This window comes from Streptomyces rapamycinicus NRRL 5491, from assembly GCF_024298965.1.
Lineage (GTDB): Bacteria > Actinomycetota > Actinomycetes > Streptomycetales > Streptomycetaceae > Streptomyces > Streptomyces rapamycinicus.
Map to the genome: position 1 here is coordinate 2288134 of NZ_CP085193.1, position 57671 is coordinate 2345804.

45 protein-coding genes (2 of these 45 only partly in view) are annotated in these 57671 nt (G+C 70.9%); 22 read left to right on the forward strand and 23 right to left on the reverse strand.

All coding sequences use genetic code 11. The annotated features are described in order from the left end of the window. Positions 1–548, reverse strand: the beginning of a protein-coding gene (locus tag LIV37_RS09335) for an AfsR/SARP family transcriptional regulator (RefSeq protein WP_309471141.1). 2275 nt of this gene lie to the left of the window's left edge; 548 of the gene's 2823 nt are visible here — the first part of the coding sequence; it begins with the start codon at positions 546–548; its stop codon lies beyond the left edge, outside the window. 240 nt (positions 549–788) lie between these two features. Here LIV37_RS09335 and LIV37_RS09340 point away from each other — a divergent pair, with 240 nt between their 5' ends. Next, a complete protein-coding gene (locus tag LIV37_RS09340; RefSeq protein ID WP_020866864.1) occupies positions 789–1907 on the forward strand; it encodes an alpha/beta fold hydrolase in 1119 nt (372 codons plus the stop codon). 18 nt (positions 1908–1925) lie between these two features. Here LIV37_RS09340 and LIV37_RS09345 read toward each other — a convergent pair whose 3' ends face one another. Next, positions 1926–2555, reverse strand: a complete 630-nt coding sequence (locus LIV37_RS09345; protein WP_020866865.1) for a class I SAM-dependent methyltransferase — start codon at positions 2553–2555, stop codon at positions 1926–1928. 471 nt (positions 2556–3026) lie between these two features. Here LIV37_RS09345 and LIV37_RS09350 point away from each other — a divergent pair, with 471 nt between their 5' ends. After that, positions 3027–4133 (forward strand): NAD(P)-binding domain-containing protein, encoded by a 1107-nt coding sequence (locus tag LIV37_RS09350; RefSeq protein ID WP_020866866.1) that lies wholly within the window; start codon positions 3027–3029, stop codon positions 4131–4133. Here the strand turns inward: LIV37_RS09350 and LIV37_RS09355 are convergent. Continuing rightward, entirely contained in the window at positions 4104–5114 is a 1011-nt protein-coding gene (locus LIV37_RS09355; protein ID WP_020866867.1) for a LacI family DNA-binding transcriptional regulator, read from the reverse strand. The two genes, LIV37_RS09350 and LIV37_RS09355, sit on opposite strands and share 30 nt — an antisense overlap. A gap of 288 nt (positions 5115–5402) precedes the next feature. Here LIV37_RS09355 and LIV37_RS09360 point away from each other — a divergent pair, with 288 nt between their 5' ends. Both LIV37_RS09360 and LIV37_RS09365 read left to right on the forward strand, forming a co-directional pair. Continuing rightward, the gene (locus LIV37_RS09360) at positions 5403–6839 is read left to right on the forward strand and encodes a sugar porter family MFS transporter (protein ID WP_020866868.1); all 1437 of its coding nucleotides are present in this window, start codon (positions 5403–5405) and stop codon (positions 6837–6839) included. 33 nt (positions 6840–6872) lie between these two features. Next, entirely contained in the window at positions 6873–7232 is a 360-nt protein-coding gene (locus LIV37_RS09365; protein WP_020866869.1) for a universal stress protein, read from the forward strand. A 60-nt stretch (positions 7233–7292) separates the two neighbouring features. Here LIV37_RS09365 and LIV37_RS09370 read toward each other — a convergent pair whose 3' ends face one another. The 8 genes from LIV37_RS09370 to LIV37_RS09405 all read right to left on the reverse strand — a co-directional run bounded on the left by LIV37_RS09370 (position 7293) and on the right by LIV37_RS09405 (position 16258). After that, positions 7293–8312, reverse strand: coding sequence for a LacI family DNA-binding transcriptional regulator (locus LIV37_RS09370; RefSeq protein ID WP_020866870.1), 1020 nt, complete (start codon positions 8310–8312; stop codon positions 7293–7295). Between the two features lie 116 nt (positions 8313–8428). After that, entirely contained in the window at positions 8429–9454 is a 1026-nt protein-coding gene (locus LIV37_RS09375; RefSeq protein ID WP_121825659.1) for a LacI family DNA-binding transcriptional regulator, read from the reverse strand. A gap of 2 nt (positions 9455–9456) precedes the next feature. Beyond that, the gene (locus LIV37_RS09380; protein WP_020866872.1) at positions 9457–10884 is read right to left on the reverse strand and encodes a BNR repeat-containing protein; all 1428 of its coding nucleotides are present in this window, start codon (positions 10882–10884) and stop codon (positions 9457–9459) included. A gap of 224 nt (positions 10885–11108) precedes the next feature. Continuing rightward, entirely contained in the window at positions 11109–11429 is a 321-nt protein-coding gene (locus LIV37_RS09385; protein WP_020866873.1) for an L-rhamnose mutarotase, read from the reverse strand. Between the two features lie 11 nt (positions 11430–11440). Continuing rightward, positions 11441–12520 (reverse strand): rhamnose ABC transporter substrate-binding protein, encoded by a 1080-nt coding sequence (gene rhaS, locus LIV37_RS09390; RefSeq protein ID WP_373920600.1) that lies wholly within the window; start codon positions 12518–12520, stop codon positions 11441–11443. A gap of 32 nt (positions 12521–12552) precedes the next feature. Next, positions 12553–13524, reverse strand: a complete 972-nt coding sequence (locus LIV37_RS09395; RefSeq protein WP_020866875.1) for an ABC transporter permease — start codon at positions 13522–13524, stop codon at positions 12553–12555. Next, positions 13521–14564: an ABC transporter permease gene (locus tag LIV37_RS09400; protein WP_020866876.1), complete on the reverse strand. Its 1044-nt coding sequence runs from the start codon at positions 14562–14564 to the stop codon at positions 13521–13523. The genes LIV37_RS09395 and LIV37_RS09400 overlap by 4 nt, the downstream gene beginning before the upstream one ends. Beyond that, positions 14561–16258, reverse strand: a complete 1698-nt coding sequence (locus LIV37_RS09405; RefSeq protein ID WP_243146372.1) for a sugar ABC transporter ATP-binding protein — start codon at positions 16256–16258, stop codon at positions 14561–14563. The genes LIV37_RS09400 and LIV37_RS09405 overlap by 4 nt, the downstream gene beginning before the upstream one ends. A 230-nt stretch (positions 16259–16488) precedes the next feature. Here LIV37_RS09405 and LIV37_RS09410 point away from each other — a divergent pair, with 230 nt between their 5' ends. Both LIV37_RS09410 and rhaI read left to right on the forward strand, forming a co-directional pair. Next, positions 16489–19689, forward strand: a complete 3201-nt coding sequence (locus tag LIV37_RS09410) for an alpha-L-rhamnosidase (protein WP_020866878.1) — start codon at positions 16489–16491, stop codon at positions 19687–19689. A 30-nt stretch (positions 19690–19719) separates the two neighbouring features. Continuing rightward, positions 19720–20880, forward strand: coding sequence for an L-rhamnose isomerase (rhaI, locus tag LIV37_RS09415; RefSeq protein ID WP_121825658.1), 1161 nt, complete (start codon positions 19720–19722; stop codon positions 20878–20880). A 305-nt stretch (positions 20881–21185) separates the two neighbouring features. Here the strand turns inward: rhaI and ltrA are convergent, their stop codons facing one another. Next, positions 21186–22550 (reverse strand): group II intron reverse transcriptase/maturase, encoded by a 1365-nt coding sequence (gene ltrA / locus LIV37_RS09420; protein ID WP_121825657.1) that lies wholly within the window; start codon positions 22548–22550, stop codon positions 21186–21188. Positions 22551–23066: 516 nt separating this feature from the next. Continuing rightward, the gene (locus LIV37_RS09425; RefSeq protein WP_020866880.1) at positions 23067–24194 is read right to left on the reverse strand and encodes an RNA-guided endonuclease InsQ/TnpB family protein; all 1128 of its coding nucleotides are present in this window, start codon (positions 24192–24194) and stop codon (positions 23067–23069) included. A 158-nt stretch (positions 24195–24352) separates the two neighbouring features. On the opposite strand from LIV37_RS09425, the gene LIV37_RS09430 reads away from it, so the two are divergent. The 7 genes from LIV37_RS09430 (at position 24353) to LIV37_RS09460 (ending at position 33373) form a co-directional block, all read left to right on the forward strand. After that, positions 24353–26392, forward strand: a complete 2040-nt coding sequence (locus LIV37_RS09430; RefSeq protein ID WP_020866881.1) for a bifunctional rhamnulose-1-phosphate aldolase/short-chain dehydrogenase — start codon at positions 24353–24355, stop codon at positions 26390–26392. 211 nt (positions 26393–26603) lie between these two features. Next, on the forward strand, positions 26604–28172 hold the full coding sequence (locus LIV37_RS09435; protein ID WP_020866882.1) for a rhamnulokinase: 1569 nt from the start codon (positions 26604–26606) through the stop codon (positions 28170–28172). Further along, complete coding sequence (locus tag LIV37_RS09440; RefSeq protein WP_020866883.1) at positions 28163–28915, forward strand: (Fe-S)-binding protein; 753 nt, start codon at positions 28163–28165, stop codon at positions 28913–28915. Before LIV37_RS09435 ends, LIV37_RS09440 begins: the two co-directional genes overlap by 10 nt. A gap of 113 nt (positions 28916–29028) precedes the next feature. Next, positions 29029–30513 carry a lactate utilization protein B gene (locus LIV37_RS09445; RefSeq protein WP_020866884.1) on the forward strand — a complete coding sequence of 495 codons (1485 nt, stop codon included), beginning with the start codon at positions 29029–29031 and terminating at the stop codon, positions 30511–30513. A gap of 131 nt (positions 30514–30644) precedes the next feature. After that, a complete protein-coding gene (locus LIV37_RS09450) occupies positions 30645–31316 on the forward strand; it encodes a LutC/YkgG family protein (protein ID WP_121826140.1) in 672 nt (223 codons plus the stop codon). A 177-nt stretch (positions 31317–31493) separates the two neighbouring features. Further along, entirely contained in the window at positions 31494–31685 is a 192-nt protein-coding gene (locus LIV37_RS09455) for a hypothetical protein (protein WP_044581061.1), read from the forward strand. A gap of 86 nt (positions 31686–31771) precedes the next feature. Then, the gene (locus tag LIV37_RS09460; protein WP_121825656.1) at positions 31772–33373 is read left to right on the forward strand and encodes a penicillin-binding transpeptidase domain-containing protein; all 1602 of its coding nucleotides are present in this window, start codon (positions 31772–31774) and stop codon (positions 33371–33373) included. A gap of 24 nt (positions 33374–33397) precedes the next feature. Here LIV37_RS09460 and LIV37_RS09465 read toward each other — a convergent pair whose 3' ends face one another. After that, positions 33398–33772 (reverse strand): DUF4180 domain-containing protein, encoded by a 375-nt coding sequence (locus LIV37_RS09465; protein ID WP_020866887.1) that lies wholly within the window; start codon positions 33770–33772, stop codon positions 33398–33400. 208 nt (positions 33773–33980) lie between these two features. On the opposite strand from LIV37_RS09465, the gene LIV37_RS09470 reads away from it, so the two are divergent. From LIV37_RS09470 to LIV37_RS09490, 5 genes are all read left to right on the forward strand, one after another. Further along, entirely contained in the window at positions 33981–35213 is a 1233-nt protein-coding gene (locus tag LIV37_RS09470; protein ID WP_020866888.1) for an ROK family protein, read from the forward strand. Between the two features lie 220 nt (positions 35214–35433). Further along, the gene (locus LIV37_RS09475; RefSeq protein ID WP_020866889.1) at positions 35434–36690 is read left to right on the forward strand and encodes an ABC transporter substrate-binding protein; all 1257 of its coding nucleotides are present in this window, start codon (positions 35434–35436) and stop codon (positions 36688–36690) included. Positions 36691–36709: 19 nt separating this feature from the next. After that, a complete protein-coding gene (locus LIV37_RS09480) occupies positions 36710–37693 on the forward strand; it encodes a carbohydrate ABC transporter permease (RefSeq protein ID WP_020866890.1) in 984 nt (327 codons plus the stop codon). A 53-nt stretch (positions 37694–37746) separates the two neighbouring features. Further along, positions 37747–38562: a carbohydrate ABC transporter permease gene (locus LIV37_RS09485; protein ID WP_121826139.1), complete on the forward strand. Its 816-nt coding sequence runs from the start codon at positions 37747–37749 to the stop codon at positions 38560–38562. 13 nt (positions 38563–38575) lie between these two features. Then, positions 38576–41506, forward strand: coding sequence for a glycoside hydrolase family 2 TIM barrel-domain containing protein (locus LIV37_RS09490; protein WP_121825655.1), 2931 nt, complete (start codon positions 38576–38578; stop codon positions 41504–41506). An 88-nt stretch (positions 41507–41594) separates the two neighbouring features. On the opposite strand, the gene LIV37_RS09495 is transcribed toward LIV37_RS09490, so the two are convergent. From LIV37_RS09495 to LIV37_RS09515, 5 genes are all read right to left on the reverse strand, one after another. Beyond that, positions 41595–43592 (reverse strand): DUF2264 domain-containing protein, encoded by a 1998-nt coding sequence (locus tag LIV37_RS09495; RefSeq protein ID WP_020866892.1) that lies wholly within the window; start codon positions 43590–43592, stop codon positions 41595–41597. Further along, positions 43589–44719, reverse strand: a complete 1131-nt coding sequence (locus tag LIV37_RS09500) for a rhamnogalacturonan acetylesterase (protein ID WP_020866893.1) — start codon at positions 44717–44719, stop codon at positions 43589–43591. The genes LIV37_RS09495 and LIV37_RS09500 overlap by 4 nt, the downstream gene beginning before the upstream one ends. A gap of 195 nt (positions 44720–44914) precedes the next feature. Then, positions 44915–45370, reverse strand: a complete 456-nt coding sequence (locus LIV37_RS09505; protein ID WP_020866894.1) for a peroxiredoxin — start codon at positions 45368–45370, stop codon at positions 44915–44917. 36 nt (positions 45371–45406) lie between these two features. Next, positions 45407–45715: a hypothetical protein gene (locus LIV37_RS09510; RefSeq protein ID WP_044581063.1), complete on the reverse strand. Its 309-nt coding sequence runs from the start codon at positions 45713–45715 to the stop codon at positions 45407–45409. A 36-nt stretch (positions 45716–45751) separates the two neighbouring features. Next, positions 45752–47047, reverse strand: a complete 1296-nt coding sequence (locus LIV37_RS09515; protein ID WP_020866896.1) for an amidase — start codon at positions 47045–47047, stop codon at positions 45752–45754. 244 nt (positions 47048–47291) lie between these two features. Between LIV37_RS09515 and LIV37_RS09520 the strand changes: the two genes are divergently transcribed. Genes LIV37_RS09520 through LIV37_RS09530 form a run of 3 tightly spaced genes read left to right on the forward strand, consistent with a single transcriptional unit; the run spans position 47292 to position 51653 of the window. Next, a complete protein-coding gene (locus LIV37_RS09520) occupies positions 47292–49595 on the forward strand; it encodes an MMPL family transporter (protein ID WP_020866897.1) in 2304 nt (767 codons plus the stop codon). Between the two features lie 7 nt (positions 49596–49602). Then, complete coding sequence (locus LIV37_RS09525; protein WP_121826138.1) at positions 49603–50964, forward strand: sensor histidine kinase; 1362 nt, start codon at positions 49603–49605, stop codon at positions 50962–50964. Further along, complete coding sequence (locus tag LIV37_RS09530) at positions 50961–51653, forward strand: response regulator transcription factor (RefSeq protein ID WP_121825654.1); 693 nt, start codon at positions 50961–50963, stop codon at positions 51651–51653. Before LIV37_RS09525 ends, LIV37_RS09530 begins: the two co-directional genes overlap by 4 nt. Before the next feature lie 39 nt (positions 51654–51692). Here the strand turns inward: LIV37_RS09530 and LIV37_RS09535 are convergent, their stop codons facing one another. Next, a complete protein-coding gene (locus LIV37_RS09535) occupies positions 51693–52916 on the reverse strand; it encodes an FAD-dependent monooxygenase (protein ID WP_020866900.1) in 1224 nt (407 codons plus the stop codon). Further along, positions 52913–54319, reverse strand: a complete 1407-nt coding sequence (locus LIV37_RS09540; RefSeq protein WP_121825653.1) for an MFS transporter — start codon at positions 54317–54319, stop codon at positions 52913–52915. Before LIV37_RS09540 ends, LIV37_RS09535 begins: the two co-directional genes overlap by 4 nt. 239 nt (positions 54320–54558) lie before the next feature. Here LIV37_RS09540 and LIV37_RS09545 point away from each other — a divergent pair, with 239 nt between their 5' ends. Continuing rightward, positions 54559–55596, forward strand: a complete 1038-nt coding sequence (locus LIV37_RS09545) for a serine hydrolase domain-containing protein (RefSeq protein ID WP_243146371.1) — start codon at positions 54559–54561, stop codon at positions 55594–55596. Positions 55597–55646: 50 nt separating this feature from the next. Here the strand turns inward: LIV37_RS09545 and LIV37_RS09550 are convergent, their stop codons facing one another. Continuing rightward, the gene (locus tag LIV37_RS09550) at positions 55647–56507 is read right to left on the reverse strand and encodes a glycoside hydrolase family 16 protein (RefSeq protein ID WP_121825652.1); all 861 of its coding nucleotides are present in this window, start codon (positions 56505–56507) and stop codon (positions 55647–55649) included. 99 nt (positions 56508–56606) lie between these two features. Continuing rightward, positions 56607–57671: the 3' portion of an ROK family transcriptional regulator gene (locus tag LIV37_RS09555; protein ID WP_020866904.1), read on the reverse strand. 234 nt of this gene lie beyond the right edge of the window; 1065 of the gene's 1299 nt are visible here — the last part of the coding sequence; its start codon lies off the right edge, out of view; it ends in the stop codon at positions 56607–56609.

A 57671-nucleotide genomic window follows, 5' to 3' on the forward strand; every position in this document is an offset into this window, starting at 1 on the left:
AACCCGGTGTGGCGGCCCATGCGGAGCTGGATGTCGGTGTGGTCCAGCTCCGCGGCGGTCCGCTCCCGCTCCAGGACCTCACGAAGAGTGGTGAACCACGGGGTGTCCAGGGCGGTGAAGGCCCTCCCCCGCCACAACCCCAGCGCTTGGGCGAACAGTGCCGAGGCACGCTCGTCCTCGTCGGCGGCGCGGGCCTGCCCGACCAGTCGGCGGAAGCGGTGCAGATCCACTGCCGTCTCCTCCACCGAGAGGACGTAACCGCCCGACCGCCGGACGATGCTCACCTGTTCGGCGGCGGGAGCCAGCGCCTGGCGGAGACGGGAAAGGTAGCTGTACAACGTCCCCTGAACGCGTCGCGGAGGACGCTCTCCCCACACCCGGTCGACGAGCTGGTCAACCTCCACCACGTGATTGGCCTCGACCAGCAATGCGACGAGTACGCACTGCTGCCGGGCATGTCCCAGGTTTACCTCTGTGCCGTCGACACGTACTTCGACACTGCCCAATAAGCCGAATGACACCATCGATTCTTCCCCCCGTTGTCGCATCCCCTGCAACCTTCATAGCCGCTGTGGCCGGGCGATTCAAGGTTCGTCCAAGTCTGCCCACGGCCCTCCGAGCACATTGGTTTCCGCGGTGGACAGGGAGATCGACATGGAATTCCTGATCCTTCCGGATCACAGGACCGACTAGCTGCCCACCGTTCGGAGTCTTCTCGATCAGAGGGGGTAGGTGGCGTTCGTTCCACCCGATCAACGCCGCCCTCCCCCTACGGCCAGGAGAGACACGTGCCCAGAGCGCTCGTCACCGGGATCGCCGCAACCGCCGTCGCCACCGTCCTGCTCACGGGCTCCGGAGTCGTGAGCGCCACGGCCACCGCGCCACGCGAACCGCATGCCACCGATGTCCATCGGGTCCGCATCCAGGACGACTTCGACTCGCTCGGCCCCGAGGTCCGGGCGCTGAAACTCGATTCAGGCCGCACCGCCCACTACATCGACGACGGCCCCCGGGACGGAAAGGCGGTGCTCTACATCGGCGGCACCGGCACCAGCGCGCGGGTGGCCCATATGACGGACTTCCTGCGCAGCACCCGGGAGTCCCTCGGGCTGCGGCTGATATCGGTCGAGCGCAACGGCTTCGGGGACACCGAGTTCGACAAGAGCCTGGGGGAGGCGGACTTCGCGAAGGACGCGCTCCAGGTGCTGGACCGCGTCGGAGTGCGCAAGGTGAGTGTGATCGCCATCTCGGGCGGCGGTCCGTACGCCGCCGAGCTGGCGTCCCTTGCCCCGGACCGCGTGCAGTCACTGCACCTGGCCGCCGCCCTGCCGCCGTACGGCGCCCAGCCTTCGTACTGCTCGATGTCCGACGAGGAGCTGGGCAAGTCCCTGGAGAAGCAGATCGCCGACCCCCGGGTCTGGTGGGCGCTCCCGGACGACAGCCCGACCAAGCGCATCCCCGGCTTCGCCGACACCGCCTTCGAGGACGGCGCCCGCACCTACAACCAGCGCGGCCAGAAGGCGGACCCCGCGCCTCAGGTGCATGAGCAGAAGCTCTACTGCCAACGGCCCGGCCCCGATCTGTCGAAGCTGACGGCCCCCGTCACCATCTACAGCGGGAAGAAGGACACGACCGTGCCGCCCAGCACGATCGACACCTGGAAGGAGCATCTGCCCGGCAAGCCGGCCGTGCGCAGCTACGCCGACACGGGACACGATGTGCAGTACCGCCACTGGGACCAGATCCTCGTCGACCTCGCCGGGCACACGGACCGCACGGTCATCTGCTACCGGGGCCACAGCACGATGCCACCCGCCCGGATCGCCGACCCGCTGGTCGAGAAGGGCCGGGCCACGCTCGGGAGCTGCGCGTGGCAGAAGTCCGGTGGGGACGGCCCGGTCGGCTGAGCCGAGACCCGTCGCCCGTCACCCCTCCGACGGCCGCCGCGCCCAGAACAGGGCGTGGCCGCCGTCGCCCTCGGGGACGAACTCCTCCTCCTGGACGGTCAGCCCGGCCCGGGTGAGCCAGTCCCGGTAGGTGGCGGCGTCGGCGTGGCTCCACCACATCGTGGCGCCACCGCCGAGCCAGTCGTCATCGGTGCCGGTCCAGGCGCTGTGTCCGGTGGTGCCCAGGAACCAGCCGCCCGGGCGGAGCCAGTTGGCGATCCTGGCGAGGAGGGGAGGTTGTTCGTCCAGGGGGATGTGGATCAGGGCGTAGAGGGAGATTACGGCGTCGAAGGAGGCGGCCGGGAACTCCACGGCCGTGGCATCGGCCTGGCGGAACTCGGCCTCCGGCACCAGCTCCCGCGCCCGGCTGATCTGCACCCCGCTGATGTCGACGCCGGTCACCCGGTGTCCCGCGGAGGCCAGTGCGCGGGCGACCGGTACGCCATGGCCGCACCCCAGGTCCAGCACGGTGGCGGTGGCCGGGATGCGCTTCTGGAGGGCGTCGAGCCAGGGCCGGTACTTGGTCTCGGTGGCGTAGGACTGCTCGTAGTGGCGGGAGAGCGCGTCGTATCCGCGCCTGACCACGTCCTTGGGATCGTCAATGTCCACGGCGGAGCACGGTAGTTGGGGGCGGTTGCGTTCCGCGAACGGTTTTCGTGCGCCGGTGCGGAGCCGTTCGCGCCTTCGGCGCCTTTGAGCATGGGTCCGGGGGTGCCCTGGCCGGGCTCCGTCGCCGACCACCGGGCCGGTGGAGCGATGTCCGGTGGCGGCCCCCGCCGGCCCATGTTGAGGACCGGTCCGGACTGCGGCGGGGGTAGCCCTGGAAAGCGTTTGACAAATTAGTTGCACCAGATCAAGCGTTCTGAAGGGGGACCCGGGAGAGGCAGGATCGAATGCGACGTCGGGTCAGCCGGGGCCCTCTCCGGGCGGTCCAGCATCGCACTCGATGAGATCTTGCCCCACCGGCCCGGCGGACGGCGACGGTGCCGCGCCCCCACCCCCGCCGCCGCTGTGGTCTCCTCCGGGGGCGGCGGCTGGAGGACGGGGAAGAGACCACGACCGAGCAGAGTTAGTAGAACCATGAACAACAGCGTGGACGTCGTGGTCATCGGTGCCGGGCAGGCGGGGTTGTCCGGGGCCCATCACCTGAGCCGGGCCGGGTACGAGCCCGGTACCGGCTTCGTGGTGCTCGACCACGCGCCCGCGCCCGGCGGGGCGTGGCAGTTCCGGTGGCCGTCGCTGACGTACGGCAAGGTGCACGGGATGTACGACCTGCCCGGCATGCGGCTGACCAGCGACGACGCGGATCCCGAGCGGCCCTCGTCCGAGGTGATCCCCGCGTACTTCGCACGCTACGAGCGCGCCTTCGACCTGCGGGTGGTCCGGCCCGTGCACGTCGACGCCGTACGGGACGGGGACGACGGCCGGCTGCTGGTCGAGACCTCGGCCGGGACCTGGGCCGCGCGGGCGCTGATCAACGCGACCGGGACCTGGGACCGGCCGTTCTGGCCCCGCTACCCCGGACAGGAGACCTTCCGGGGGCGGCAGCTGCACACCGCGCAGTACCCGGGGCCGGAGGCGTTCGCCGGGCAGCGGGTGATCGTCGTCGGGGGCGGGGCCTCCGGGGTGCAGCATCTGCTGGAGATCGCGGAGGTGGCGGCGGAGACCACCTGGGTGACCCGGCGCCCGCCGGTGTTCCGCGAGGGGCCGTTCGGCGAGGTGCGGGGGCGGGCGGCGGTGGCGCTGGTCGAGGAGCGGGTGCGGCGGGGACTGCCACCGCAGAGCGTGGTGTCCGTGACCGGGCTGCCCCTGACCGAGCCGATGCTGCGGGCCCGGGAGAAGGGCATCCTGGACCGGCTGCCGATGTTCGAGCGGATCACCCCGGACGGGGTGGCCTGGGCGGATGGGCGTCATGTCGAGGCGGACACGATCCTCTGGGCCACCGGTTTCCGCGCCGCGATCGACCATCTCGCCCCGCTGCGGCTGCGTGAGCGGGGTGGCGGGATCGCCGTCGAGGGGACCCGGGCGGTCCGTGATCCGCGGGTGCATCTGGTCGGCTACGGGCCGTCGGCCAGTACGGTCGGCGCCAACCGGGCGGGCCGTGCGGCCGTACACGAGATCCAGGCGCTGCTGGGAGCCCCTGACGACAGTCAGTGGTCACCGGAGAAGGCCGCCGTCGGGCGTTGACCGGGTGCGGGCCGGGCCGGTGCTCCCCCGGACCACGAGGGTGGGGTCGAGGACGATGTCCCGGTCGGCGGTGCGCCCCTCGTCGAGCCGCTCGGCGGCCGCCCGGACGGCGACTTCGGCCGCCTCGGCGGCGTCCTGGCGCACGGAGGTGAGGTCGATGAAGGACAGCCGGGCGAGCTGGCTGTCGTCGTAGCCCACGACGGACACGTCATCGGGGACGCTGACGCCCGCGCGCAGGAGCGTGCCGAGCAGACCGTGCGCACAGCGGTCGTTCCCGGCGATGACGGCCGTGGGCAACTCGGGCCGCGCGAGCAGGTCCCGGGCCACCCGGGCGCCGGATTCCTCGGTGTAGTCGCCGGGGTGGACCCGGATGTGATCGGCGAGCCCGTGGTGGCGCATGGCGGCGCGGTATCCGCGTCGTCTCTCCTCGGCGCCGGGCATGCCACCGCCGTCTATGTGCGCGATGGCGCGGTGTCCTTGTGCGACGAGGTGGTCGACGGCTTGGCGCATCCCGTTCCGCTCGGCGGTCCGGACGACGTCCGTACCGGCGGCTCGCGTCAGCGGGTTGATCTCCACGATGGAGGGGCGGCCGACGTCCGTGGCCAGGTGGTGCCGCTCGAACGTCGTGCCGATGGTGATGATGGCTTCACAGCGCAGTCCGAGCAGTTCGTCCATCGCCTGACGCTCGTCGCGGGTGTCGACCATGGCGTTGAGCACGAGGGTGTAGCCGTGCTTCCGGGCGGCGGGGTACAGGGCCTCGACGATGCCCACGTCGTGCGGCTGACGCATGGTGAACAGCACGCCCAACTGCCGACTGCGCGTACGGCGCAGAAGCTGGGCGGCGGTGTCGGGACGATAGCCCAGTTCCTCGGCCGCCTGGAACACGCGTCGGCGCGTATCGGGGCTCGCACCGGGCTGGTTGCGGAACACCAGTGACACCAGGGCCTGCGAGACACCGACGCGTGCGGCAATATCGGACATGGTGGGGCGCTTGGGACGCCCCACCGGGGTTCCCCGCCCGGCCGAGGGGCCGGTGCTCCCTGGATCCCCCATCCCTGCCTCCTCGCGCTTCATGTCTTGACATGCGTCACACACCGCCCTCATAGTACGTGGCACTTGTACGTACTAGTTGTACTGACAAAAAGACAAAGGCTCTCCGCAGCCGCACGATCGTGGCTGGCTGGGCGGCCACTCACCCGGCATCGGGAAACAACCGGACCTGTCGGGGCGCCACCACGACCTCCGCTGCCTCCACGAGGAGACACGACGATGAACACCCGACTCAACTCAGAGGACTCGGGCATCACACATCAAGACCCCGAACTGCCCGTGGACACCAAAGGTCCCCACACCCGACGGCTCGGCCTGGTCGCCGTCATCGTGACCTTCGGCGGGCTGCTGTTCGGCTATGACACCGGCGTCGTCAACGGCGCCCTCGATCCACTCACCGAGGACCTCGGGCTGACCGCGTTCACCGAGGGAATCGTCGTCAGCAACCTCATCTTCGGCGCCGCCTTCGGCGCCATGATCGGTGGAATGCTGTCCGACCGGCACGGCCGCCGCCACAACATCCTGCTGCTGTCCCTGGTGTTCATGCTCGGCACCCTGGGCTGCGTACTGTCGCCGAGCTGGCAGGTGCTCGCCCTCTTCCGCTTCATCCTCGGCCTCGCCGTGGGCGGCGCCTCGGCGACGGTTCCGGTGTATCTGGCCGAGATCGCCCCGGTCGAACGCCGCGGCTCCATCGTCACCCGCAACGAGGTGATGATCGTGACCGGCCAGTTCGCCGCGTTCGTCATCAACGCGGTCATCTTCAACCTCTGGGGCGAGACGGACGGCATCTGGCGGCTCATGCTCCTGGTTGCCCTCCTTCCGGCGATCGGGCTGTTCCTCGGCATGCTGCGGCTGCCGGAGAGCCCGCGCTGGCTGGTCTCCCAGGGCCGTGACGAGGAGGCGCTCGCGGTGCTGTCCCAGGTCCGCACCCCCGAACGGGCCCAGGCGGAGATGGCCGAGGTCCACCGGCTGGCCGAGGAGGAGCGGGTCGCCAAGACCGCGGGCCGGGTGGACCTCGGGGTGCGATGGGTGCGCCTGCTCATCGTGATCGGGGCCGGCCTCGGCATCTGCCAGCAGTTCACCGGCATCAACTCCGTGATGTACTACGGTACGCAGCTGCTCGGCGACGCCGGGTTCTCGGGCGACTCCGCCATCATCGCGAACACCCTCAACGGCGCCTTCAGCGTCATCGGCATCGCGGTGGGGGTGTCGGTCATCAACAAGATCAAGCGCCGCACCATGCTGCTCGGCGGGTTCGCCCTGACCACCACGTTCCACCTGCTCGTCGGGCTCTCCGCGCTGCTGATGCCCGAGGGCACCGCGAAGGCGTGGTTCATCCTCGTGTTCGTCGTGCTCTTCGTCTTCTCCATGCAGGCCACCATCGGCCCGCTGGTCTGGCTGATCCTCTCCGAGATGTTCCCACTGAAGATCCGCAGCCTGGCCATCGGTATCAGCATCTTCGTGCTGTGGTTCGCGAACGCCCTGGTCGCCCTCGGCTTCCCGCCCGTCGTGAAGGCCATGGGAATCTCGAACACCTTCTTCGCCTTCGCCGCCTTCGGTGTGCTGGCCATCGTCTTCATCGCGACCTGTGTTCCCGAGACCAAGGGCCACTCGCTGGAAGAGCTGGAAGACGACTTCCGCGCCCGCTACTCCTGACCCGCCCTGCCCCGAGAGAAGGGCCCACCCACCATGACCGTCATCACCGCCATCGCCGAGGGCCGCGAGGGAGACCACGCGCTGACCGCGGGAATCGCCGAGGCCCGGCTGCTCGGCACCGATCTGGTGCTGGTCAATCTGCGTCTGTCGGCGCTGGACCGCTCCGGGGTGCCCGAGGACCTGCGGACCACGGTCGTCGAGCGCAGCGGTCCCGGTGACCGCGACCCGGTCGACGCCGTACTGGACGAGATCGAGGCCCGGCCCGGCGTCGACCGGCTGGTCATCGGCCTCCGCCGGCGATCGCCGGTGGGCAAGGCGCTGCTGGGCAGTGTGAGCCAGCGGCTGCTGCTGGAGAGCCCCGTCCCCGTCGTCGCGGTCAAGCCCCCGGCCTGACCGTGGCCACGTAACCGGCCGACGCCTTCACCCGGGCCGCCCGGATCGGCGAACCCCCGGTCAGGCGCCCGGTCTGGACGCGAACGTCGAGTCCCGCACCACCAGCTCCGGCTGCAGCACGATCCGCCGGTGCTGGTGGGTGGCGGCCTCGTCGCCGGTCTCCTCGATCAGCAACTCGGCCGCCGTACGCCCCATCCGGAACGCGGGCTGGCGCACCGACGTCAGCGGCACCGCGGCCGCCGCCGCGAACTCGATGTCGTCGTAGCCCACCAGCGCCACCTCCCCCGGCACCGACACCCCGGCCGCGAAGAGGGCTTGCAGCACCCCCAGCGCCAGCAGGTCGTTGGCGCAGAACACCGCCGTCGGCCGGGGTGAGATCCCCAGCAGCCGGGCGCCCGCGTCGCGGCCCGAGGCCACGTCCAGCCGCTCGGCCTCGATGTGCACCATCGCCTCCTCCGGCAGCCCCTCCTCCGCGAACGCGCCCCGCAGTCCGGTGCGCCGGTCCTGGCACTGCGGGAGCAGCATCGGGCCGCTGACGTAGACCGCGGAGCGGTGGCCCTGGGCGATGAGATGGCGCCCGGCCAGCGCGCCGCCCTCGATGTCGTCGACCGACACCGAGCAGCCGTCGGCGCTGGGCACCTCGCGGTCCACGAAGACGAACGGGATGTCATGGCGCCGGAACCCCTCCAGGTTGGCGCCGGTGACATCGGCCGGGGTGACGAGCACTCCGCGCACCCGGTGCTCGGCGAAGAGCCCGAGGTAGTCGGCCTCCTCCTCGGGGCTCTGCGCGCTGTTGCACACCATCACCCCAAGACCCGCCTCCCGCGCCGCGCGCTCCGCACCGCTCGCCACGTCCACGAAGAACGGGTTCGCCATGTCCAGCACCAGCAGCGAGATGATGCGGCTGCGCCCGGCGCGCAGCTGGCGCGCGGACTCCTGGCGTACGTAGCCCAGGCGCTCGATCACGGCCTGCACCCGGTCGCGCGTGGCCTCGGCGACCATCTCGGGCCGGTTGATCACGTTCGAGACGGTGCCGACCGACACTCCCGCCTGCCGCGCGACGTCCTTGATCCCCACCATGCGTCCCACGACCCGGGCCTCCGCCTTCCCGCGACCCACCGCGGTCGCGGGAACATGGTAATGCGCTGTTCGACCGGTCGGGCAGGACCGGGCCGCCGCGGACCCCGGGCATCCGCTCAGCCCCGGGAGCGCACCAGGCTCGATCCGCGGACGACCAGCTCGGGCTGGAGGACGATCCGCTGGTGGCGGTGGTCCCCGGCCCGCTCCCCCGTCTCCTCGATCAGCAGCTCGGCCGCCGTACGCCCCATCCGGAACGCCGGCTGGCGCACCGACGTCAACGGCACCGCGGCCGCCGCCGCGAACTCGATGTCGTCATACCCCACCAGCGCCACCTCCCCCGGCACCGACACCCCGGCCCCGTACAGCGACTGAAGCACCCCCAGCGCCAGCAGGTCGTTGGCGCAGAACACCGCCGTCGGCCGCGGGGACATGCCCAGCAGCCGGGCCCCCGCGTCCCGACCGCAGGTCACATCCAGTCGGTCCACCTCGACATGGCGCAGCGCGGACTCGCCGAGCCCCCGCTCGCGCAGGGCGCGCAGCGCGCCCTCGCGGCGGTCGCGGCACTGGGCCAGCCGCATCGGCCCGCTCACATAGGCGAGGCTGGGGTGGCCGAGGCCCAGCAGGTGGCGGGCGGCGAGCTCGCCGCCGGTGACGTCGTCGACCGACACCGAACACCCCTCGGCGCTGGGCAGCACCCGGTCCACGAGGACGAAGGGGATGGGCTGCCGCCGGAAGGAGGCGAGGTTGCGCCCGGTCATATCGGCCGGGGTCATCAGCACTCCGCGCACCCGCTGCTCGGCGAAGAGCCCGAGGTAGTCGGCCTCCTCCTCGGGGCTCTGCGCGCTGTTGCACACCATCACCCCAAGACCCGCCTCCCGCGCCGCGCGCTCCGCGCCCCGTGCGACGTCCACGAAGAACGGGTTCGCCATGTCCAGCACCAGCAGCGCGATGATGCGGCTGTGGCCGGCCCGCAACTGGCGTGCGGACTCCTGGCGTACGTAGCCAAGGCGCTCGATGGTGGACAGCACCCGGGCCCGGGTCTCCTCGGACACCGAGTCCGGGCGGTTGATGACGTTGGAGACCGTGCCGACCGAGACCCCGGCCTCGCGCGCCACCTCCTTGATGCCCACGCCTGGTGCCATCGTCAGGAGGGGAGGGCGAAGTCGACGACGCGGAGGGCGGAGGGTGTGGTGCCGCTGGACTTCCGCTGGTACATGAACGACAGGACGCCGTCCTGGGCGAGCCGGGTGTCGTCCACGACGACCTCGCCGAAGGCGTTCAGCCCGCTGCCGTCGTAGAGGGTCTTCCAGTCCGTCCAGCCGGAGGACTTGGACGCGGCCACGATCCGGCCGTACGGCATCACGGCGTAGGCGTTGTCGTGAGCGTCGAAGACCAGGTGGCTGCGCTGGGTGGAGCCGGGGGCCACCGGGATCTCGGTCTTCTTCCAGGTGCCCGCCGTGTCCCTGAAGACGTGGAAGGTGCGGCCGTTCTTCGTCCGGTCGGCCACGTAGTCGGTGGTGCACTGCCCGAAGCGGCCGGGGACATAGCTGATCAGGGCGTGGGGCGCGCCGGTGGAGTCGGTGGCCTGGCTCTCCTGGTTCATCAGCGAGTGGTCGGGGTTCAGGGGGTCGACGACGGTTCCGGCGTCGCCGACCGCCACCGTGTCCGGGCCACCGGTGGTACCGACGACGGCGCCCGCCGCGGTGCGCCAGGTGCGGCCCCGGTCGGAGCTGTAGACATAGCCGGTGTCGTGGTTGGTGAGACCGCCGCTCGCGCACATCACCGCGTTGCTCTGCTCGCGCCAGGTGTAGAAGGCGTGCAGCCGCCCGTCGGGCCCGTAGTCGATGCCGTGCAGATACATGTTGCGGGCGGTGCTGGAGCCGTGCTCGCTGCTGTAGGTGCCGGTGGCGGAGGACCACTCGCCGAGGGCCCGCCACTTGGTGCCGTCGTACTCGGCGAGCGCGTTGCGGCCGTTGCCGGAGACGCCGACGCGGTAGCTGAGCTGGAGCCTGCCCTCGGGGGTGGCGATGAACTGCGGGTAGGTGAACTGGGAGGTGAGGGCGAGGCCGTCGAGGGTGGTCCGGACGGCGCCGAACTGGCCGCTGGTCCAGGGATGTCCGGCGGGGTCGTCCACCAGCCCGGCCACCGACTTCACGTAGAAGAAGCCGCTGCTGTGGGAGTCCATGTTCAGGTGCAGCCGGCCGTCGGTCCGCGAGATCCCCATGGAGATGACGTTGTGGGAGTCGTCGGCGGTGAGCCGGTGCGGCAGGGTGACGGTCTGCCAGCTCTGCTGGGTGAGGGCGCGGCGTCCGATGACCGCGCTGCGGTCGGCGGTGTACCAGACGGCGTACTGATAGCCCTTGTAGGTGAGCAGGCCGTTCTTCTGGAAGGCGTTGTTGTTGACCAGGCCGTCGTACGACACGAAGTAGACGGCCTTCGCGTCGAGCTGGGTGTCGGCGAGCTTGCTGACGGCCGGGGCGGGAGCGGCGACGGAACCCGGGGTCGCGTCCGCGCCCGGGGTCGCGGCGCCGAGCAGGGCGGTGGCCAGGAGGGCGCTGGCGAGTGGTCTCATGTCCGTTCCTTTCCTGGTGCGCTTGTGGGGGGCGGGCGTCTTTCCCCACCCCGCCCCTTCCCACAGCATCGATATGCGGCTCCGCCGCGTGGATGGGCTCCGCCCCTGGACCCCGGGACGAGGCCGGAGGTCGAGCGCCCCGCAGGGGCGCGGGGAACTGCGCGACCAGCCACGACGGCGCCGCAGATGGCTGACGACGGATCGTGGCAACCTCCGCGGAGCGTTTACGCGAGGTGGAAGACCTCCGTCAGCGGCCTCATCGCCTCATCCGGTTTCGCGCCGTCGAGTGCCTCGAAGAACGGCGCCATCCCGGCCTGCCAGCGGGCGTTGACCTCGGTGGCGGCCATCGCGGCCTGGGCCGCCTCGAAGTCCTCGGTCTCCAGATAGCCGACGAGCAGCCCGTCCTCGCGCAGGAAGAGCGAGTAGTTGTGCCAGCCGGTCTCCGAGAGCGCCGCCCGCATCTCGGGCCACACGGCCGCGTGCCGCTCGCGGTACTCCTCGATCCGGTCCTGGCGGACCTTCAGCAGAAAACACACCCGCCGCATGGCCGACCGCCTCAGAAGTGGTACTTGTCGATGTTGGACTTCTCGAAGACGGTGGGCGGGCCGAGGATGACCTCGCCGTTCTTGCCGACCGTGTACTCGCCCAGCTTCCCAGCCTTGAACTTCTCCCCCTCGGCCCCGGTGATCTGCCCGGAGGCGAGCGCGGCCGCGGCGTACGAACCGAGGTAGCCGAGCTTCTTGGGGTCCCAGAGCGCGAACTGCTCGACGGTGCCGTCCTTGACGTACTTGCGCATCTGGTTGGGCGTGCCGAGGCCGTTCAGCACCACCTTGCCCTCGTATGAGGAGCCGCTGATGTAGCGGGCGGCCGCGGCGATGCCCACCGTGGTGGGCGCGATGATGCCCTTGAGCTCGGGGTACGCCTTGAGCAGGCCCTGGGTCTCCTGGAAGGACTTCTGGTCGTCGTCGTCCCCGTACACCGTCTTGACCAGCTTCATGTTCTTGTAGGCGGGCTTGCTCAGCTCGTCCTTCATGAAGCGGATCCAGGTGTTCTGGTTGGTGGCGTTCTGGGTGGCGGAGAGGATCGCGATCTGGCCCTTGTAGCCGAGTTGCCTGGCGAGGTGCTGGACCTGGCTGCGGCCGATCTCCTCGGAGCTGGCCTGGTTGATGAAGAGCTGGCGGCAGGCCGGGGCGGTGTCGGAGTCGTACGCCACCACCTTGATGTCCTTCTTCATGGCCTGCTTGAGCGGGCCGCACACCGCGTTGGGGTCGTTGGCCGCGATCAGGATGGCGTCCTGGCGCTGCTGGACCAGGGTGTTGATGTACGACACCTGGGAGGAGGCGCTGGCGTCGGACGGGCCGACCTCCTTGCCCTTGCCGCCGAACTCCCCGGCGGCCGTGATCCCCGCCTCGTCGATGAGCTTCTCGTAGGGGTTGTTGATCTGCTTGGGCAGGAAGGCCAGCTTGAGGCCCTTCTTCAGGGGGGCGCCGGGGTCGGCTTTGGCGTCGCTCTTGGCGGCGCCACCGTTGTCGTTGTCCTTCTTGGTGGTGCCGCCGCAGCCGGCCAGGGCCACGGCCAGGGCACAGACCGCGGCGGCGGTGGCGGCGGCGCGGCGGCGCGCGGGAGAGCTGCTCATCATCAGAGGACCTTTCGCGATGCGTGGGTGGATCAGCTGGTCGAGGCGGCGGCGCGCCGGTGACGCCAGGCGCTCACGGTGGTGATCAGACGGGGGGTGAGGACGGAGGCCACCAGCAGCAGCCCGGTGACGATCACCTGGACCTCGTTGGCCACGTCATTGAGGGTCAGCAGGTTCTTCAGGACGCCGATGAGCAGCACCCCGGCGACGGCGCCGAACAGCGTGCCCTTGCCGCCGTCGAAGTCGACGCCGCCCAGCAGGACGGAGGCGATGACGAGCATTTCGAAGCCCTGCCCGTTGTCGGCCCGCGCGCTGCCGTACCGCAGGGTGAACACGACCCCGGCGAAGGCCGAGATCAGCCCGCTGACCACGAACAACAGCAGCTTGACGCGTTTGACGCGGATGCCCGCGAAGTACGCGGCGTCCTCCTGGGCACCGATGGCGAACAGCGACCGGCCCACGCCCGTGGCGTGCAGCACCACGGCGGCGATGGCGGCCAGCACGATGAACAGCGCCACCGGATAGGTGAGGAAGGTGCCGGGCACGGTGGTGGTGTCCACGGCCCACTTGGCGTACGTCTCGGGGAAGTCGGTGATGGCGTTGGAGCCGAGCACCACCGACGCCAGCCCCCGGTAGAGCGCGAGCGTGCCGATGGTGACGGCGAGCGACGGCAGCCCGACCCGGGTGACCAGCCAGCCGTTGAGCAGCCCACCGACCACCCCGACCAGCAGCACGATCGGCACGATGGTCTCGAACGCCCAGCCCGCGTCCCACAGTTGGCCGGTGAGCGCGCTGGACAGGCCGAGCATCGAGGCCACCGACAGATCCACCTGCCCGGCCACCACCAGCAGTGTCATCGGCAGCGCCATCAGCGCCACTTCGGCGATGTCGTTGAAGGCGAAGGCGAGGTTGTCGCGGCCGGCGAAGCCGTCCGTGGTGCCGAGGCCGGTGAGGAAGACGGCCACCAGCAGCACCCCGACGGCGGTGTCCCACCTGAGCTTCATCGTGCGCTCCTCTTCGTCAGCGCGCGGGTCATGCGCACCCGTACGATCCGGTCCACGCTGATGGCCGCCAGCAGCAGCGCACCGGCGATGGCGTCCTGCCAGAAGGAGTCGACCTTCAGCACGGCCAGGGCGCTGCCGATCGTGGTGAGCAGCAGCGCGCCCAGCGCCGCGCCCCACACCGTGCCGGTGCCGCCGACGATGGCGACGCCTCCGACCACCACCGCGCTGACCACGGTGAGTTCCCAGCCGTGGGCGTTGTCGGCGACGACGGTGCCGAAGCGGGCCAGCCACAGCGCGCCCGCGAAGCCCGAGACGGCGCCGGAGAACACATACGCGGCCAGCACCCGCCGCCGGATCGGCACCCCGGCCAGCCGGGCGGCCTCCGGGCTGGAGCCGATGGCGTACAGCTCACGGCCGCCGCGGTAGGTGCGCAGGACGTACGCGGTCCCGGCGAGCACTACGAAGGCGATCAGCGGGAGATACGGGATGCCCAGCACGCTGCCGCTGCCGAGGTCCAGCACTGACTGCGGCACATCGGCGGCGTTGATCTGCTCGCCTTGCGCCCACCAGTAGTCGACGCCCTGGATGATGTAGAGCATCCCGAGGGTCACCACCAGTGCGGGCACCCGTCCGAAGCTCACCAGCGCACCGCTGACGATGCCGCAGCCCGCGCCGACGAGGAGGCCGAGAGCCAGGACCGTCAGCGCCCCGTGGTCGGTGCCGGAGACGAACTTCCCGCAGGCGAAGGCGGACAGGCCCACCACGGAGCCGACCGACAGATCGATGTTGCGGGTGATGACCACGACCGACTGCCCGACCGCGAGCAGCACCAGGATGGCGGCGTTGAGCAGCAGGTCCTTGATGCCCTGGTCGTCGAGGAAGCGCGGTTCGGCGATCCAGGTGAACAGCACCAGCAGCACGAGGGCCCCGGCGATGCTGATCTCCCGCGCGCGGAAGACGGCGTCGACGAGCGAGCGCGCCGAGCGGGCCGTCTCCGGCGCGGCGGCGGATTTATCGGGTTTCTCGATGGTCACGCTCACGTGCGGGTCCCTTCTGCGCCGGCGCCGGTGGGCCCGGTGGCACCGGTAGGCCCGGTGGCGGCGGTGCGCCCGCTCACTGCGGTGGCGCCGGTGGGCCCGATCGCGTCGGCGTCGCGGGGAAGCTCGGCCGCGGCGGCCTCACCGGCGACACCGGCGACACCGGCGACACCGGCGACACCGGCGCCATCCGCGAGCCCGGTCGCGGCGGCCATCACGGACTCCTCGGTGGCCTCGGCACGCGGGATCTCGGCCACCAGCCGGCCCTCGTGCATCACCAGGACCCGGTCGGCCATGCCCAGCACCTCGGGCAGGTCGGAGGAGATCATCAGCACCGCGAGCCCGTCGGCGGCCAGCGACGACAGCAGCCGGTGCACCTCGGCCTTGGTGCCCACGTCGATTCCGCGCGTGGGCTCGTCGACGATGAGCACCGTGGGCTCGGTCGCCAGCCACTTGGCGAGCACGACCTTCTGCTGATTGCCGCCGGAGAGCACCCCGACGTGGTCGGCGAGGCTGCCGTACTTCAGCTGGAGCCGGACCGCCCAGTCGGCCGCGCGGCCGCGCTCCAGCGCCCGTTTCACCAGCCCCGCGCGGCCCAGCCGGTCCAGGCCGGTCAGCCCGATGTTCCGCTCGATGGACATCTCCATCACCAGCCCCCGCTGGCGCCGGTCCTCGGGGACGAGCGCGAGCCCGGCGTCCATGGCGGCGGTCGGCGAACCGGGCCGCAGCACCGCCCCGCCGACCCGCACCTCGCCCGCGTCCGCCCGGTCCACGCCGAAGACGGCCTGGGCGACCTCGGTACGCCCGGCGCCGACCAGCCCGGCGAGCGCGACGATCTCACCGCGCCGCACCTCGAAGGAGACGTCCCGGAAGACGCCCTCACGGGTCAGCCGGCGCACCGCCAGCGCGGTCTCGCCGACCCGGCTCTCCTGCTTGGGGTACAGCTCGGCCAGGTCCCGGCCCACCATGCGGCGGACCAGAACGTCCTGGGTGAGCCCGGCCAGCGGCTCGGAGGCCACCAACCGGCCGTCCCGCAGGGTGGTGACCCGCTGGCAGAGTTCGAAGATCTCCTCCAGGCGGTGGGAGATGAACAGCACGGCGGCGCCCTCGGCACGCAGCGTTTCGACGACCGAGAAGAGCCGGGCGGTCTCGCTCCCGGTGAGCGCCGCCGTCGGCTCGTCCATGATCAGCACCCGGGCGTCGAAGGAGAGCGCCTTGGCGATCTCGACGATCTGCTGGTCGGCGATGGACAGGCCCCTGGCGGGCCGGTCCGGGTCGAGTTCGACGCCGAGCCGTGCCATCAGGGCCGCGGTGGAGGTCCGTACGGCCTTGTGGTCGATCCGACCGAGGGCGCGGCGGGGCTGACGGCCCATGAAGATGTTCTCGGCGATGGACAGATCGGGGAAGAGCGTCGGCTCCTGGTAGATGACGGCGGTGCCGACGTCACGGGCGTCGGCGGGGCCGTGGAAGACCACCGGCTCGCCGTCCAGCAGCACCCGGCCGGAGTCGGGCCGGTGCACCCCGGCGAGGATCTTGATGAGGGTCGACTTGCCAGCCCCGTTCTCACCGGCCAGGGCATGGGCCTCACCGGCGAAGAGCTCGAGCGAGACGTCCCGGAGGGCCCGTACGGCGCCGAAGGATTTGTTCACCCCCTCGAGGGCGAGGACCGGCACACCGGTCGAAGCAGGCTGGCTCACGGAGTCTCCTGACGCGTACGCAGGGGCAATAAATGAAATGTTTCAATGCCGGATTCCGGGAAGCTAGCCGTGCCCCATGCGGCCGTCAAGGGGGTGTGCACGGGATATAGGTACATCGTTCGAGCCCTCTTGACGCACCCCGAGCCCCGGCCCTACGGTCCAGGCGCCTTGGGTTGAATCGTTTTCATCGATCGTTTTCATCCAGCCGTCCCCGGCCCTGGAGGAAGCTCGTGATCAGCAGACGCCACCTGCTCGCCACCACCGCTGCCACCGGTACGGCCCTCACGGGTCTGCCCGCCCTCACCCCGTCCGCCGCCGCCGAGGACCGCCCCGGCGCGGGGCTGTGGGTCCGGAGCACCACGGTGGAGTACGCGTCCCACCCGCTCGGCCTCGACACCGCCCGCCCCCGGCTGAGCTGGATCCTCGACTCGGACGCCCGCGACCAGTTCCAGAGCGCGTACCACATCCGGGTCGCCACCTCCCCCGACCGGCTCGGCGAGCCGGACGTCTGGGACAGCGGCAAGACGACATCGCGCCAGTCGGTCCTGGTCCCCTACGACGGCCCGGCCCCGCGCCCGCGCACCCGCTACCACTGGTCGGTGCGGGTCTGGGACGGCCACGGCCGCCCCTCCCCGTGGTCCGCCCCCGCCTGGTGGGAGACCGGGCTGCTGAACTCCGGTCAGTGGCAGGCCCGTTGGATCGCCGCGCCCGCCGCGCTGACCGCGCCCCCGGCCCTGGAGGGCGCCTCCTGGATCTGGTTCCCCGAGGGGGATCCGGCCACCGAGGCCCCGGCGGCCACCCGGTGGTTCCGTGCCTCCGTCCGCGCCCCGGGCAGCGTCCGCCGCGCCCGGCTGGTGGTGGCGGCCGACGACGGTTTCACCGCCCATGTGAACGGCACCGAGGTCGCCGCCCGCGAGGCAGTGGGCGCCCTCAAGGCGTGGAGCCATCCGGCCACCGTCGACGTGACCGAATTCCTCGACGAGGGCGCCGCCACCCTCGCCATCGCGGCCACCAACGCCGAGAAGGGCCCGGCGGGGCTGCTCGCCACCCTGGAGCTCACCACCGAGGACGGCACCACCCACCACCACACGGACGCCACCTGGCGCACGACCGACACCGACCCCCCCGCCGCCTGGGCGGACCCGGACTACGACGACAGCGGATGGACCACCGCCAAGAAGCTGGCGGCCTGGGGCGGCGGCCCCTGGGGCAAGGTGCTTCCCCTCCAGTCCCCCGCCCAGCTGCGCCGCACCTTCCGGCTCACCAAGCCCGTGGCGCGCGCCCGGCTCCACTCCACGGCCCTGGGCCTCTACGAAGCCCACCTCAACGGCGTCCGCGTCGGCCGCGACCAGCTCGCCCCCGGCTGGACCGACTACCGCAAGCGCGTGGCGTACCAGACCTACGACGTCACCGACGCCCTCCGCCGGGGGACGAACGCCCTCGGCATGACCCTCGCACCCGGCTGGTACGCCGGGAACATCGCCTGGTTCGGCCAGACCCAGTACGGCGACCACCCCGCCCTGCTCGCCCAGCTGGAGGTCACGTACACCGACGGCAGCACCGAGCGCATCACCACCGACCAGCAGTGGCGCGCGGCCACCGGTCCGCTGCTCACCGCCGACCTGCTGATGGGCGAGGAGTACGACGCCCGCGCGGAGACCCCCGGCTGGACCTCACCGGGCTTCGACGACACCGGCTGGCAGCCCGCCGTCACGGCCTCGGACATCACGGCCGAGGTGGTGGCCCAGACCGACGCCCCGACCCGGGTGGAACGCGAGATCAAGCCCGTCAAGGTCACCGAACCCGCCCCCGGTGTCCACCTCTTCGACCTGGGCCAGAACATGGTCGGCAGCGTCCGCCTCACCGTCTCCGGCCCGGCAGGCCATAAGATCCGGATCCGCCACGCCGAGGTACTCAACCCGGACGGCACCGCCTATACGGCCAATCTGCGCACCGCCCGCCCGGTCGACACCTACACCCTCAAGGGCGGCGGCCGGGAGACCTACGAGCCGCGCTTCACCTTCCACGGCTTCCGCTACGTCGAGGTCACGGGCTACCCCGGAACGCCCTCCCCCGACGCGATCACCGGCCGGGTGATGCACACCGCCGCCCCGTTCACCCTGTCCTTCCACACCGACTCGGCGATGCTCAACCAGCTGCACTCCAACATCACCTGGGGGCTGCGCGGCAACTTCCTCTCCATCCCCACCGACACCCCGGCGCGGGACGAGCGGCTCGGCTGGACCGGCGACATCAACGTGTTCTCCAGCACCGCCGCGTACACCATGGAGTCCGCCCGCTTCCTCACCAAGTGGCTCCAGGACCTGCGCGACGGCCAGACCGACGAGGGCTCCTTCCCCGATGTGGCGCCCCACCTCGGCGACGTCGGCAACGGCGTGGCGGGCTGGGGCGACGCCGGGGTGACCGTGCCCTGGAACCTCTACCAGGCGTACGGCGACACCCGGGTACTGCGCGAGAACTGGCCGGCCATGCGGCGCTGGATCACCTACCTGGAACAGCACAGCACCGATCTGCTGCGGCCCGCCGAGGGCTACGGCGACTGGCTCAGCGTCGAGGCGGACACCCCCAAGGACGTCATCGCCACCGCGTACTTCGCCCACGCCACCGACCTCGTCGCCCGCACCGCACACGTCCTGGGCGAGGACCCGGCCCCGTACGAAGACCTCCTGACCCGTATCAAGGCGGCCTTCAACCGCGCGTACGTCTCCGCCGACGGCCGGATCAAGGGCGACACCCAGACCGCGTACGTCCTGGCGCTCTCCATGGACCTGCTCCCGGCCGGCCTCCGCACACCCGCGGCCGATCGCCTCGTCGCCCTCGTCAAGGACCGCGACTGGCATCTGTCCACCGGATTCCTCGGCACCCCGCGGCTGCTCCCGACCCTCACCGAGACCGGCCACACCGACGTCGCGTACCGCCTGCTCCACCAGCGCACGTTCCCGTCCTGGGGCTACCAGATCGACCGGGGCGCGACCACGATGTGGGAGCGCTGGGACTCGATCAAACCGGACGGGAGCTTCCAGGACGTCGGGATGAACTCGTTCAACCACTACGCCTACGGCTCGGTCGGCGAGTGGATGTACCAGAACATCACCGGGATCGCCCCCGCCGCCCCCGGCTTCCGCGAGATCCTCATCCGGCCCCGCCCCGGTGGCGAGGTGCGCTCCGCCGAGGGCCGCTACGACTCCCTATACGGCCCGGTCACCACCCGCTGGTCGCAGGGCGAGGACTTCACCCTCACGGTGTCCATCCCCGTCAACACCACGGCCCAGATCTGGGTCCCGGCACACCGCGCGGCGGACGTCACCGCTCGCGGCGCCCGCCCGCTGCGCATGGCGGACGGCTGCGCGGTGTTCGCCGTGGGGTCGGGGACCCACCACTTCTTGACGCGTGGCCGACCGCGCGGCTAGGTTTCTTGAATCGTTTCATGAAGGAGATTCATGTCTGACGTTCCAGCCGTGAAGGCGGCCCTCAAGAGCCAGGCGGTCGAGACGCCGTCATGGGCGTACGGCAACTCCGGAACCCGCTTCAAGGTCTTCGCCCAGCCCGGTGTCCCGCGCACCCCCCAGGAGAAGCTGGACGACGCCGCCCAGGTGCACGCCGCCACCGGGGTCGCCCCCACGGTCGCCCTGCACATCCCCTGGGACAGGGTCGAGGACTACGGGGCGCTCGCCAAGTACGCGGGGGAACGCGGCCTGAAGCTGGGCGCCATCAACTCCAACGTCTTCCAGGACGACGACTACAAGCTGGGCTCGGTCACCCACCCCGACCCGGCGGTCCGCCGCAAGGCGCTGGGCCACCTCCTGGAGTGCGTCGACATCATGGACGCCACGGGCTCCCGCGACCTCAAGCTCTGGTTCTCCGACGGCACCAACTACCCCGGCCAGGACGACATCGCGGCCCGCCAGGACCGCCTCGCCGAGGCGCTGAGCGCGGTCTACGAGCGCCTCGGCGAGGACCAGCGGATGCTGCTGGAGTACAAGTTCTTCGAGCCCGCCTTCTACACCACGGACGTCCCGGACTGGGGCACCGCCTACGCCCACTGCCTCAAGCTGGGCCCCAGGGCCCAGGTCTGCGTGGACACCGGCCACCACGCGCCCGGCACCAACATCGAGTTCATCGTCGCCCTCCTGCTGCGCGAGAGGAAGCTCGGCGCCTTCGACTTCAACTCCCGCTTCTACGCGGACGACGACCTCATGGTCGGCGCCGCCGACCCCTTCCAGCTCTTCCGGATCATGTACGAGGTGGTCCGGGGCGGCGGGCTGACCTCGGGGGTCGCCTTCATGCTCGACCAGTGCCACAACATCGAGCCCAAGATCCCGGCGATCATCCGCTCCGTGATGAACGTCCAGGAGGCCACGGCCAAGGCCCTCCTGGTCGACCGCGACGCCCTCGCCACGGCCCAGCGCGAGGGCGACGTACTCGGCGCCAACGCGGTGCTGATGGACGCGTACAACACCGACGTACGGCCGCTGCTGGCCGAGGTCCGGGAGGAGTCGGGCATCGCCCCGGACCCGATGGCGGCGTACCGGGCCTCGGGGTGGGCGGAGCGGATCGTCGCGGAGCGGGTGGGGGGAGAGCAGGCGGGGTGGGGTGCGTAACGCCTGCGGCGTGGCACCCCCGCCGCTTCCCGGCCCGGGGGCAAGTCCCCTGCCCCGGGGCCCGGCGGCCCTCGCGCGGAAGTGCCGGGCGAACCGACACCGGTCAGCTCTGTGCCAACCCACGGCGGCAGCCGTCGGGAGCCCCGCATGCGGAACGAGTGGACGACTCCGGCCGCGGAAACCCACTGAAACAGGTCCGCGCGACACGCAGAGGACGACTATCGGGTAGGCGGGCCGGTTCTCCCGGCCCGCCCCCCACACCACCGGACATGCGGGCCCGCATCCGGCGGTTCGTCCAGTTGATCTCAGGAGGTGATGTGATGACGCGAGCGGGACCACGAGTCGGTGAACGATCTGTAGCCTCTGCTCGCCCAGTAGGTGCTGTTCATGGCGATCGAGACCGAGTGCGAGCGGGACTGGCGCCAGTATCGCTTGCGCGAGATGACGACCTCTCCCCGATCGACGGTCCGTTCTGGGTCGTAGCCCAGCTTCCGGAGCATGTGGCGTTTACGTTCGTACGTCTTCCACTGCACCATCTGCGCCTGCCGCAACCTGCGGCGCGTCCATTCGTCGATCTCGCGGAAGACCCTTCCGGACTCCGCGAGGCCGAAGTAGGCCACCCACCCGGTCGTAAACCGGTTGAGCTTGTCCAGCCTGTGATCCATGGACACACCCCACGTCCGGGAGGTGTAGCGCCGGACCGTGCTCTTCAGGCGTTTGACCGCCTTCCCAGCGACCCGGATCTTCACCTGTCCCTTGGTGAGGTAGTAGCCGAACCCGAGGAGAGACGTCCACCAGATGGGGCACGCCTTGGACTTCTCCTTGTTCACCTTCAGCTTCAGGGTCTTCTCGATGAAGCCCGTGACCGAGGCGAGGGTCCGTTCCGCCGCTCGCTTGGAGCGGACGAAGATCATTGCATCGTCCGCGTACCGCACGAACCGGTGTCCACGCTTGAAGAGTTCACGGTCGAGGTCATCCAACATGATGTTGGAAAGCAGCGGGGAAAGAGGCGAACCCTGAGGTGTTCCTTCCCCGGAGCTAATGACCACCCCTTCGGCCATGATTCCGGCCTCCAGGTATCGGCGAATCAGCTTCAGGACCTTCTTGTCCTTCACCCGGCGGGCCACCCGCGCCATGAGCGCATCGTGGTTCACCCGGTCGAAGAACTTGTCAAGATCCAGATCCACAGCCCATCGGTTTCCATCCTGAACAGCTCGGCGGCCAGCCCTCACGGCCTGGTGAGCCGAGCGCCCCGGACGGAACCCGAACGACGACCCCGAGAAATGGGGGTCGAATACGGGCACCAGAACCTGGGCAATAGCCTGCTGGATCAGCCGATCCAGCACACCCGGAACACCCAGCATCCGCTCCCCGCCATTCGGCTTAGGGATAGTCACCCGACGCACGGGAGCGGGCCTGTATGTTCCCACGTCGAGCTCAGCCCATACCCTGGGCCAGTTCTGGGCGATCCACGGCCGCAATTGCTCCGTGGTCATCCCATCGACGCCGGGGGCTCCCCGGTTCGTCTCGACGCGCCTGAGCGCCGCGAGCAAGTTCTCCTTCGAGAACAGCACTTCCCAGAGGGACGGCTCGCGGTGATCTTCGGTCCGGTGCCGCGCCGCCAAGTCGCTGCGCTCCACAGGCGGGACGGCCGTATGCACCGGCGCCATCACCTGTGGATCTGCCGTAGCAGGCTTGCAGCGGTCATTGCGGCCTGGGCGAGCAGACACCCTTCCCCCGATCCACTAAACGTTCAGTCCTTCCCGAGCCCTTGTCGGCCTGCTGCCTACCCGCTCGGTACTATGACCTCTGCTGACTTCTGCCCGGCAAATCAGCGGGATTGCTCCCGACGATCGTCACGATCTCCGCCATCACACGGTTACAGGTGACACCCGGACAGATCTCCCCGAATAAAGACGACAACTTTCCCCGGATGCCCGCCGCATATACCCCGCGCCATTCTTGGTGAGAACGGGCATCGACGTCATCAGCCGCCTTACCCTGGACACGTGGCCTCCAATGCGATTCTTGTACATCGGTACCCGGTTTTGCCTTCGGCTTCCTTCCCACCCCTCCTCACGGAGACGCAGTTGCCGTTCGGCTATCGAGTTAGTCTCACCTCTGCTCGTAGGGACTTTCACCCATAAGCTGCCGCCCGCGTCGGGCGTACTGACTTCCTCCCCCGCCTAACGGCGGAGGATTCCAGCGGTCGCCCGCTGGGTTTCCTGCTTCACCGACGACCGCCCCGTCCGGGAGGACTCCCGTTGAGGTCTTACACCGTCTCCACAGGCAGACGCCGCCAGCCCGGCGGCCAGGATGTTGCGTGCCGCGTTCACGTCGCGGTCATGCACGGCGCCGCAGTCGCACGTCCACTCGCGGACGTTCAACGGCAGCTTCTCGCGGACCGTGCCGCAGTTCCCGCACAGCTTGCTGGACGGGAACCAGCGGTCGATCACGACGAGCTCGCGCCCGTACCAGGCGCACTTGTACTCCAGCATCATGCGCAGGTTCGCCCATGCCGCGTCCGAGATGGCGCGCGCGAGGCGGCTGTTCTTCAGCAGGTTGCGGACAGTCAGGTCCTCAATCACGACCGTTTGGTTCTCACGGACGAGACGAGTGGTCAGCTTGTGAAGGGAGTCCCGGCGCCGGTCGGCGATGCGGGCGTGGACGCGGGCCACCTTCACCCGGGCCCTGGCCCGGTTGGCGATCTTCTCCCCGGTGGACAGGGTCACCAGAGAGGTGATCCCGGCGTCCAGGCCGACCGCCGCACTCGTGGCGGGGGCAGGGGCGATGGTGTCCTCGACGAGCAGGGAGACGAACCAGCGGCCTGCCCTGTCGCGGGACACGGTCACCGTCGTCGGCTCCGCACCCTCCGGCAGGGGGCGCGACCAGCGAATGTCCAGCGACCCGGCCATCTTCGCCAGAGTCAGTGTTCCGTCGCGCCATGTGAAGGCGCTGCGGGTGTACTCGGCCGACGCCCGGGACTGCTTCCGGCTCTTGTACCGGGGGTACCTGGCCCGCTTGGCGAAGAAGTTCCCGAACGCCGTCTGAAGATGGCGCAGCGCCTGCTGGAGCGGGACGGAGGACACCTCGCACAGGAAGGCGAGTTCCTCGGTCTTCTTCCACTCCGTCAGCGCGGCGGAGGACTGCACGTAGGAGATGCGGCGCTGCTCGCCGTACCAGGCTCGCGTGCGCTCCTCCAGCGCCTTGTTGTACACGAGGCGGACGCAGCCGAACGTGCGGGACAGCTCCGCTGCCTGCTCGTCCGTGGGGTAAAAGCGGTACTTGAACGCCCGCTTGACCTGCCGCGCCACACCTCACATTTTATCATCTCCAGTGTGAGCGGCAGCTGTCGACCGGTGGCTGGTCTACGTCGGATCGCTCTGACGCCCCTTCGGCTTTTCCCGCCCCGCTCCGTAGGAGTCCGTTTCCTCCCCGGCCTGAAGGCCGGGGTAACCACGGAGGAATCCTGATGACCGCAGAACCACATCCCGAGGCGGGCGCGCTGTTGGGGCGCTCGCACCGGTTGGGCGCTGATCCGCGTAATACCAACTACGCGGGGGGAAACACCTCCGCCAAGGGCACCGCGACCGATCCCGTCACCGGCCAGGACGTCGAGCTGATGTGGGTCAAGGGCTCCGGTGGCGATCTGGGCACCCTCACCCGCTCCGGGCTCGCCGCGCTCCGGCTGGACCGCCTTCGTGCGCTCACCGGTGTCTATCCCGGGGTGGACCGCGAGGACGAGATGGTCGCGGCGTTCGACTACTGCCTGCACGGCAAGGGCGGGGCCGCGCCGTCCATCGACACCGCCATGCACGGCCTGGTGGACGCCGCCCATGTCGACCACCTCCACCCCGACTCCGGTATCGCCCTCGCGTGCGCCGCCGACGGCGAGGCGCTCACCAAGGAGTGTTTCGGCAACCAGGTCGTCTGGGCGCCCTGGCGCCGCCCCGGCTTCCAGCTGGGCCTGGACATCGCCGCCATCAAGAAGGCCAATCCGCAGGCCATCGGCTGCGTCCTCGGCGGCCACGGCATCACCGCCTGGGGCGACACCTCCGACGCGTGCGAGGCGAACTCGCTCCGCATCATCCGCACCGCCGAGGAGTTCCTCACCGCACGCGGCAAGGCGGACCCGTTCGGCCCCGTCGTCCACCCCACCCTCCCCGAAGCCGAGCGCCGCGCCCGTGCGGCCGCCCTGGCCCCGGTGATCCGGGGCCTGGCCTCCACCGACCGCCCCCAGGTCGGTCACTTCACGGACAGCGACACCGTCCTGGACTTCGTCTCCCGCGCCGAACACCCCCGACTGGCGGCCCTCGGCACCTCCTGCCCGGACCACTTCCTGCGCACCAAGGTCCGCCCCCTGGTCCTGGACCTCCCCCCGGACTCGCCCCTCGACACGACGATCGACCGCCTCAGGGAACTCCACACCGCGTACCGCACCGGCTACGCGGCCTACTACGACCGCCACGCCACCCCCGACTCTCCGCCCATGCGTGGCGCGGATCCCGCCATCGTGCTGATCCCCGGCATCGGGATGTTCAGCTACGGCAAGGACAAGCAAACGGCCCGCGTGGCAGGCGAGTTCTACGTCAACGCGATCAACGTCATGCGCGGCGCCGAAGCGGTTTCCACCTACTCCCCCATCGAGGAGTCGGAGAAGTTCCGCATCGAGTACTGGGCGCTCGAGGAAGCCAAGCTCCAGCGCATGCCCAAGCCCAAGCCCCTCGCCACCCGCATCGCCCTGGTGACCGGCGCGGGCTCCGGTATCGGCAAGGCGATCGCCCACCGCCTCGTGGCCGAGGGCGCATGCGTCGTAGTCGCGGACGTCAACCCGGAGTCGGCGCAAGCCGTGGCCCAAGAGCTCGGCGGCCCGGACAAGGCCACGGCGGTCACCGCCGACGTCACCTCCGAAGAGCAGATCAAGGCGGCGTTCGAACAAGCGGCGCTGGCCTTCGGCGGCGTGGACATCCTCGTCAACAACGCCGGGATCAGCATCTCCAAACCGCTCCTCGACACCACCACCGCCGACTGGGACCTCCAGCACAACATCATGGCGCGAGGCAGCTTCCTGGCCTCCCGCGAAGCGGCAAGGACCTTCATCGCCCAGAACATGGGCGGTGACATCGTGTACATCACGTCCAAGAACGCCGTGTTCGCGGGCCCGAACAACATCGCCTACTCCGCGACCAAGGCCGACCAGGCCCATCAAGTCCGACTCCTGGCAGCCGAATTGGGCGGGCACGGCATCCGCGTCAACGGCGTGAACCCCGACGGCGTAGTCCAGGGCTCCGGCATCTTCGCAGGCGGCTGGGGCGCACAGCGCGCGGCCGTGTACGGCGTCCCCGAGGAGAAGCTGGGCGAGTTCTACGCCCAACGCACCCTGCTCAAGCGCGAAGTGCTCCCCTCCCATGTGGCGAACGCAGTCTTCGCCCTCGTCGGCGGCGACCTGAGCCACACCACGGGTCTGCACGTCCCGGTCGACGCCGGTGTCGCGGCGGCGTTCCTGCGCTGACACGCGCGTGAGGGGGACGGGGTCGGAGGGGTGGGGTCCTGGACGCTTACGTGTATTTGTGGCGCCGATCTCCGGCCCACGCAAGTCCCCGGTCAATGGCGCCGTAAATATACGGTCCAGGGCCCCGCCCCGGAGGCCCCGGCCCCCGCCCCGTACGAACCACAGCAACCACCAAGCACCCCACCACCCACGCACCCACCACGAGGTCCACGTGCCCGCCACAGAACACCGCTTCGCCGCCGTAGACCTCGGTGCGTCCAGCGGCCGCGTCATCGTCGGGGAGGTCGCCCCCGAACGGCTGACCCTCCACGAGGCGCACCGCTTCCCCAACCAGCCAACCCGCGTCCTGGGCACCCTGCACTGGGACATCCTGTCGCTCCACCAGGGCGTCCTGAACGGCCTCAAGGCAGCTTCCGCGCATACGGGCGACGGCCTGACCAGCATCGGCATCGACACCTGGGCCGTGGACTACGGCCTGCTCGCCGGCGACGGCACCCTGCTCGCCAACCCCGTCCACTACCGCGACGCCCGCACCACCGGCGCCGCCGAAAGGGTCGCGGCCGCGCTCCCGCCCCGAGCCCTCTACGCCGCCACCGGCATCCAACACCTCCCCTTCAACACCATCTACCAGCTCATGGCGGCGCAGGGCACCCCCGCCCTCACCGCCGCCCACCGCCTCCTCCTCATCCCCGACCTCATCTCGTACTGGCTGACCGGCGAGCTGGGCACCGAGCTGACCAACGCCTCCACCACCCAGCTGATCGACCCCCGCACCCGCGACTGGGCCGCCCCGGTGGCGGAGGCCCTGGGCATCGACCTCTCGCTCTTCCCTCCCCTGCGCCGCCCCGGCGACCCCGCCGGAACCCTGCGCCAGGACGTTCTCACCGAGACGGGCATAACGCACCCCCTCCCCGTCACCGCCGTCGGCTCGCACGACACCGCGTCCGCCGTAGTCGGGGTCCCGGCCACCACACCCGACTTCGCGTACATCGCCACCGGCACCTGGTCGCTCGCCGGGCTCGAGCTGGACGCGCCGGTGCTCACGGAGGAGAGCCGCGCGGCCAACTTCACCAATGAGCTGGGCGTGGACGGCACGGTCCGCTATCTGCGCAACATCATGGGCCTGTGGATGCTCCAGGAGTGCATCCGCACCTGGACCGCGGAAAAAACGCAAACCCCCCAAACCACCGCCACAGACCTCACCGCCCTACTACAAGCCGCGGCCCAAGCCACCCCCCTCCGCTCAGTCGTCGACGCCGGCGACCCCGCCTTCATCGCCCCCCACCACATGCCCGACCGCATCGCCGACGCCTGCCGCCGCACCGGTCAGCCCGTCCCCCGCACCCCGGCCGAGACCACCCGCTGCGTCCTTGACTCCCTCGCCCTGGCCCACCGCCGCGCGATCGAGGACGCCACCCGGCTGTCCGGCCGCAGGGTCAGCGCCGTGCACATCGTGGGCGGCGGTGTGCACAACACGCTGTTGTGCCAGCTCACCGCCGATGCCTGCGGCCTCCCCGTGATCGCGGGCCCGGCCGAGGCGGCGGCCCTTGGAAACGTACTGGTCCAGGCCCGGACGGCGGGAGCGATCACCGGCGGCCTGCCCGAGTTGCGCGCCCTGCTTCACAGCACCCAGCCACTGAGGCAGTATGAGCCCACAGGTGATCATTCGGCGTGGGACCGGGCAGCCGCCCGGCTCGGAGACGCACAGGTCACAAGGGCCGCCACCGGCCAGGCTAGGGCCGCCACCGGCCAGGGCGACGAGGAGGAACCGTGCGCGTAGCGCTCTTCATCACCTGCGTCAACGACACCCTCTATCCGCGCACCGGCCAAGCCGTGGTCACGCTCCTCGAGCGGCTCGGCGTGGAAGTCGGCTTCCCGGAGGCGCAGAGCTGTTGCGGGCAGCCGCAGTTCAACACCGGTTACCGCCACGAGACCGAACCGCTGTTGCGCCGCTACGCCATGGCGTTCCGCGACTACGAATACGTGGTGACCCCCTCGGGGTCGTGCGCGGCGATGGTGCGGGACAACTACCCCCGGATGGGCGCGAAGGCCGCCGCCGAGGGGCGGGGCCAGGAGCTCGCGGACGCGGCGGCCGAGGCGGTCCCCAAGACGTACGAGCTCACCGAATTCCTCACGGACGTCCTGAAGGTCACGGATGTCGGTGCGTACTATCCGCACACCGTGACCTACCACCCCACCTGCCACGGCCTGCGGATGCTGAAGCTCGGCGACCGCCCGCGCTCGCTCCTCGCCGCCGTGAAGGGGCTGAACCTGGTGGAGCTGCCGGGTGCCGAGGAGTGCTGTGGCTTCGGCGGTACGTTCGCCGTCAAGAACGCGGCCGTATCGGCGGCCATGGGGGCGGACAAGGCGCGCAACATCACGGCGACCGGCGCCGAGGCGGTGTGCACGCTCGACAACTCCTGCCAGCTGCACATCGGCGGCACACTGGCCCGCCAGGGCTCCACGGTCCGCCCCGTCCACCTCGCCGAGATCCTGGCCAGCACGGAAGGAGACGTCTGGTGAGCGGAACCCACCAGGTGCACGGAGACCAGCAGGCGAGCGGAACCCAAAGCGGAACCCAAAGCGGAGCCCCAAGCGGAGCCCAGCGCGGAACCCACCAGGCCACCTACCTGGGAATGCCCGCCTTCCCGCAGGCGGCCGACGCCTCGACCCGGAACACCCAGCTGCGCGCCAACCTCCGCCACGCCACCCACACCATCCGCGCCAAGCGCGCCGCGGCCGTGGCCGAGCTGGACGACTGGTCGCGGCTGCGCGCCGCGGGCGCGGCCATCAAGGACCGTACGCTGCGCCATCTCGACCAGTATCTGGAGCAGCTGGAGAGCGCGGTCACGGCGGCCGGCGGCCAGGTCCACTGGGCGGCGGACGCGGACGAGGCGAACCGGATCGTCACCGAGCTGGTGCGGGCCACGGGCGAGCGCGAGGTCGTCAAGGTCAAGTCGATGGCCACGCAGGAGATCGGCCTGAACGGGGCCCTCGCCACCGCCGGGATCACGGCGTACGAGACCGATCTCGCCGAGCTGATCGTGCAGCTCGGCGACGACCTCCCGTCGCACATCCTGGTCCCGGCGATCCACCGCAACCGGGGCGAGATCCGGGACATCTTCACGGAGAAGATGTCCCAGTGGGGCCGCCCGGCCCCGGAGGGGCTGACCGACGCGCCCGCCGACCTCGCCGAGGCCGCACGGCTCCACCTTCGCGAGAAGTTCCTGAACGCCAAGGTGGGGATCTCCGGCGCCAACTTCATGGTCGCGGAGACCGGCACCCTCGTGGTCGTGGAGTCCGAGGGCAACGGCCGGATGTGCCTGACCCTCCCCGAGACGCTGATCTCCGTCGTCGGCATCGAGAAGGTGGTCCCCACCTTCCAGGACCTGGAGGTCTTCCTACAGCTCCTGCCGCGCTCCTCGACCGCCGAGCGGATGAACCCGTACACGTCCACCTGGACCGGCACCACGGACGCCGACGGCCCGCGCGCCTTCCACCTCGTCCTGCTCGACAACGGCCGCACCGACACCCTCGCGGACACCGTGGGACGGCAGGCGCTGCGCTGCATCCGCTGCTCGGCGTGTCTCAATGTGTGCCCGGTGTACGAGCGGGCGGGCGGCCATGCGTACGGATCGGCGTACCCGGGCCCCATCGGCGCGATCCTCACCCCCCAACTGCGGGGCACCCAGAGCGAACTGGACGCCTCGCTCCCGTACGCCTCGTCCCTGTGCGGGGCGTGCTACGAGGTGTGCCCGGTCGCCATCGACATCCCGGAGATCCTGGTCCACCTGCGCGAGCGGGTGGTCGAGGGCGGCCCCGCCTCCGTCCGTGGCACCCGTACGGTCATCAAGCCCGCCAAGGGCCACGCCGCCGAGCGCGCCGCGATGCGCGCCGCCCGCTGGGCCCTGGACCACCCCCGGCTGCTGCGCACCGGCCAGCGGCTGGCCTCCCGCACCCGCCGCTTCCATCCGCGCCGGCTGCCCGGTCCGGGGCGGGCGTGGAGCGATACGCGGGAGCTGCCGAAGGTGCCGGAGGAGTCGTTCCGCGACTGGTGGCAGCGCACCCGGGGCGGGAGCGGCACCGGGAGCGGCACGGAGGGAAGGAAGAAGACCACATGACCTCGCGAGACCCCGGCTCCCGGAACCCCGGCGCACACCGCCCCGGCTCCCAAAACCGCGCCGCTCAAAATCCCGGCACCCAAAATCCCGGCACCCAAGACCCCGCCGCCCAACACCCCACCACCCAGGCCCTGGACTCGCGCGCCCTGGTCATGGCCCGCATCCGCCGTGCCCTGACCGATGTGCCGCGTACCGAGACACCCGGGGAGGTGCCGGTCGAGCGCACCTACCACCGCGTTCACGGCGACCGCACCGCCGCCCGGACCGTGGACCTCCTTGCGGAGAACCTGGCCGACTACCGTGCGCTCGTCCACCGCGCCGACGCCCCGTCGTCCCTCCCGGCCCTGATCGCCCGCCTCCTCGCCGACCGCGGCGCGACCAGCGTGGCCGTGCCCCCGGGCCTCCCCGGCTCCTGGCTCTCCGACGTCCCCGACACGGTGCGCCGGGTTCCGGACACGGCGGAGCTGACCCCGCACGACCTGGACGCGGTCTCCAGCGTGGTGACGGGCTGCGCGGTGGCCATCGCCGAGACGGGCACCGTGGTCCTGGACGCCGCCCCCGACCAGGGCCGTCGCCGCATCACCCTGGTGCCCGACCACCACATCTGCGTGATCCGCGTCACCGACCAGGTCGTGGACTCCGTCCCGGAGGCGCTCGAACGCCTGGACCCGGTCCGTCCGTTGACCTGGATCTCGGGACCGTCCGCGACCAGCGACATCGAACTGGACCGCGTGGAAGGCGTCCACGGCCCCCGCACCCTCGAAGTGATCCTCGCCGGGCCGGAATCCGCTGGTCAGAGCTGATGGAACGCCAGGGGAGCCCGGGAGGCATACCTCCACCATGGCGGGGCATATGCCATGGGGACATAGAGGGGAACACCTGCGCGGGGGATGCGGTCTTCCTCACATACCGCCGGTAACACCGCTGTTGGGCGGTTTACGCCGATGCCATTGTCGGTAGGGGCCTCTACTCTTATGGTCATGCGTCCGACTCCTACTCACCAACCTGCCTTACTGACCACACCCGCCACCGACCAGGCCAACGAGGCGATACGCGTCTTCCTCCGGGCCCGGGCCGGCCGGGCACTGCGGCCTTCGGAGCGGGCCGAGTACAGCCGGTTGCTGAAGATCTACACACGGGCGTTGCGCGGCGAGGTGGAAAAGGCCGCCTGAGCGGGCACGGGGGCGATGCGCGCAACGGCCCGCGCCACCCACGAAGGTGAAAGCGGCCGGCCACAGGTGAAAATCGGGGGGACGCCATGCGGGCGGTGGGGAAGGTCGTCTTAGGGGCACTGTCAGTGGGGCTCCTGGGGGTCGCCGGCTACGGCGGATACAACCTCTACACGGGCGTGACCGGCGGCGACACCACCGCGGCCCATGACGGTCCGGTGACCGGGGACGAGGCCCGGCGGACCGCGCGGGAGTTCCTGGACGCGTGGGCGGACGGCAACGACATGCTCGCCGCCGGGCTCACCAACGACGCCGAGTCGGCCATCGGCGCCCTCAGCGGCTATCGCGACGACGGGCATGTGAAGAGGGTGACGGCCACCCCGGGCACGGCGCGGGGCACCACGGTCCCGTTCACCATCAAGGCGCAAGTGGTCTTCGGCAAGGCCCGATCCAGCTGGACCTACACATCACGGCTGACCGTGGTGCGCGGCCGGACGACCAAGAAGCCGCTGGTCGACTGGCGGCCCTCCGTCCTCCACCCCGAGCTGGGCGCCAATGAGTCCGTACGGACGGATCTGGCGGACAATCCGCCGGTCCGGGTGCTGGACCGCGACGGCGAGGAGTTGCGGCAGGGCCGCTATCCCTCGCTCGACCCGGTGCTGATCGCGCTGCGTGCGAGATACGGGGCCGACGCGGGCGGCACGGCCCGGGTGGAGGTCTCGGCGGTCAAGCCCGACGGGACCGCCGGAGCCACGCTCCATGTGGTGACGAAGGGCACCCCGGGAACGCTGCGCACGACTCTCGACGCCGGGACGCAGCAGCGCGCGGAGAAGGCGGTGGCCACGCGCGACGGTGCCTCCGTGGTGGCGCTCAAGCCCAGCACCGGGGAGATCCTGGCGGTGGCCAACTCCGACCAGGCCGAGTTCAACGCCGCGTTGCAGGGGCAGACGGCACCGGGGTCCACGTTCAAGATAGTGACCGCGGCCACCCTGCTGGAGGCGGGCAGGGTCAGCCCGAGCCGCCCGGTGCCGTGCCCGAAGACGGCGGCGTACGCACAGGGCATGATGTTCCACAACGTCGAGGACAGCGAGAACCCGGCCGCCACCTTCGCCCAGGACTTCGCGGCGTCCTGCAACACCGCGTTCGTCTCGCTCGCCGGGGCCGTGCCCGATGGTGCGCTGGCCCAGGAGGCGCGGACCGTGTTCGGGCTCGGGCTGAACTGGCGGGTGGGGGTCACCACCTTCGACGGCGAGGTGCCGAACGGAAGCGGCGACGACAAGGCCGCGGCCATGATCGGCCAGGGCACGGTCCAGATGAACCCGCTCACCATCGCCTCGGTCGCGGCCACCGCCCGGACGGGCACCTTCAAACAGCCCGTCCTCGTGCCGCGCTCCGTCGACCACCGGGAGATCGCCACCAGCGACCGCAGCCTCAGCCCGGCCACCGTCTCGCAGCTGAAGGCCATGATGCGGCTGACCGCGACCAGCGGCACCGCCGCCCGGGCGATGTCCGGGCTCACCGGCGACATCGGCGCCAAGACGGGTTCGGCCGAGATCGACGGCCAGCCCAAGACCAACGCCTGGTTCACCGCCTACCGGAACGATGTGGCGGCCGCCGCCGTGGTCACCGGCGGTGGGCACGGCGGGGATGCCGCCGGGCCCGTCGTCCGCGCGGTGCTCAAGGCGGGCTGAGCCTTCCGTTCAGCCCTCAGCCCCTCAGCTCTTCAGCCGCTCCCGCAGTTCCTCGACATCCGCCAGGAACCACGTCTGCCGTCCCCGGTCGCACTCACGGACGAAGTCCCGCAGCGCCGAACTGTCCTCCGTATGACGGGAGATGTCGCCGAGGACCACCAGCCCCATGGCGTACTGCACGAACTTCTGGATGATGTCCCCGGCCACGCGCGTGCTCAGCCGGAAGAACGCCTCGTCGAACCGCTCGACCGGGATGACGACCCACTGGGCGCCCTGATATCCGGCGTTGCCGATGAGATCCAGCGCGTCGCGTTCACCGCCGATGGTCTCGCCCTCGGCGGCACACATCAGGACGGGGACGCCATGGATCGTCTGCAGGTCGCTCGTGAGGTCGCTCATGGCGGTCAGGCTAAGCGCCGCACGCGGGCGCGGTCGACGGCATTATGGGTCCCATCCGCCGGGCAGGTCCCGCTCCCCGGCTCCACCAGTTGTCCCGACGCTTCGTACAAGGGTTGGTCGAAGGGGTTGTCTATGGTCTGGCCCACACTCTAGCCTGGCGCGGCACCCGCGACACAGCAGCACCCGCCCGCGCAGAGGGGATTCCGGCGTGAAGCGCACGTCCCGCGATATACGCACCGCCAACCGCTACGGGGTGCTGCGCCATATCGTGGCCCGATCCACCGTCTCCCGGCAGGAAGTGGCCGCCGCCACCGAGCTGAGCCTGGCCACCGTGGCGAATCTCGTCGGTGAGCTGCTCGACCTCGGGATGCTGGTCGAGGTCGGCTACGAGGACTCCGACGGCGGCCGGCCGCGCGGACTGGTCGCGGTCAACTCCTCGGGCGGCGCGCTGATCGGCGTGGATGTGGCGGAGACGTATATCCATGTCGAGCTGTTCGACCTGGCACTGACCGTCCTGGCCCGCGCCGACGAGGAGTTGCGCCCGGCGGAGAACGACCCGGCCAGGGTGGTGGCGCATATCGCCGCCGCCGTGTCCTCGGTGGTCGAGCAGGCGGATGTGGCCGCGGACCGGGTGCTGGGCGTCGGCGTCAGCATGCCGGGCCAGGTGGACCGCGAGGGCGGGGTCTCGGTCTTCGCCCCCAACTGGGACTGGCATGACGTCCCGCTGCTGCGGCTGCTGGCCGAGCACATCCCCTACCCCCTCCACCTCGACAATCCGCTGCGCGCCTGCACGGTGGCCGAGCAGTGGTTCGGGGCGGCTCGCGGGCGGAACGACGCCGTGGTGGTCAACCTCGGTACGGGCGTGGGGGCCGGGCTGGCGCTCGGCGGCACCCTGCACCGCGGGGTCAGCAACAGCGCCGGGGAGTGGGGGCACACCACCCTCATCATGGACGGACGACAGTGCCACTGCGGCAACCAGGGCTGTGTGGAGACCTATGTCGGCGCCCCCGGCATCATGCGGAACCTGCGCGAGCTGAGCCCGGACAGCCCGCTGCTGCACCCGGACGACCAGACGGCCACCATCGAGGCGCTCGGCCGGGGCCTGGCGGAGGGCGATCCGGTGGCCATGAAGGTCGTGCGGGCCACCGCGCGCTACCTCGGCGCCGCCCTCGCCGATCTGGTCAATCTGCTCAACCCGGAAGTGATCGTGCTCAGCAGCTGGGTGGCGGCGGCCCTCGGTGAGCCGCTGCTCGCCGAGGTACGCGAGGCGGTGGCGGTGCGCGCGCTGCGCCGCCCGCTGGCGAACACCGAGATCGTGCTGTGCCCGATCCCGTCCAACCCCGTGAGTCTCGGCGCGGCGACCTTCGCCCTGGAAGGCTCGCTGGCGTCGGTGGGTCTGAAGAACCGCCGCACCACGCCGAGGAACCGCGGCACGGCCTGAGGAACGCTGTCCGAGGAACACCATGGGAGCGTTCCCATGGCGGCTTCCGCACCCCTTTCGTTCGACGCCTCGAACCGCCCGACATCGCCCTGCCGCAACGTCACCACCCTTACCGCACCCACTTCGTCTAACCCCTTGCCGAAGTCTTCGTCTATGGCTAACGTCCCGCTGCACCAAGGAACGTGACGGAACCTGGCGGCGACGGAGACGAGGACGTCATATGTCGAACATCAGCAGAGGCAGGGACTGGGACCGCCGCGGCGTGCTGCGCGCGATGGGTGGAGTGGCGGCCCTCGGCGGACTCGCCGCCTGCGGTTCGAACACCGGCCGCTCGGGCGGCGGCGGTAAGTCGATCAAGCAGATGTACCACGCCTATGGAGAGCAGGGCACCCAGCAGGCCGCGAAGAAGTTCGCCGACGCCTACGACAAGGCCAAGGTCACCATCGAATGGGTGCCGGGCGAATACGAGTCGAAACTGGCGACCACCCTGCTGGGATCCGGGGCTCCGGATGTCTTCGAGTACCACCCCGATCTCCAGCTGGTGCGCTCCCGGCAGATCGTTCCGCTCGACGACATCATCGCCGATGTCAAGGACGACTTCCTGCCGGAGGACATCGCGGCGAATTCCGTGGACGGGAAGGTCTACGGCATCCGCATGATCGACGATCCGCAGTTCTTCTTCTACCGCAAGTCCCTCTTCGAGAAGGCCGGGGTCAAGCCTCCGGCCACCTTCGACGAGCTGATCGACGCCGCGCACAAACTCACCAGCGGCAAGGTCAAGGGGCTCTACATCGGCCAGAACCTCAAGACCATCAGCAAGCCGCTGGTGTGGTCCACCGGCCCGCACTATCTGGACGCGGACCACAGAATCGCCTACCACACCGACAATCTCGTGGAGACCCTCACCAAGGCGCGGGAGCTCTACAAGAGCAAGTCACTGCTGCTGGGCGCCCCGACCGAGGTCTGGGACCCGGCCAGTTTCCTCCAGGGCCTGTGTGCCATCCAATGGTGTGGCATCTGGGCGATACCGGCGATCCAGAAGGCGTTCGGCGACGACTTCGGGATCTTCCCCTTCCCCAAGTCCGGCGCCGCGGGACGCCAGGTGGTCTACAACGGCGGCTGGTCCACCTATGTGTCCGCCAAGGCCAAGGACGTCGACGCGGCCAAGGCATTCGTCAAATGGCTGTGGATCGGCCAGAAGAAGTACCAGCAGGAGTGGGCGCTCGACTACGGGTTCCACATCCCCGCGCGCAAGAGCATCGCCGCAGGGGCGGACAAGCTCAAGAGCGGGGTGGCGGCCGAGGCGGTCGAGCTGTTCAACACCCACGGGGTCTTCGACGACCCGTACTGGACCGAGGGGATGTTCAACATCCTGCTCGACGCGGTGGTCAATTCGGTGCGCGACAGCAAGGATCCCGAAGCCGAACTCGACAGCGCCGACAAGAAGATCGAGCGCGCGCTGAAGAAGCTCGGATAGGCCGGCGACCGGAACCGTCATGGCGACCACCACACCCACCCACAGCGCCGCCAAGGGCCGAACGGCCCGAGGAGCGGCCCCCGCCCGACGACGGCCGCGGGGTTTCGGCGGCTCCCGCGGCCGCACCCTCAACTTCTGGCTGTTCACCGGCCCGTTCCTGATCGGGCTGATCGTCTTCGTCTACGTGCCGATCGGCTGGAGCCTCTGGCTGAGCCTGCACAACGCCCAGGGCACCGTCGCCCCCACCGAGTTCGTCGGCCTCGACAACTACGCCGATATGCTCGGCGACGGCGATTTCGTGGACAGTCTCGTCAACTTCACGATCTTCGCCGCGATCATCGTGCCGATCACCTACGCCCTCTCCCTCACCCTCGCGCTGCTGGTCCACCGCATCCGCTTCATGAAGGCGTTCTTCCGGTCGGTCTTCTTCCTCCCCACCGCGTGCAGCTTCGTCGTGGCCTCGCTGGTGTGGAAGATGTCGCTGTTCAACGGGTTGCGCTACGGGATGATGAACACCGTGCTGGGCTGGTTCGGCATCGACTCCGTCGCCTGGCTGGCCTCCCCGCACCCGCCCTGGTACTGGCTGGTGATCTGCTCCGCCCGGCTGTGGCTGCAGTGCGGCTTCTACATGATCCTCTTCCTGGCGGCGCTGCAGAACATCCCGCGTGAGCTGTACGAGGCGGCCGCCGTGGACGGCGCGAAACCCGGCTGGCAGACGTTCCGCCACATCACCCTGCCGCAGCTGCGCGCCACCTCGGTCGCGGTCGTCCTGCTGCTGCTCATCGCGGCGTACCAGGCGTTCGACGAGTTCTACAACATCCTCGACGAGGGCCGGGCCACCTGGGGCCGGCCGCCCCTGGTCGACCTCTATCTCCAGGCGCTCGGCGCCAACCAGGACTACGGCCACGCCAGCGCGGGCGCCCTGATCCTCGCCCTGCTGATCGCGCTGGTGACCCTGGCCCAGGGCAGGTTCCTCGGCTTCGGAAGGGGTGCTGAGAAGTGACCGCCACGACGCCCGGGCCCACGGGGGCCCGCAAGCGCTCCGCGCGCTCGGTCATGGGCAACACCGGGCTGTACCTCGCCCTCGGCGTGGCGACGGTGCTGTTCCTGGTGCCCTTCTATCTGATCGTCCGCAACGCCCTGTCCACCGACGCGGACATCACCGGTGAGAGCTGGCGGTTCTTCCCCGCCGACCTCCAGTGGGGGAACGTCAGGGAGCTGTTCGACGACCCCTCGGTGCCGTTCGCGCAGGCCCTGTGGAACTCCACGGTGGTGGCCGTGCTGCACACCCTGGGCACCCTGCTGGTCTGCTCCCTGGCCGGATACGGCCTGGCCCGCATCCCGTACCGGCACGCGAACAAGGTGCTGTACGCGGTGCTGTTCACCCTGATGGTCCCGGCGGCCGTGACCTTCGTGCCGAGCTATGTGCTGGTGTCCTCGCTCGGCTGGGTCTCCTCGCTGCGCGGTCTGATCATCCCGGGGCTGTTCAGCGGGTTCACCGCGTTCCTCTTCCGCCAGTACTTCCTCGGCTTCCCCAAGGAGCTGGAGGAGGCGGCCCGGGTGGACGGGCTCGGCTACTGGGGGGCGTACTGGCGCATCGTGGTGCCGAACTCGCTCAACTTCTTCGCCGCGATCTCGGTCATCACCTTCATCAGCGGCTGGAACGCCTTCCTGTGGCCGCTGGTCATCGGCCAGGATCAGAGTTCATGGACCGTGCAGGTCGCGCTGTCCTCCTATATGACCGCCCAGACCATCAACATCCACCTGATCTTCATGGCAACGGCCGTATCGATCCTGCCACTTGTCCTGGTCTTCGTGTTCCTGCAGCGCTGGCTGGTGCAGGGGGTCGCACAGACCGGTATCAAGGGCTGACCGAGGAGAGTCGATGAGCTCCACGCAGCACACGCCACTGCCCTACTACGAGGACGTCTCCCCCGGCGCGGGAGCGCTGCCGCCCCGCCCCTGGACCCCGTCCTCCGACGCCGCGCGGCTGAGCCTGAACGGAACGTGGTCGTTCCGGCTGTCGCCGACCGCCACCGCCGAGGACGACTCCTTCGCCCGCCCCGGCTTCGACGCCCGCGGCTGGGACGAACTCCCGGTGCCCGGCCACTGGGTGCTGCACGGCCACGGGGCACCGATCTACACCAATGTGCGCTACCCCTTCCCGGTGGATCCGCCGCGGGTGCCCGACGAGAACCCGACCGGCGACCATCTGCGCGTCTTCGACCTGCCCGGCGACTGGCCGGCCGGCGGGGACGCGGCCCTGCGCTTCGAGGGCGTCGAGTCCTGCGCCCGGGTCTGGCTCAACGGCGAGGAGCTGGGCACCTTCAAGGGCAGCCGGCTGCCGCACGAGTTCGCGGTCGGGGGGCTGCTCCAGCCGTCGGGCAACGTGCTGGCCGTACGCGTCCACCAGTGGTCCTCCGGAACCTATCTCGAGGACCAGGACCAGTGGTGGCTGCCCGGGATCTTCCGTGAGGTGACGCTCGAGCACCGCCCCGAGGGCGCGCTCGACGACTACTTCGTCCACGCCTCGTACGACCACACCAGCGGCGAGGGCACGCTGCGGATCGACTCCGACCCCGGCGGCCGGGTCACCGTGCCCGAGCTGGGTCTCGACCTGGCCACCGGGGAGAGCGCCACCGTCCCCGTCGAGCCGTGGACGGCGGAGACGCCCCGGCTGTACGAGGCGCGGCTGACCACCGTGGGCGAGAGCGTCTCGCTGCGGGTGGGCTTCCGTACCGTGGTGGTCGAGGACGGGCTGCTCAAGGTCAACGGCCGGCGGGTGCTCTTCCGCGGCGTCAACCGCCATGAGTTCCACCCGGAGTACGGCCGGGCGGTGGACCTCGCGACCATGCGCCGCGATCTGGTGCTGATGAAGCAGCACAACATCAACGCCGTGCGCACCAGCCACTATCCGCCGCATCCGGCCTTCCTCGGGCTCTGCGACGAGCTGGGGCTGTGGGTCATCGACGAATGCGATCTGGAGACCCATGGCTTCGTCGACCTGGACTGGCGGAACAACCCGGTGGACGACGACCGCTGGACCCCGGCGCTGCTCGACCGCGCCGAGCGGATGGTCGAGCGCGACAAGAACCACCCGTCGGTGGTGATGTGGTCGCTGGGCAACGAGTGCGGCACCGGGCGCGGGCTGTCCGCCATGGCCGACTGGATCCGGGAGCGCGACCCGTCCCGGGTGATCCACTACGAGGGCGATCTGTCCTGCGCCGACACCGACGTCTACTCGCGGATGTACGCGCCGCACGAGGAGGTCGACCAGATCGGCCGGCGCGCCGAGCCGCCGTGGGGCGATCCGGAGCTGGACGCGAAGCGCCGGGCGCTGCCGTTCATCGAGTGCGAGTACGCGCACGCCATGGGCAACGGACCCGGCGGGCTGAGCGAGTACCAGCGGCTGTTCCAGGAGCATGAGCGCTGCCAGGGCGGTTTCGTCTGGGAGTGGATCGACCACGGCTTCACCCGGCGCGCCCCCGACGGCCGCTTCTACCACGTGTACGGCGGCGACTTCGGCGAGGAGCTGCACGACGGGAACTTCGTGTGCGACGGGCTGGTCTTCCCCGACCGCACCCCCTCCCCCGGCCTGATCGAGTACAAGAAGGTCATCGAGCCGGTGCGGATCGAGGGCGACGGGGCCGACGGCACGGTCCGGATCACCAACGGCCATGACTTCGCGGACCTGTCCCATCTCGTCTTCTCCTGGACCTATGAGGCCGAGGGCGAGGCGATCGGCTCGGGTGAGCTGGCGGTGGAGCCGCTGCCCCCGGGCGAGTCGGCCGTTCTGAAGCTCCCGGCGCCGCCCGACGCCGAGGCGGGGGCGGAGGCGTGGTGGACGGTCGAGGCGCGGCTGGCGGCCGCGACGGCGTGGGCCGGGGCGGGCCATCCGGTGGCCTGGGCCCAGCTCCCCGCCACCGCACCCGGCACCGGCCGGGCGCGCGCCCTGGCCTCCGGGGCGGCGCCGCGCCGCGACGGCGGCCGGATCGTGCTCGGCCCCGGCGTCTTCGACGCGGCCACCGGCGCCCTGACGTCCCTGGACGGGCTCCCGGTCACCGAACCGCCCCGGCTGGACATCTGGCGCGCGCCCACCGACAACGACAACGGCGCGTCCTGGCAGCCGGACGAGCGCTGGGGCCTGATCTGGCGCCGGTTCGGACTGCACCGGATGCGGCACCGGACCGACGCGGTGGAGACGACGCCGGACGGTGCGCTGACCGTCCGTACCCGCGTCGCGCCCGCCGCCGTGGACATCGGCCTGGAGACGGTCTACCGCTGGACCGCCGACGGGGACGGACGGCTGAGCCTGGCGGTCTCCGTCACCCCGCTCGGCGAGTGGACCTTCCCGCTGCCGCGCCTGGGCCTGCGGTTCGGGGTCCCGGCCGCGCTGGGCGACGCCGAGTGGTTCGGCGGCGGCCCCGGCGAGGCGTACCCGGACACCCGGGCCGCCGCGCGCGTGGGGCGGTGGGCGCTGTCGGTGGACGAACTCCAGACGCCGTACGTCCGTCCGCAGGAGAACGGCGCCCGGATCGACGTCCGCTGGGCGCGGCTGACCGCGCCCGACGGATCGGGGGTGCGCATCGAGGGCGAGCCGACCTTCTGGTTCACCGCGCGCCGCTGGACCACCGAGCAACTCGACGCGGCCGAGCACACACCGGATCTCGAACCGTCGAACGAGACGGTGTGGGTGAACCTCGACCACGGCCAGCAGGGCATCGGCAGCCAGTCCTGCGGCCCGGGGGTGCTGGACGAGCACCGCCTGGACGCGGCACCGGCCGAATTCTCGTTCACCTTCTCGCGGTTGAGCTGACGGTCGTACGGTCCGGGGCCGGTCCTGGCGACCGGCCCCGGACCGGCGCGGCCACTCGACCTGCACAGCAGGCCCCGGACCGGCGCGGCTACTCCACCCGCACCGCGCCCGCCGGTCCGAGCCGCGCCCGCCGCACCTCGCCGTCCCACCAGCTGACCGTCACCAGATGGGTCCCGCCGTCCGCCGGGCCCGCGGCGGCGACGCGGACAAGGTCGGTCAGCGGGGGCGCGGCGGGGTCGGCCGTGAGCCGGGCGAGGCAAAGGAAGAGGTCGCCCCCGGCGCGGCCCGTCGTCTCACCGGCCAGCGCGGGTGAGACGGCGCGCCGGGCGAAGGCTGTGGGGGCGGCGGGCAGGACGCCGTCCCTCATCAGGCCGTGGAGCGGCAGCAGTTCGGACCGCGGCCCCTCCTCAGCCGCCGGGGGATCCGCGACCGCCCAGCCCGTCTGGCGGACCGCCCGGCCCGGCGCGGCGCCGGTCACCAGGTGGATCCGGACCTCCACGGCGCCGCGCACCAGCACCAGCGAGGTGACGCACACCTCCTCGCCCTCCGCCGGCTCCTCCCCCACCAGCCGCGCCCGATGGCGCGAGGCGGCCCAGCCGTCGCCCGCGCCCAGCGGCTCCAGCGCGGTGCGCAGGGAGATCCGGCCGCCGTGGACCAGGCCGAAGTGGTTGTCGGGGGCGACGCCGTAGGGGAAGGGGCCGGTGGCCGTGGAGTAGGCGAGGCGGGCGTAGTGGGGGTCGTCCTGGTCGGGGTCGCCGGGCGGCGGGAGGTGTTCGCTGCCGTGGTTGTGGAGCCGCACCAGACCGTCGTCCGCGGTGGACTGGAGCAGCCAGTTGGGGCCGGGGACGGCGCGCGTCACGTCCGCGCGCTCGGCGGGTCCCGGCTCCTCGCGCGCCGTCCACACCTCGTGGTCGGCCGGGAGCAGCAGTCCCAGGAAGCCCTTGGCGGCCCAGTACGGGGAGGCGGGGCCGGAGTACGGCTGGAGGACGCCGTCGTACGCGCCGTACCAGCCGGACGAGAGCAGCCCCCGGTCCGTCGTCGCGCCCCGGTCGAGGAAGTGGCGCAGGGCGCCGGAGGCGAGGCGGCGGGTGGTTCCGGGGCCGAGCGGGGTGTGGCCGGTGAGGGCGCCCAGCCACAGGGGCGCGGCGGCGGCGAAGCGGTACGTCAGGGAGCGGCCCTGGTGCAACGGGGCGCCGTCGGCGCCGAAGAGGTGGGCGTAGTCGGCGAGATGGGTGGCCAGTCGGCCCCCGTAGCGGGTGAGCCGCTCGCCGTCCCGGGACAGCCATGCCTCGAGCGCCGGATACAGGTGCAGGGCCCAGCCGTTGTAGTAGTCGAAGGCGCGGCCCGCGCCGTCGCTGTACCAGCCGTCGCCGGTGTACCAGGGCTCGATGCGCTCCAGCCCGCGCGCCACGGCGGCGCGGGCGGCCTCGGGCTCGATGCCCGCCTCGGCGAGGAAGCCGCCGACGGCGACGGGGAACAGCTCCCAGTTGCTGGGCACGGGTTCGGCGGTGAGCGCCTCCACCAGCCAGGCTCCCACCCGCTCCCGGACGCCGTCGTCGAGCCGGTCCCACAGCCAGGGGCGGGTGAGCCGCAGCCCGAGCGCGATGGAGGCGGACTCGACCAGCGGCTGGCTTCGGTCGGCGATCCGGGGCCAGTCCTCGGGTCCGTCGCCGCCGGGGTGTGCGGTGAGGGAGTGTGCGGTGCCGAGGTGTGCGGTGCCGGTGGCGAGCCCGTCCGCGTACCGCTCCAGCAGCCCGCCGGGATCGGCGCCGCGTGCGCCCGCGACGCGGAAGGCGGCCAGCAGAAACGTCCGGGCGAAGCCTTCCAGGCCGTCGGAGCGGGGGCCGGACCAGCTCGGCCGGTCGCCGGGGAGCGGGTAGAGGGCGCCGCCAGGGGTCGCGTACGGGGCGACGGCGGCGAGGAGTCCGTCGGCGGCGGCCTCCCAGTGGGCACGGGTCCAGCCGGTGCGGGGGCTGAGGTCGCGGTCCTCCGGGGGCAGCGCGAGACGCGGCGCGGGGCCTGGCGCGGGGCCTGGCGCGGGGCACGGCGCGGGGTGCGGCGTGGGGCGCGGGGCGCGGCCGGTCATCGGAGCACCCCGGCGGGGACGATGCGCTGGGCCCGCAGTTCGCCGAGCACCAGCCGCGCGAACTCGGTGGCCCCGTGGGCGGAGGTGTGGGTGTTGTCGCGGGCCTCGTCGTAGAGGTACAGCCGCTTGGACCCCTCGGGGCCGAGCTCCTCCACGAGCCGCTTGGTGAGCGCGGTCAGATCGATGAGCGGTACGCCCCGCTCGGCGGCCAGCGCGCGCATCTCGGCGGGCAGGTTCACCCCGAGGCCGTTGATGTGCAGGGCGGTGGCGTTGTCGAGGGTGCCGTCGTCGTTGAACCAGCGGCGCACGATGGGGGTGACCAGTACGGGCTTGCCACCGCGCGCCCGTACGCCGTCGAGCAGCGCACCGAGGTTGGCGCGGTAGTCGGCGGCGGTCGTCTGCTTGTCGTTGTGGGCGAACTGGACGAGGACGGTGTCGCCCGGGCGGATCAGCGGGCGCATGGTGGCGAAGAGCCGGGGATCGGCGAGGAAGGAGCCCGAACTCTCGCCGGAGTCGGCGTAGTTGGCGACCGACAGCCCGCGCCGGAAGAACTGCGGCAGCTGCTGGCCCCAGCCGGTGTACGGGGCGGTGAGCTGGTCGCACACGGTGGAGTCCCCGGCGAGGAAGAGCTGGTGGCGGCGGCCGGGGGCGGCTTTGGTCATCTCGCTGACCTTGGCGGCCTCGCTGGACTTGGCGGCCTTGGATATCTCGGTGACCTTCAGACCGGTGAGGCGCGGCGCCCCACCGCCGAAGGTGAGGTCCAGCCCGGGGCTTCCACTCGGCCCGGTGGGCTCGCCCTCCGGTTCGCGTACGTTCACGGTGAAGGAGCGGATGAGCCGCTGCCCGGCGGCGGTCGGCGTGGCGGCGAGCATCGTCCGCCGCGACTCGGCGGTGACGCCGGTGGAGCCCGCCCGGGCGCCGCCGAGGACCGCCGTCACGTCGTACGTCCCCGGCGGGACATCGGCATGGCAGACGATGGGCGCGGTGCCGGTGCACCGCGGGACGACCGCGGCCCTGGCCGCGGCCGGGCTTTCGCCGGGCCCGGAACCCCTGGCCCAGGCCGGGGCGCCCGGCAAGGCGGCGAGGCAGGCGGTGGCGGCCAGCAGTGCGGTACCGGCGCGTCTCATGGGGGCTCCTCGGCTCGGCTCAGTTCGGCGATGGAGGTTCGCCGATGGCGGGGGAAGCTACGGTCGGCCGCCTGACCATACGCCGTGTCGGCAAGCGCTTGCTAGAGGGCACAAACGTCAGCGGGGGCCACCCGAGAGGCGGCCCCCGCAAGTGTTTTCCGCCGGACGCGGAGGACGCGGACGGTCGTACGCGGCTTACCCGTTCCTGCCCCGCAGGGCATCGAGCGCCCGGTCCGCGTGCACGCCCATCCGGAACTCGCTCTTGACGATCTCCAGCACCTTGCGATCGGTATCGATCACAAAGGTGACCCGCTTGGTCGGCACCGCCGCGATCCCGCGCTTCACCCCGAACCGCTCCCGCACGGTCCCCTCCGGGTCCGACAGCAGCGGATAGCCGAAGGAGTACGCATGGGCGAACTCCGCCTGCTTCTCGACCGAATCGGCGCTGACCCCGACCGGCTGGGCACCCAGCTCCTTGAACTCCGCCGCGATGTCCCGGAAGTGGCACGCCTGTTTGGTACAGCCGGGGGTGAAGGCCGCCGGATAGAAGAACAGCACCACCGGGCCGTCCGCCAGCAGCCCGCTGAGCGAACGGACGGTGCCGCTCTCATCCGGCAGTTCGAAGTCCTCGACCACATCACCGATGTCCATGAGGGCACGCTACCGGCCGACGCGCCCGGCGGAGCGTCAGTAGCGCAACCGGGCGGTATGGCCGTCGATGCGCAGGATGCATTCGGTGAACAGCGCCATCGACGGACTGTCGTCCGTGGGGACCAGCCGCAGCCCGAGGTCCATGATGGACCGGATGACCTGGGCGGTACGGCTTCCGTCGGGATCCTGTCCGCGCAGCGCGGACCACGCCTCGAACTGCGCCCGGACCGTCTCCCACGCCGGGCCCGGCGTGAAGTGACACAGAAAAACCGGCTGGTCGACCCCGTACTGGCGTAACTCGCCGACTGCGGCCTCACCTTGCATAAGCCACCATGTGGCACTCATCTCGTCCCTAACTCCGTACACGGGAGTGGATACCCATCATACGGGTGCGGACGTCCCAACGAGGACCGACTCCACATCAGGGGCCCATCCCAGCAGCCGCTCGTCCGCTCCCGGCCGGGCCACGCACTGCACGCCCAGCGGAAGGGAATTGGCCGCCCGGCCCGCGGGCAGCGCCAGAGCGGGGGTTCCCGCGTAGCTCCAGGGGAGGCTCATCACGGAGTTGCCGGTGCTCTGCAGGCCGTACGGCGCGGGGCCCGTCGCCGCCGGGGTGATCCACAGGTCGATGCCGTCCCGGTCCATGGCGGCCACCAGCCGCTCGCGGAACTCGGCGCGGGCGCGCAGGGCCGCGGCGTACGCGTCGTGGGTCATCCGCTGCCCCTCGCGGATCGCCGCGGCGGTCTGCTCGCGGTACCGCTCGCCATGTCGCGGGAACCATACGGCGTGCGTCCGCGCCAGCTCATAACGGTTGATCACCCGCTGCTCGGCCACGACCCGTTCGAAGTCGTCCGGGAAGGGCACGCGGCGGACCGTGAACCCGGCGGCCTCCAACTGCCCCGCCCGCTCCTCGAAGGAGTCCCTGGCCTCGGCGTCGGCGCGGTCGAGGTACGGCCCGAGCGGAACGCCGAGCACCGGCCGCCGCCCAACCGCCGTCTCCCCGCCCCCGCCGGACGTCTCGCCCCCGCCGGACGGCCGCCATCCGTCGCACAGCACGACCGCCGCCGGGGCCAGGGTCGCCACGTCGGGGGCGAAGAGGCCCACGGTGTCGAAGGTCGGGGCGTTGGGGATCACACCGTCGGAGGGGATGCGCCCGTGCGTCGGCTTGAAGCCGACGACCCCGCAGTAGGCCGCCGGGCGGATCATCGAACCGATTGTCTGGGTCCCGACCGCCAGCGGCACCATCCCCGCCGCCACGGCCGCCGCCGAACCACTGCTGGAGCCGCCCGGGGTGTGGCCGGGATGGCGCGGATTGCGGGTGGGCCCGGGAGCGGTCACGGCGAACTCGGCGGTGACGGTCTTGCCCGCCACCAACGCCCCCGCCTCCCGCAGCCGTCCGACAAGCGACGCCTCCGCCCCGGCCAGCACCTCGGCGGGAACGTCCGACCCGGCACGCGTGGGCAGCCCCTCGACACGCACGTTGTCCTTGACTCCCACCATGACCCCGTACAGCGGCGGCCGCCCGTCCACCTCCCTCCAGCGCTCATCGGCCACCCGCGCCGCACGCGCCAGCCGCTCCCGCCGCCCGGGCTCGGGTACGAAGGCCTGGATCTCCCCGTCCCCAGCCTCGATCCGGTCACAGGTCCACGCGGCCGCGGTGGCGCAAGAGGTGTCCATGAACCGAGGCTACGCGGCGCACCGCGCTCCGGTACGGGCCGGCGAGCCGATCCAGCCGACGGAGCCCCGGGCCCGAGCCGGCATGTAGTGCGTAGGCACCAGGACACGTACGTGGCTGGTCCGGGTGCACCAGGGGAAGACGGCGGCGGTGGACGATGCCCCGTCGGGGCGCCGGAGGGAAGTGTTGGAGGCGCGTGAATCCCGCGCGTTCCCCTTGCCTAGCGGTGTCTGGAGTGATCAACAGGTGGCGACATTTCTTTACCGGATCGGACGGTGGGCCTTCCGGCGGCGCCGGCTCGTGGGCGGTCTGTGGCTGGGGGCCCTGGTGCTCGCCGTCGCCGCGGCCGCCATGGCGCCGGAGGGGAAGGAGGAGGACATCTCCATGCCCGGCACCGAGTCGCAGAAGGCGTTCGACCTGCTGGACGAGCGCTTCCCCCAGAGCAACTCCCAGGGTGCCGAGGCCCGTTTGGTGTTCCAGGCCCCGGACGGGCAGCGGGTGACGGCAAGGGAGAACAAGGCGGCCGTCCAGGACACGCTGGGCTCGCTGGACGGCGGCGCTCAGGTCGCGTCGACCACCGACCCCTATGAGACCGGCGCCGTCAGCGAGGACGGCACCATCGCCTACTCCACGATCACCTACAGCGCGGACGCCGTCGACCTGACCGGGCCGACGAAGAGCGCCCTCGAGGACGCCGCGAGCAAGGCCCGGGACGCGGGGCTGACCGTGGAGATCGGCGGCTCGGCCCTGGACTCGGAGGAGGAACCGGGCGGTACGACGGAGATCATCGGCGTGGCGGTGGCGGCCGTGGTGCTGGTCCTCGCCCTCGGGTCGCTGGTCGCGGCCGGATTGTCGCTGCTGACCGCTCTCGTGGGCGTGGCCATCGCGTTCGGCCTGGTCTCCGCGCTGGCCGTTCCGCTGGGCCTGACGTCCACCGTCGCCATCCTGGCGCTGATGCTGGGGCTGGCGGTCGGCATCGACTACGCGCTCTTCATCACCTCCCGCTTCCGCGACGAGCGCGCCCAGGGCCGCGAGCCGGAGGAGGCCGCCGGTCGGGCGGTGGGCACGGCCGGATCCGCCGTCGTCTTCGCCGGTGCGACCGTCTTCATCGCCCTGGTCGGGCTGGGCGTCGTCGGAATCCCCGAACTCACCAAGATGGGCATGGGCGGCGCGGGTGCCGTGGCCCTTGCCGTACTCGTCGCACTGACCCTGGTCCCGGCGCTGTTCGGCTTCTTCGGCCGGCGGGTACTGTCCCGCGCCGCCCGCAAGGCCGCGGGAGCGCCCCGAAGCGGCGCGGGGAACCACGCGCCCAGCCACGACAATCCCACCGCCGGCCGGCAGCCCGTCGCGGCAGCCCCGGCGAAGCGCGTAGGCACCCGCTGGGCGCGGTTCGTGCTGCGCCGGCCGGTGGCCGTGCTGATGATCGCCGGACTCGGTCTCGGCGCCGTCGCCCTACCGGCGCTGAGCCTCGAACTCGGGCTGCCCGGCGACGAGTCCAAGTCGGTGGAGACCACCCAGCGCCGTGCCTACGACCTGCTGTCAGAAGGCTTCGGCCCCGGTTTCAACGGCCCGTTGACCGTGGTCGTGGACACGTCGGGGTCCGGGGACACCCGGGCCACCACGAACGCGGTCGTCAAGACCGTACGGGCAGTGGACGGGGTCGCGTCGGTCGGTGATCCGGTGCTCAGCCGGACCAAGGACACGGCCGTCCTCACCGCCGTCCCGCGGACCGCGCCGAACAGCGGCGAGACCAAGGACCTGGTGCACGCGATCCGGGGGGCGGTCTCCGGCGTCGAGGCCGACACGGGCGCCGTCATCCTGGTGACCGGCACCACCGCGATGAACATCGACATCTCCGAAGCCATGTCCGACGCCCTCATCCCCTATCTGACGGTGGTCATCGGCCTGGCGGTGCTCCTGCTGATGGTGGTCTTCCGCTCGGTCCTGGTCCCGGTCAAGGCCGCGCTCGGCTTCCTGCTGTCGGTGGGTGCCGCCTTCGGCGTCCTCGTCGCCGTCTTCCAGTGGGGCTGGGCGGCGGACCTGATCGGCATCGAGCAGACCGGACCGGTCATGTCGCTGATGCCGATTCTCATCATCGGGATCGTGTTCGGCCTCGCCATGGATTACGAGGTCTTCCTCCTCACCCGGATGCGGGAGGCCTACGTCCATGGCGCGTCCCCCGGCGAGGCGATCGTGAGCGGATTCCGGCACAGCGGACGGGTGGTGGCCGCGGCGGCGATCATCATGATCAGCGTGTTCGCCGGATTCATCGGGATGAGCAGCCCGACCATCCAGACGATGGGCGTCGGCCTGGCCGCCGCCGTCGCCTTCGACGCCTTCGTGGTCCGGATGGCGATCGCACCCGCGGTCCTGGCACTGCTCGGCCACCGGGCCTGGTGGCTGCCCCCTATCCTGAACCGTGTGCTGCCGAATGTGGATATCGAGGGTGAGAAACTGAGCAGGCGTGTCCCGGCCTCCGCGGCCTTGCCGGACGCGACCGTACCGGACGCGGCGGCGCAGCGGCTCCCCGCCGGCCGGCACCGGCACTGAGCCGGCCATGACGAACACAGGTGGCGGTGGCCCGCGACCACGCGGCACGTGGTGGCGGGAGGGGGCGATCACGGCGACGGCGTTCGTGCTCTGTCTCCTCGGCGGCGTGGTGCGGGAGGACGGCAGCACGCTGTCGCCACCGCCCGCCGCCGCCTACTTCATCGCCGTGGTGTCCTGTGCCGTGCTGCCGGTGCGGCACCGGGCGCCCCTGACCGCCATGGCGGTCACGACCGCGAGCGGCATGCTGGTGCCGCCCTTGGGCCTCCTGCTGAGCCCGCTCATCGTGGCCCCCGCCGTGATCACCGCCTACTCGCTCACCGCGCGCACCGAACGGCACGCGGCGAGCGCGGTGTCGCTCACCTCCGCGGCGCTGCTGGTCGCCTCCACCCCCTTGTTCGGGGCCCTCTCGTGGAAGGACGCGAGCAGGGTGGGAGCGGTGGCGGCGTTCCCGCTGGTGGCCGCCGTACTCGGGCATTCGGTGCAGAACCGGCGGGCCTATCTGGCGGCCGTGGAGGAGCGGGCCCGGCGGGCCGAGAAGAGCCGGGAGAGCGAGGCGCGCCGGAGAGTGGCCGAGGAACGGGTGCGCATCGCCCGGGAACTGCACGACCTCGTGGCCCATCAGATCACCCTGGCCAACGCGCAGGCCTCGGTCGCCGCCCACCTCTTCGACGCCCGCCCGGAGCAGACCCGCAAGAGCCTGAAGGAGCTCATCGAGACCACCGGCCACGCGCTCGACGAACTGCGGGCCACGGTCGGTCTGCTGCGTCAGACCGGGGACGCGGCCGGGCCCGCCGAACCGGCGCCCGGCCTCTCCCGGCTCCCCACGCTCCTCGAATCCTTCCGCCGCGCGGGTCTGGAGGTGTCGGTGCACCAGGAGGGCACGGCCAGGCCGCTGCCGCCGGGGGTGGACCTCACCGCCTACCGCATCGTCCAGGAGGCCCTGACCAACGTGACCAAGCACGCCGGTACCCGTAGCGCCCGGGTGGGCCTCGTCTGGAACCGCGACCGCGTGACCATCACCGTCGCCGACGACGGAGGGGGCGCCCGTACCGCGCCGACCGCGGCCATGGGACGGGGTGCGGCCACGGGCCCGAGTGCGGCCACACTGCCGGAGCGTCCGCCCGGTTACGGTCTGATCGGGATGCGTGAACGTGCCACCGCGGTCGGGGGACACCTCTCCGCGGGCAGGCTCCCGGAGGGTGGCTTCCTCGTCTCCACCCAGTTGCCCCTCCCGCCCGCCAAGGACACGACGCGGAGCGCTGACGGAGCGGCATGGGCCGACGGAGCGACAGCCGTCGAGGGACCGATGTCCGACGGAGCGACGGACGACGGACGGACGGGCGCCGGAGAGGCCGGGGATGCGCCGTGACGCTACGGGTGCTGCTCGCCGACGATCAGGCCCTGCTGCGCGGTGCCTTCCGGATGCTTCTCGACAGCGCCGACGACATCACCGTGGTCGGCGAGGCCTCCGACGGCAGAGAGGCGGTGAGACTCACCCGGGAGCTGCGCCCTGATGTGGTGATCATGGACATTCGCATGCCCGAGGTGGACGGTCTCACCGCCACGTCGGAGATCTGCGCGGACCCGGAACTGCGTGCCAGCCGCATCCTGATCCTCACCACGTACGAGACCGACGAGTACGTGGCCCAGGCGCTGCGCGCGGGAGCCGGCGGCTTCATCGGCAAGGGCATCGGGGCCGAGGACCTGCTGGACGCCGTGCGTACGATCGCCGCGGGCGACACTCTGCTGTCCCCCGCCGCCACCCGCTCCCTGGTCGCCCGTTTCCTGGCCACTCCGGACCACACCCCGCAGCACCGCCCCGAACGGCTCGCCGTACTCACCCCGCGTGAACGCGAGATGGTGGCCCTGGTCGCGACCGGTCTGTCCAACCAGGAGATCGCCGAGCAGATGTTCCTCAGCCCCTTCACCGTCCGCGCCCACGTGCAGCGCGCCATGACGAAGCTGGAGGCCCGCGACCGGGCGCAACTCGTCGTCATCGCCTATCAGACGGGGTTGGCCCACGCCGCCCCCGACGGCGGTGCGGACCGCCTTTCCTGACGTCCCGCCCGCACCGCCGCGCCGCGACCGCCTATCAGGTCACGGCGTCGGGGCGAACTCGGGCAGCGTAAGGGCTGAGTGCGCCGGCCGTGGTGGCGCGGAGGGCATGGTGACGAGGCCGCGCAGCATGGTGTTGCGTTGCTCCAGGGCCCGCGCCGTGGTGGGGAAGAGCGTGGCCGCACCGTTGTCGACCAGTGCCTGATTCATGGCGACGAACTCGCGGACGTCGCGTTCGTAGGCGGCGAAGGCCGCGGTGTGGTCCCGGTTCGCGGCCAGGGCGTCGGCGAGCATGTAGGCACCGGCCAGCGCGAGGCTCGAGCCTTGTCCGGTGAGGAACGAGGGTGCGTACGCGGCGTCGCCGACGAGCCCGACGCGGCCGCTGGACCAGTGGGGCATGCGGATCTGACCGGCCGTGTCGAAGAACAGGTCATCCGCGTCGCGCATGGCGTTGACCATGCCGGGGACCTCCCATCCCGCGCCCGCGAAGACCGTGGCGACCAGGTCCCGCTGGGCGTCGGTGTTCCGGAGGGCTTCGAACGGCGGTTCCGGTTGGTGAAACGTCAGGAAGGCGTGCAGTTCGTCGTGGTCCCCGACGGCGTAGAGGGCCGCGGCTTTCCCCGGGGTGTTCCACATCATGACCTCATGGGAGAGCCCGAAGGTGTTCGGCATGGTGAATATGGCGAAGCAGTAGCCGAGGTAGCGGTGGAACTGTTCCTCGGGGCCGAACAGGGACTCCCGGGTGTGTGAGTGCATACCGTCGGCGCCGACCACCAGGTCGAACGTGCGCCGCCGCCCACTGTGGAAAGTGACGTCGGCCTCCTGTCCGGACTGGTCGAGGGTGTCGATGGAGTCGTTGAACAGGAATTCCACGTCGTCGCGGACTTTTTCGTAGAGGATCGCGGCCAGATCCCCACGGCGCACCTCGAGGTCCTGTCCCTCGACACTGCCGGCAACGGCGTGCGCGTTGACCGAGGCCACTTGACTGCCATCGGCGTCGAGGAAGGTGCAGCGGCGCGAGTCGATGTGGGCGTCCCGCAGTCGCGGCAGTATCCCCATCCGCCGGACCACCTCTATCGCGGTACCGCGGATGTCGATCGGGTAACCACCGTCGCGCGGTGTGCTCGCCTTCTCCACCACGGTGACCGCGCATCCGGCCCGGTGCAGCCAGTACGCCAGCGCGGGTCCGGAGATACTGGCCCCGGAGATCAGGACTCTGCGCCTCGCGGTAGTACTCACATCCGTCGACAGACCGGTGGGTGTCATGCGTGGGCTCCCTTTTTCTTCGTGATACGGACAACGAGCAGTGACAACGCGGCGACGAGACCGGCGGCGACGAAGCCTGTGACGAAGGCCGATTCGGCGGGCAGACCCGTCGTCGAGTCGGCTTCGGCGTCGAGGATCGCGGCGGCGGTCTGGGCGCCCAGGGCGATGCCTGTCACGCGTGTCACCACGAGCACGCTGGTGGCGATTCCGGTGTCCTTGGTCTCGACGGCGGCGGTGGCGCTGGTGAGCAACGCCGTGGTGGCGACGCCCGCGGCCATCGCGGCCAGCGCCCTCGCGAGGACGAGCTGCCATTCCGCGGTGTGCAACGACACCAGGGCGAGCATCGTGGCCGCCGTGACGACGGCGCCCACGATGACCACGGCACGCAGACCGAAACGCCGCGCCACGATCCCGCCGACCGAATCGCTCACCGCCCCGGCGATGGCGCCGGGGAGCAGGAACAGTCCGATGTCGGTGGTGCTGGCCCCGAAGCCGTACCCGTCGCCCGGCACCCCGAACAGCTGTGGGAGCAGAAAGCTCACCATCCCGAAACTGGTGGTTATGACGATGGTGAGCAGGCACGCATGCCACATCGCGGGCTTTGCCAGCATGCGTAGATCGATCATCGGCGAGGCTGCCCGGCGCTCGACGGCGACCCATCCGGTCGCGAGGGCGGCCACGGCCACCGCGATGGCCCCGACCGCGAGTGGCGGCAGGCCCTCGTCGCCCGTCACCCTCACGAGCCCGAACATGAACGCGAGCAAGGTGCCGCTCAGCAGAAGCACGCCCGGCCAGTCGAACCTGTACTCCGATTCGATCGGCGGATCATGCGGCAGCAACCGGGCCACGACCAACGACATCGCGATGATCGCGATCGTCGGCAGCGCGAACATCCAATGCCAGGAAAGTCCTTCCGCGATCGGCCCGGCGGTCAGCGTTCCCACCATGCTGCCGCCCGTGAACAGCGCCATGACCAGCCCGATCCCCAGCTGTGACTCCCCTGCCGGGAGGTGTTTGCGCACCAGGATGAAGGAAAGGGGCAGCGCACCCACCATGGCGCCCTGCAATACCTGACCGAGCAACAACACCGGCAGGTTCGGCGCCAGGCCGGCCAGCAGACCACCGGCCGAGACCACGGCCATCAGCCGGACCAGCACCCGCTTCCCGCCGTAGCGGTCGCCGAGTTTGCCCGCGACGGGTGCGACGGCGGCGCCGGTGATGAGCACCGCGTTGGAGACCAGTGCCGCTTCACCGGAGCTGACCCCCAGCTCACGTTGCAGCAGCGGGAGCGCGGGATCCACCACTGTCTGCAGGGTGCCGAGGGCGAGTGCCAGGATGCCGAGGGCACCGATCGACAGCCTCCCGATGCGGACCGGGGACGGGGAAATCACAGCTTGGGACATAGACGTCCTCTTCATCGTTGGTTGCGAGCGAGTGCGTGAACCTGCCTGATGTGTGCGCGATGCGCGGGATTCACGCGCCTCCAACACTTCCTTCCGGCGCCCCGCCGGGCATCGTCCACCGCCGCCGTCTTCCCCTGGTGCACCCGGACCAGCCACGCACCTGCCCTGGTGCCTCCGCACTACAGGACGGACGGGAGGGTGTGTTGCCACGAGAGGGAGAGCCACTGGACGATGGGCCGGTGAGTGATGCTTGGGCGGGGGTCGACTCCGGTGCGCTGGAGCGGGCCGTACGGGAGCGGGCGGGACGGCCCGTGGCCGGGGTCGAGGACATGGAGAGCTACCTCGCGGCGCAGGTGGCGGATGTCTCGCACCGCGAGGTGATCGGGCCGCTGCTGAACGGACACGGGCCCGGTGGTGTGGTCGTGCGACACGGCGAGGAGCTCGCCCGCTGGGGCGATCCGGGCCGGGTGGAGATGGCCTTCAGCGCGACCAAGAGCGTGCTGGCCCTCGTCGCGGGAGTCGCCTCCGACGACGGACTGCTCCGGCTGGACGAACCCGTTTACGGCTCAGTGGAGTTGCCCCAGTTCGCGGATGACCACGGGCGGCGGATCACCTGGCGGCAACTGCTGGACCAGACGAGCCAGTGGGAGGGCGAGCTGTGGGGGAAGCCGACGGGGGTGGACGCCCAGAGCGTCCGCGAGGGGACGGAGTCGGCGGGCGGGCCGCCCGGTGAGGGGTGGGCCTACAACGATGTACGGGTGAATCTGACGGCGCTCGCGCTCACCGTCCTGGTGCGGCGGCCGCTGCCGGAGGTGCTGCGCACCCGTGTCATGGAGCCCATCGGGGCCTCCGGCTCATGGTCGTGGCACGGCTACGGCAACTCGTCCGTGGACGTCGGCGGCGTCCGCCTGCCCGTGGTGTCCGGCGGTGCCCACTGGGGCGGCGGGCTGTGGATCAGCGCCCTCGACCTGGCCCGTATCGGCCGACTCTGCCTGAACGGCGGGGAGTGGGCCGGGCGCCGGATCGTGTCACGGCGCTGGATCGAGGCTTTGTGGACGCCGTGTGCCGTCAAGCCGGAGTACGGGCTGTCGTGGTGGCTCAACGACGGCCGGGTGGTGTGGCCACAGGCCCCGTCGACCGGGCGCTGCGCCCGGGGCAACGGCGGCAATCACCTCTTGTGGGTGGACCCGGCCCGTGACCTCATCCTCGTCTCACGCTGGGGTGCCGATGTGGAAGCCCTCGTCGCGGCGGTCTCGGAGGCGGTCCGCCCCTGCTGATGACACCAGCGAGAACACCGCTCGGCGGGCTTCCACATCGGCAGCAGGTGTCAGCTGCCGCCCGTCACCTTGACGTAGTCGACGACGAGCTGCTGCGGGAAGGAGGTGTTGCCGTCCGGGTCACCGGGCCAGTAACCGCCGACGGCCAGGTTGAGGATGATGTAGAAGGGGTGGTCGAAGACCCAGCGGTTGCCGTTGAGATCCGAGGGGGTGCGGGTCTGGTAGACGTTGCCGTCGACGGACCAGGTGATCTTGTTCGGCGACCAGTCGATGGCGAAGGTGTGGAAGCCGTCGGAGAACTTGCCGCCATTGGGCAGGGTGTACCCGGCGCCGATGCCGCCCGAGCCGGAGTAGCCGGGGCCGTGGATGGTGCCGTGGACGGTGCTGGGCTCGAAGCCCACGTTCTCCATGATGTCTATCTCGCCGCAGTTGGGCCAGCCCGCGCTGCCGATGTCGTTGCCGAGCATCCAGAAGGCGGGCCACATGCCCTGGCCCTGCGGCAGCTTCATCCGGGCCTCGACATGGCCGGAGGCGGTGGTGAACTTCTGGGAGGTGTTCAGGCGGGCGGAGGTGTACTCACACCGGCCGTACCAGCAGTTGTAGTTGGCCGGGTTCTCCTTGCGGGCGGTGATGACGAGGTTGCCGTTGCCGTCCAGCGCCGCGTTCTTGTTGCCGTCGGTGTAGTACTGCCGCTCGTGGTTGTTGACGTTGTCGCCGGTCTCCAGGCCCCACTTGGAGCCGTCGACCGCGCTGCCCGCCGCACCGTCGAAGTTGTCGGTGAACTCGGCTGCGGCGGCCTTGGTTTGGGGGGTGTCCGTGGTGGCCGTGGCCGGAGCGGTGAGCCAGGGGGTGGCGGCGAGTGCGGTCGCGGAGAGCAGACCGATCACGGTGTTTCGCAACGTGCTTCTCATGGAACGGTGGTGCCTTCCTGTGTGGGGGATGGGACCGGTGGGTGCCGGTCCGGTGGGGGAAGGTGTGTGTCCGGCGGTGGGGGCCGGGGCCCGGAGGCGCTACGGCACGGGCATACGGGTGGTGGGGGCCGCGCGCGTCAGCGCTCCGGGAGGAGGGCGCGTCAGCGCCCCTCGCGAGGTGGTGGTGGGGCGACGGGTGGGACGGTGCGCGCCCTCCGTCAGGAAGTGGCGGACGGGCAGGGCGGCGGCGCCGAGCGCCACGGCGTGGGGGCCGAGCCCGCACAGCCCGATGTCGGTTCGCGCGTACGGCCTGCGCAGCGCCTGCGCGGCGACCGTCTCGCGGATCCGCGGCAGCATACGGGCGCCGAACATCAGCCCGGCCCAGCCGCCGAGGATGATCCGCTGGGGGTTGAAGAGGTTGACGAGGTTGGCGATCCCGGCGCCCAAGTACACCGCCGCCTCCTCCAGGACGCGCTGCGCGGCGGACGAGGTGTCGGCGGCCGTGAGCAGCGCGGCGAACGCGGACTCCTGGTCGGCGCCGGGGGTTACACGGCCGCGCCGGGCCTGGCGGTAGCGCTCCAGGACCGCCTCGGCCCCGACGTACGCCTCGAGGCAGCCGCGGGCGCCGCACCGGCAGCGGCGGCCCCCGGCCTGGACGGTGGTGTGGCCCCACTCGCCCGCGCTGTCGGTGGCGCCGCGGTAGGGGGAGCCGTGGGTGATGACACTCGCGGAGACACCGGAGCCGATGAGCGCGACGACGGCGTGCTGGACGCCGCGGCCCGCGCCGAACCACATCTCGGCCCGGCCCAGGGCCTCCGCGCCGTTGTCGATGTGCAGGGGCAGCGCGATGCCGGTGCGCAGCAGCCGCTCCAGCGGCACCGCGTCCCAGCCGCTGGCCGAAACGCCGATGCCGACACCGAGGATGTGCCCGTGGGGGATTCGGGCTTCCTCGATGACGGCGTCCAGGAAGGTCAGGATGTGGTGGACGGCGGTTTCGGCGCCGTGACGTCCGGAGGCTAACGGGTAGACGGCTCCGGCCCGTTGGGTGAGGGCGAGGTCGAACAGCCCGACGCGCACCCGGGTATCGGCGATCTCGGCGCCGATGACATACCGGTGCTCGGAGACCAGCCGCAACCGCGGCGATTCCGCATCCGTGACGCCGTC

Bases quoted from the DNA above. Each gene is read 5' to 3' on its own strand.
- LIV37_RS09350 (WP_020866866.1), top strand. From the start codon at position 3,027: ATGAACAACAGCGTGGACGTCGTGGTCATCGGTGCCGGGCAGGCGGGG.
- LIV37_RS09355 (WP_020866867.1), bottom strand. From the start codon at position 5,114: ATGTCCGATATTGCCGCACGCGTCGGTGTCTCGCAGGCCCTGGTGTCA.
- LIV37_RS09360 (WP_020866868.1), top strand. From the start codon at position 5,403: ATGAACACCCGACTCAACTCAGAGGACTCGGGCATCACACATCAAGAC.
- LIV37_RS09365 (WP_020866869.1), top strand. From the start codon at position 6,873: ATGACCGTCATCACCGCCATCGCCGAGGGCCGCGAGGGAGACCACGCG.
- LIV37_RS09370 (WP_020866870.1), bottom strand. From the start codon at position 8,312: ATGGTGGGGATCAAGGACGTCGCGCGGCAGGCGGGAGTGTCGGTCGGC.
- LIV37_RS09375 (WP_121825659.1), bottom strand. From the start codon at position 9,454: ATGGCACCAGGCGTGGGCATCAAGGAGGTGGCGCGCGAGGCCGGGGTC.
- LIV37_RS09380 (WP_020866872.1), bottom strand. From the start codon at position 10,884: ATGAGACCACTCGCCAGCGCCCTCCTGGCCACCGCCCTGCTCGGCGCC.
- LIV37_RS09385 (WP_020866873.1), bottom strand. From the start codon at position 11,429: ATGCGGCGGGTGTGTTTTCTGCTGAAGGTCCGCCAGGACCGGATCGAG.
- rhaS (WP_373920600.1), bottom strand. From the start codon at position 12,520: ATGAGCAGCTCTCCCGCGCGCCGCCGCGCCGCCGCCACCGCCGCCGCG.
- LIV37_RS09395 (WP_020866875.1), bottom strand. From the start codon at position 13,524: ATGAAGCTCAGGTGGGACACCGCCGTCGGGGTGCTGCTGGTGGCCGTC.
- rhaI (WP_121825658.1), top strand. From the start codon at position 19,720: ATGTCTGACGTTCCAGCCGTGAAGGCGGCCCTCAAGAGCCAGGCGGTC.
- ltrA (WP_121825657.1), bottom strand. From the start codon at position 22,550: ATGGCGCCGGTGCATACGGCCGTCCCGCCTGTGGAGCGCAGCGACTTG.
- LIV37_RS09430 (WP_020866881.1), top strand. From the start codon at position 24,353: ATGACCGCAGAACCACATCCCGAGGCGGGCGCGCTGTTGGGGCGCTCG.
- LIV37_RS09445 (WP_020866884.1), top strand. From the start codon at position 29,029: ATGCCCGCCTTCCCGCAGGCGGCCGACGCCTCGACCCGGAACACCCAG.
- LIV37_RS09455 (WP_044581061.1), top strand. From the start codon at position 31,494: ATGCGTCCGACTCCTACTCACCAACCTGCCTTACTGACCACACCCGCC.
- LIV37_RS09460 (WP_121825656.1), top strand. From the start codon at position 31,772: ATGCGGGCGGTGGGGAAGGTCGTCTTAGGGGCACTGTCAGTGGGGCTC.
- LIV37_RS09465 (WP_020866887.1), bottom strand. From the start codon at position 33,772: ATGAGCGACCTCACGAGCGACCTGCAGACGATCCATGGCGTCCCCGTC.
- LIV37_RS09475 (WP_020866889.1), top strand. From the start codon at position 35,434: ATGTCGAACATCAGCAGAGGCAGGGACTGGGACCGCCGCGGCGTGCTG.
- LIV37_RS09480 (WP_020866890.1), top strand. From the start codon at position 36,710: ATGGCGACCACCACACCCACCCACAGCGCCGCCAAGGGCCGAACGGCC.
- LIV37_RS09485 (WP_121826139.1), top strand. From the start codon at position 37,747: ATGGGCAACACCGGGCTGTACCTCGCCCTCGGCGTGGCGACGGTGCTG.
- LIV37_RS09490 (WP_121825655.1), top strand. From the start codon at position 38,576: ATGAGCTCCACGCAGCACACGCCACTGCCCTACTACGAGGACGTCTCC.
- LIV37_RS09495 (WP_020866892.1), bottom strand. From the start codon at position 43,592: ATGACCGGCCGCGCCCCGCGCCCCACGCCGCACCCCGCGCCGTGCCCC.
- LIV37_RS09500 (WP_020866893.1), bottom strand. From the start codon at position 44,719: ATGAGACGCGCCGGTACCGCACTGCTGGCCGCCACCGCCTGCCTCGCC.
- LIV37_RS09505 (WP_020866894.1), bottom strand. From the start codon at position 45,370: ATGGACATCGGTGATGTGGTCGAGGACTTCGAACTGCCGGATGAGAGC.
- LIV37_RS09510 (WP_044581063.1), bottom strand. From the start codon at position 45,715: ATGAGTGCCACATGGTGGCTTATGCAAGGTGAGGCCGCAGTCGGCGAG.
- LIV37_RS09515 (WP_020866896.1), bottom strand. From the start codon at position 47,047: ATGGACACCTCTTGCGCCACCGCGGCCGCGTGGACCTGTGACCGGATC.
- LIV37_RS09525 (WP_121826138.1), top strand. From the start codon at position 49,603: ATGACGAACACAGGTGGCGGTGGCCCGCGACCACGCGGCACGTGGTGG.
- LIV37_RS09535 (WP_020866900.1), bottom strand. From the start codon at position 52,916: ATGACACCCACCGGTCTGTCGACGGATGTGAGTACTACCGCGAGGCGC.
- LIV37_RS09540 (WP_121825653.1), bottom strand. From the start codon at position 54,319: ATGTCCCAAGCTGTGATTTCCCCGTCCCCGGTCCGCATCGGGAGGCTG.
- LIV37_RS09550 (WP_121825652.1), bottom strand. From the start codon at position 56,507: ATGAGAAGCACGTTGCGAAACACCGTGATCGGTCTGCTCTCCGCGACC.